Below are 57,671 nucleotides of genomic sequence, written 5' to 3' on the forward strand. Positions count from 1 at the left end.
CCGCAGGCCGGGCTGACGCTCAAGCCCATCAGCACGCTGGCACCGACACTGAACGCCGCCCGGCTGACCGAGCTGGCGAATAGCCAAGGCCTGCAGCAGGTGGAACTGGATGGTCAGGACATGCTGTTATCGATACAGCATATTCCGGGCAGTGACTGGTTGATTGGCCTCGCCACGCACCGGGCTGACATTCTGGCACCGCTCAATACCCTGCTGTTGACCGTTGCCGGTTTGAGTGCGCTGATATTCGTGCTGTTGATTCCCTTGGCCGGCGTGTTGCTGGGACGCATGCTGGGCGGGCTGGTGGCATTGCAACAGGCCATGCAGGATATTGCCCACGGCGAAGGCGACCTGACCTTGCGGCTGAAGATAAGCGGTCAGGATGAAATTGCCGCCACCGCCACCGCTTTCAACCAGTTTGTCGAGCAACTGGGCAGGCTGTTCCGCGGGCTGCGCGATGATGCCGGCGGGGTAGTGGTCGGTGTCAGCCAGGTATCCGGACAAGTGGGCGAGGTGGCCGAGCGGGCGCGGGGCATTTCCGATATGTCCTCCAGCAGTGCGGCCACGCTGGAGCAGATTACAGTCAGCATCGCCCAGATTGCCGACCACGCGCGTGAGGCCGCAGTGCTGGCAACGCGTACCGGCCAGGGCCTGGATGCCGGAGCCAACGGCATGCAGCAGCTGGCCAGCGGCATGGAAAGCACCGGCCAGTCGGTGTGTGCGCTGGAAGGCATGCTGGCCGCGCTGGAGCAGCGTTCGCAGCAGATTTCCGGCATTACCGAGGTGATTCGCGATATTGCCGATCAAACCAATCTGCTGGCGCTGAATGCCGCCATCGAGGCCGCCCGTGCCGGTGAACAAGGCCGTGGCTTTGCCGTGGTGGCCGACGAAGTGCGCAAACTGGCAGAGCGCACGGCCCAGGCCACGGTGGAAATTGCCGGCATGGTCAGTGCCATCCGCACCGAAACCGGCAAGGCGGTGGACGACGTCCAGCGCACGGTGCATGTGGTGAACGACGGCGTGCAACTGACGCGTGATGCGGTGGCCAATATCCAGTCTATCCGCCATTCCATGCAGGATGTGGTGAGCAAGATGTCGGAGATCTCCCATTCCACCCAGGAGCAGCACAATGCCAGTACGTTGATTGCGCAAAGCTCGGAGCAGATCAACAGCCGGGTGCTGGAGAACGATGACATGCTGCAACAAGCCAGCCAGACCTTGCAGGGCCTGGCAGACAAAGCCGGGCAAATGAATGGCCAGTTTGCCAAATTCCACTTGTAGGCTTCTACAATGGCGGGGCTGCTGATGTGGTGGGTGCATGGCAGCATCGACCAGGAGCGCTGCCATGAACTTGTCCCCGCTGGCCTTGCGGGCCGCCATCTTGCTGGCGGAACACAATCTGTCCGCTGCCTTGCAGGCGGCTCAGGCTTGCTTGCAGGCCGAGCCGGACAATGCACCGGTGTGGAACCTGCTGGGCGTCTGCGCGGCCCGGCTGGGGCAGGGCAATCTGGCCGAGCAATGCTGGCAACAGGCTTTGCAGCTGGATGCCTCTGTGGCCGACGCCCATTACAACCTGGGCTGCCTGTACGCGGAAAGCGGTCAGCCGGAACGGGCCGAACAGCACTATCGGGCCGAGTTGCAACGTCAGCCCGACCACCCGGCCAGTCTGGGTAATCTGGCCTGTCTGCTGGCCGATGGCGGCAGGCCGGACGCAGCGCAAGCTTGCTGGGAAGCATTGCTGCGCGTGCAGCCACAGGATGTCGACAGCCTGGCCGGGCTGGCGCAGTGTCATCAGCAGCTGGGCAAGCCTGCCGCTGCCGAGGTTTGCTGGGAAGCATTGCTGCAGCAAGACCCGCACCACCTGGTTGCCCTGAATAATCTGGCACTGTTGTATCAGCAACAAGGCGGCTGGCAGGCTGCTGCCGACTTGCTGCAACGCGCACTGCAACACAGCAAGCCACCCGCAGAAATCTGGCTTAATCAGGCCAATGGCCTGCTGCAGCAGGGCAAGGCCGAGGCTGCGCATGCGCTGCTACAGCAGGGTATTGCACACCATCCGGCAGCGGCGGTCTTGCACGACGCGCTGGGTATGGCCTGCAGTGAACTAGGTCAGGCGGACGCCGCAGAGCAAGCCTTGCGCATGGCAGTGCAACTGGCCCCGCAGCAGCCGCGCTTCCGGCAAAACCTGGGCTATCTGCTGCTGTCGCAACAGCGCTGGGACGAAGGCTGGCCGCTGCTGGAAGCCCGCTTGCAGCGTGCGCCGGGTGCAAGCGGTTTGCCGCAGATCGGGACCCCGTGCTGGCAGGGCGAGGCACTGGCAGGGCGACACCTGCTGGTGTGGTTCGAGCAAGGGCTGGGTGATGCGCTGCAATTCTGTCGCTATCTGCCCTTGTTGCAGCCCGCCCGGCTGACCGTGGTATGCCGTCCCGAACTATTACGCCTGCTGCAAAGCCTGCCACTAGACTATCCGGTGCACTGGCTAGCCATGCAGCGGCTGGACATGGACTTGCCTGCGCATGATTGCCATGTGTTTGCCATGAGCCTGCCACGCTGGCTGGTGGCCGACCCGGCGGCTGTGGCTCCTGCCTGTTTTGTCATGCCGCCCACGGCTCAGGCCGTGCCGGGTACACGGTTACGCAAGCTGGGCCTGGTATGGCGTGGCAATGCCCTGCACCCGTTCGACCATCACCGCTCGCTGCCGGATGTCCGCTTGTTGCAGCCTTTGCTGGCCTTGCCCGGAATTGAATGGACCAGCTTGCAATTGCCAGTGCAGGCGGAGGAACAGCAATGGCTGGCCGGATTTGCCAACTGGCAGGCAGGGGAGAACGGGTTGGATGATCTGGCTGACGCGGCGGCGGTACTGGGTGGTCTGGATGGCCTGGTGACGGTGGATACCGCCCTGGCGCATCTGGCTGGCAGTCTGGGCTTGCCGACCTGGCTGCTATTGTCTGGGAGCCACACCGATTGGCGCTGGGGCTGGCAGGGCGAAACCAGTGTCTGGTATCCCGCCATGCGCCTGCGCCGTCAGCAGGCTGCGGGGGATTGGGCAGGGCTGATCCACCGGCTGGCCGGTGAACTGGCCCGGTACTCAGCCTGAAGTGTCTGAGCGGGCGGGGGAGAGCCACTTGCCCGGGTTCATCAGCCCCTGCGGGTCCAGCAGTTGTTTGACCCCTTGCATCAGTTGCAAGGCCACCGGGTCCTGATAGCGTTGCAGCCAGTGGCCCTTGAGCTGGCCTATGCCGTGCTCAGCCGCCAGCGTGCCCTGATGCTGGTAGACCAGGTCGTAGACAATGGCATTGACACGCTCTTCGTCGGCGAACAGTTCTGCGTTATCAGGTCTGGTGTAGCTGATGTTGTAGTGCAGGTTGCCATCGCCGGCATGGCCAAAGGCGATGATGCGCACGCTGGGAAAGGCGGCGCGCAGCGCGGCTTCGCAGTCGGCCAGGAAGGCCGGAATGGCCGAACTGGGAACGCCGATATCGTGCTTGATGCTGGCACCATCACGCTTTTGGGTCTCCGACATGGCTTCGCGCAGCTGCCACAGTTGCTGGCGCTCGGCTTCGCTGTGCGCCAGTACGCCATCGGCCAGTTGTTGCGTACTCAGCCAATCCACCAGCTGCTGTTGCAGTCGATGACTGTCGCCACTGTCGGACAGCTCGATCAACACCGCCCAGGGCTGGATGAAGGGCAACTGGCCCGGATGGTATTTCTCCAGCAGCTGCTGGCAGGGCTGCGACATGATTTCAAAAGTGGTCAGCCGGTCGCCAAAGGCCTGGCGCAAGGCGGACAGCAGGTCGATGGCAGCCTGGCTGCTGTCCACACCCAGCCAGGCGGTGGCATGGGCAGTGGGGAGTGGGAACAGCTTGAGCGTGGCGGCGGTAATCAGCCCCAGCTGCCCTTCCGCGCCGATGAACAACTGCTTCACGTCCAGTCCGCTGGTGTCCTTGCGCAGGCCGGACAACTGGTGCAGCACGCGGCCATCGGGCAGTACCACTTCCAGCCCCAGCGTCAATTCACGCATGGTGCCGTAGCGCAGCACCGCCAGCCCGCCGGCATTGGTGGACAGGTTACCGCCGATCTGGCAACTGCCCTCGCTGGCCAGCGACAGCGGGAACAGCCGGTCGGCCTCGGCCGCCCGTTGTTGCAGCGTGGCCAGCGTCATGCCGGCTTCCACTGTGATGCTGTTGTTGGCGGTGTCGATGGCACGCAGGCGGTTGAGGCGCTGCATGGCCACCACCAGTTGCCGTCCCGAGCCATCCGGCGTAGCCGCACCGCAAGTCGAGGTATTGCCACCTTGCGGCACCACGGCCACCTGCTGGCGCTGGCACAGTTGCAACAGGGCCGCCACTTCGGCGGTAGTGCCCGGCAGCACCACGGCCAGTGGCTGGCCTTGATAACGACGGCGGTAGTCCAGCGTGAAGGGCGCGGTATCTTCCGGCAGGGTCAGCACATGGGTCGCACCGACAATGGCCGCAACGGCGTCAAGGAAGTGGGACATCTCAGTCATGCTCCTGTTGCGCGCGCAAGGCATCCGGCAGTCCGTCGTGCTCGCCGCGTAACTGGCCTGGGTTGTCATGCCAATGGCGTGGGCCAAGCGCAAGATTGCGCGCGGAGTGCAAAGGATAGTGCAGCTGGTTGTCGTTGCGGTCGCGGTCGCCTACACACAACAGCCGCACATCGTGCGCGGTGTTGTTGAGGAAACTGTGGGCCATGCCGCTGCCAGCGGGAAAGCCCACCGTGTCGCCGGGCTGCAGGCGGTACAGTACGCCATCAAGCCAGACATCCGGCTCGCCTTCCAGCACGTAGACGAATTCGTCTTCGGTTTTTTCCGCATGGGGCCAGGAAGTGCGGCGGCCCGGCGGCAGCAATTCGTGATGAATGCCGATGCGTTGTAGACCAAAAAACTTTCCCAGTGGCGAACCAATGGACAGCAATTCGCTGCTATCCGGGTAGCTGGCATTGTCCGGTTCTTGCAGTTCGCTCCAGTGTTTGATGCAGGATGGCCGTTCCATCATCTGGCTCCTTACCGCTTTCAGTCCGGAATTTCCGCAGCCATCAGCTCGTCCGGATGCTGCCAGCCCGGCAGCTGGCTGATGCGTTCCAGCCAGCCCGCCACGTGCGGCCAGGCTGTGATATCCAGTCCGGCATCGCCCAGCCACCACAGATAGGCGCTAGCCGACAGGTCGGCAATTGTCAGCGTGCTGCCAATCAGGTAAGCATGCTGGCTCAGCGTGCTTTCCAGCTCGTTCAGGTCGGCCTTCACCCTTTGTTCCAGCCAGGTGCTGACTTCGGCCGGTTGCGGGAAGAATTTGCGCGCCAGTCGCAGGTTGGGCAGGGAAAAACCAATACGATTGCTTTCCCAGCACAGCCATTCACGCACCAGCTGGCGCTCGCCCGGCGCGCCGTCCAGCCGACCATAGCTATCGGCCAGCCATTGCAGGATGGCATTGGACTGACACATCGGCGTGCCATCGGCCACCAGTACCGGTACTTCGCCAAAGCGGCTGGCAGCGCGGAAGTCTTCCGGTCGCTCGCTACGTGGCAAGGCCAGATCCACATGTACGTAATCATGGGAAACATCGGCCAGCATCAGCGCCAGGCGTACTTTATAGCTGTGTCCGGAAAAACAGTTGCCGTACAGGGTAAGAGTGGTCATGTCGTAAGGTCTTGTTGTGATGTTGATGATGCTTGTTCAGTTGCCGTGGCCAGTGGCAGTGTCTGCGTCTGCCGCATTGGCGTCAACAGGCTTGACCTGCCGCCAGCCTCTCGATGCCAGCCAGGCGGCAGCAAAGGCGAGGGGGACGCAAAACAAGGCCGGGTTGGCATAAGGAAACAGCGGGCGTGCATGGCCCAGCATGCCCACCCATACCGCCGGCCCGGTCAGGATGCAAAGCAGGGCGGCCAGCATGCCGCCGTAGCCACCAGCCAGCACGCCAGCCACTTGCAGCCTTGGCCAGTACAGGCTCAGTAGCAGTACCGGGAAATTGCTGGAAGCGGCAATGGCAAAGGCCAGTCCTACCAGAAAGGCAATGTTCAGGTTCTGGAACAGGGTGGACAGTAGTACCGCTACCAGGCCCAGCAACAGGGTGGATAGACGTGACAGCTGCCATTCTTTCTTGGGATCGGCCTGTCCACGGCATAGCCAGAGCGCGTACAGGTCGTGGCTGATGGTACTGGCACCGCTAAGGGCGAGGCCTGCCACCACGGCCAGAATGGTGGCAAAGGCCACCCCGGCAATCAGGGCCTGCAGCCGGCTGCCACCGAGCAGGCTGGCCAGATGCAGCGCTGCCATATTGCCCCCACCCAACAGTTTGCCTGCCGCGTCGTGAAAGCGGCTTTCTGGCGCCAGTAGAACCAGAGCACCATAGCCAATGATGATGTTGAGGCAGAAGAACAGGCCGATCAGGCAGGTAGCCCAGCCCGCAGAACGTCGTGCCGCCGCGCTGTCGGCCACGGTAAAAAAGCGCATCAGCACATGCGGCAGGCCTAGCAGACCAAGGCTGAGCCCCAGCCCCAGCGATAAGGCCTCCACCGGGTTGGCTAGTGATTTGCCCGGCAGCAACAACTGACCGTGTTCGATTTGCGCGACGCGGGCAAACAAGGCGGGCGCGCTGAAGCCGAAGCGGGACAACACGCCCCCTGCCAGCACCAGCGCGCACAGCAGCATCAGCACGGCCTTGACCATCTGAATCCAGCTGGTGGCCAGCATGCCGCCCAGGGCCACCTGTATCACCATCAGCATGATCACCAGCCCCACGGCAAACAGATAGGGCAGGCCAAACAGCAATTGCAGCAGCTTGCCCGCACCAACCAGTTGAACGATCAGGTAGCACACGGTGACGGTCAGCGAGCTGACGATGCCCAGCAGACGGACGCGCGGGTCGTCAAAGCGGCTGTTGAGGACATCTGCCACACTGTAGCGGCCCAGTGCGCGTAGCTTGTCAGCCAGCAACAGCATCAGGAGGGGCCAGCCGGCCAGCGTACCCACGGCATACACCAGCGAGTCATAACCTTGACCCACATACATGCCGATGGAGCCAAGAAAGGCCGCCGCCGACAGGTAGTCGCCTGCCAGTGCCAAACCGTTTTGCCAGGCAGGTAACTGCCCGCCCGCAGTGTAAAAATCACCGGAAGAATGCGTACGTTTGGTTGCAAACACGGTCAACAGCAGGCTTGCGGCGACAAACAGCAGGAAAAACACACTGGCGGCCGTCATGTTGGCTGCTTTCTATCCTTGATCCAGGCTTGCCACAAGGTAATGGCCAGAAACAGTGCAAACAGCAGCAGGGCCAGAAAGATGCTGCGCGGCCAGCCTGCGATGCTGCCCACTAATAACCCTGGGGCACAGGCAATGAGCAGGAAGTAGCCCAGGCAGCACAGCAGTATCAGTACGGCCAGGCTGCCGGGGGAGTGAATGCAAGACTTCATCATAAAGGTATCGCACAGGCAGAAAGCGGCGGCCCGCCAGCAGGCTGTGGCTGGGCGAAATTATTTCTGCCAATAGGTTTTTACATTGACGAATTCGTACAGGCCGAATTCGGACAATTCCCGGCCATAGCCAGAAGCCTTTACACCACCAAATGGCAAGCGCAAATCAGAGCTGGTATGGCGGTTGATGAACACACTGCCCACTTCCAGCTGCCGCGCCAGCTCCCAGCCGTGGGCGGTATCGGCGGTGTAGATGGAGGCTCCCAGGCCAAACGGCGTGTCATTGGCCAGCCGGATGGCATCGGCCTCATCGTGTGCACGGAGGATGCTGGCTACCGGGCCGAATACTTCTTCGTGATAGACACGACAGCCGGCATGGACGTGATCCAGCACGGTGGCGGGATAGAAAAAGCCGGGTGCAGGGGGAAGTTGGCCGCCCAGCAGCAGATTGGCTCCCTGATGACAGGCATCCATTACCTGTGCATGCAGGGCTTCGCGCAAGTCAGCCCGGGTCAGCGGGGACAGTGTGGTGGCGGGGTGGCGCGGGTCGCCAGGGCGCAGTGCGCTGGCAGCGGCGACAAAGGCGGTCACAAATTGCTCCGCGATTTCCGGCACCACAATCATGCGTTTGGCGGCATTGCAACTTTGCCCGGCATCGCGAAAGCGCGAGTTGACGGCATCTTGCGCCGCGGCCTCGACATCGGCATCGGCCAGCACAATGAAGGGATTGCTGCCGCCCAGTTCCAGCACCGTTTTTTTCAGATGCTTGCCGGCCAGACTGGCAATGATGCGCCCGGTATGGGTGGAACCGGTAAAGGCCACGGCATCGCTGCGCCGGATAGCCTCTTCAACCAGTTCGTGATCTATCCAGGCAATATCCAGACAATCCAGCCCGGCGGCGTGTACCAGTTCCAGCAATAACTGTGTGCATTGCGGAACCGAGGGAGCCGGTTTGACCAGACAGGTGTTACCTGCCATCAAGGCGGGGACAGCAAAGCGCAGTAACTGCCAGATCGGATAATTCCACGGCATCACGGCCAGCACACAGCCCAAGGGCTCAAATGCCACGCCGCTCTGGCTGGCTTGGGTCGGAATGGTTTGTGGTGCCAGCAAGCCAGGTGCCAGCTCTGCGTAATAGCGAATCAACTGGGCCGATTTGTCGATTTCCGCCAGACACTCTGCCGTGCGCTTGCCCACCTCCAGCGTAACCAGCCCAGCCAGTTGTTCGCGGTGTGCTTCCAGCTGGGTGGCCAGGTGCAATAGCTGTTCGGCACGTTGCGCCACCGGGAGCGAGGCCCAGCGTGATTGGGCAGCTTTCAGGCGATCCAGGGTATGGTCGAGTTGGTCCCGGCTCCAGCCCGGACGGGTAAACACCACTTCTGCAGTGGCAGGGTTACAGCTGGTAAAGGCATTCATGGCCGGCAGGCAAAGGAATCAGCAAGAGCAGGGACTGTAACAAATCGTCCTGGCTTGTGACAGGGTTTTGTCATGTTGCCGTGTTGCTTGTCGGGCAGCGCAAGCAGGTAGGGGGATGGTCGAGGCAGCATGCTCCCTGACAAAAAAAGGCCCCGTGGTGACGGGGCCGAATCTTTCAGGTGAGTGCATGGGTCAATCAAAAGAGACTTGCAGATTGAAACACCTCTTGCAATCGCGCAGCTTGTACAAGCACATGACTGCAATTGGTCTGGCGATTCTAACCAGCTGCTGGTGCAATGTTTACTGGCTTTTAGGCGGTATCTGCCATCTTGCCTGATGCTCATGTCACACCAGCAACCGAGGTCAGTCCAAGCTGCAAGCCAATCACGATGGCGTGAGTCCGGTTGTTGGCGTTGAGCTTGCGGATGATATTGGCAACATGGAATTTCACCGTACGCTCGCTGATGCCCAGAATGGTGGCAATTTCCCAGTTGGTCTTGCCATGGCTCATCCAGTGGAAAATGTCGAACTCGCGCTGGGACAGTGGCATGGTGGCAGGTGCTGCCGGGGCCAGATTGGCAACCCGGCCTGCGGCCTGCCGCAAATGTAGCAGCAGGGCATTCAGCATTTCCGTCAGTTGGCTGTCCTTGCCGATTTCACTGCCAGAAACCGACAGCACGCACACCAGGTTCTGGCGCTCGGACAGTGCACTGAAGCTGACGCCATTACCCATGCCAATGGAGCTCAGTTCCTGAATGAACTGTTTTTCCTGTTGTCCCTTGGCGCGAGAAAACTTGTCCGCCCAGTGGATGGGCCCCTGGCCCATGACCGAGCGCAAGATGGGGTCGCAACTGATGTAGTTTTGATCCATGTAATGCGATACCCAGTCTTCCGGAAAGCTGACGTTGACTACCTTTTCCACCCGCTGCAGCTGCTGGTGCTGGTTGATGCGGCCCAGGGTGATCACCATGTGCTTGGTGGGCAGTTGTGTCTGCAAATGGTCCAGATAGAGTTTGAATTCGCTCTCGGTTTCTATCTGTCCTGCATCGTGTATCCATTCCAGCAGGGTTTTCTGGCTGGATGGGGTCAGGTTGGCCGGTAGTGGCTGCGTGAACGGAAGCTTGCTATGCATGATGACGTGACCTTCATTTTCGGGTGGTCAGGACGGTGGTCCGCTTGTAACGTTCCAGCGTTAATCATCAAGAGGTGGCTCCGTGAGACCGTGCCTGGCTCCATTGTGATGGTTGCTGGTTGATCTGGAGTGTATTAAGCACTTGGCAAGTGAAACCAGTAGGCAGGATGCCAAGTAGAGCGATCGGCATGCTGAATAAGTAATTTCTCTGTACTTACTGGGATTTGGCAGAAATTTCTGGCTGTTTTGAACGGATTTTCTGGCAATTCAAACGATTCCTGCATGGATTGCAGCGTCTCTTTCCTTGCTGCTCGTGCTCGAGATGTGGATGCAACTCGCTGTGCTCTTGATCAAAAGCATGGCGAGTGAATGGCTGAGGGGTGCAAGATGCCACAACGAGTCATGTACATGAACTCGGCCAGCACAGCGCGTCGATGGACGCACTGTTTGTAAAGTCTTGATCACAAGATTGTTGCCAAGCCTGTTTTCCCTGCTATCACTTGATGGATACGCTTGGAAATTTGACCAGAAATAATGTGTTTATTTTTGAAAGTGAAGGTCGATTCTGCTGTGCCTGGACGGGCAGACAGAAGCTGTATGTGAAATTTGAAACAAAATACTGGCATTTCAGCGCGTAAAGGAAACTCAAACTTCATTATTCACTGGAACTGGTGTACGCTTTTTAAAGAAGAACTACTTAATAATGAAGCTGGCAAATCATGTGGCTGGGGCGGGGATGATCTTCATCAAAGCAGCCATGTGGGTTCAATGCCGCTCAGGGAACGTTTCTGCTATGGATACTTTAAAAGCTTTGATGGTCTTCATGACCACCGCCGAGAACGGCAGTTTCTCGGATGCTGCAAGAAAACTCGGAGTATCGCCGGCGGCTATCAGTCAAAGCATTGCCCGACTGGAGCAGGAGCTGGAGGTGCGTCTGTTTAACCGGACCACCAGGCAGTTGACACTGACCGAGGATGGGCGTCGTTTTTACGCCCAGTGCCGCGGGCCTGTGAACAATCTGGATTCGGCCATCAACCAGCTCAAAGCCAGTCGTGACGAGCCGGCCGGCCATCTGCGCGTGAGCATGCCCAACTCTTTTGGACGTCGTTTCATTCTCCCCATCATGGGCGAATTTTGCGAACGCTATCCCAAGGTCAGGGTGTTTTTTGGCCTGGACGACCACTTCAGCGATTTGATCGAAGATGGTTATGATGTCGGCGTGCGGATCGGCATGATGCCGGACAGTCGCATGGTGGCGCGCAACCTGGCGCAGATTCCGCAGTATGTGGTGGCTTCGCCTGAGTACTGGGACAAGCATGGTCGCCCGGAAACCACGGAAGAATTGAGCAATCACGATTGCATCAACTTCCAGTTTCCAACCTCCGGCCGTCTGTACAAGTGGGAATTCGACCGTCGCGGCGAACGCATTCCGCTGGAAGTGACGGGTACGTATACCCTGAACGAGATGGAAGCCGTGTGCGAGCTGGCCCGTCTGGGCATGGGTGTGGCACAGCTGCCGGGGCACGAGGTGGTGCACCTGATCCGCAGTGGTGAGCTGGAGCCGGTGCTGACCGATGTGGTGTCGCTGGAACGTTCCATTTACATCTGCTTCCCGCATCGCGACCACATTGCGCCGCGTACCCGTGTGTTTGTCGATTTCGTGGTGGAAAAACTGGCGGATCACCCGGATATCATGGCCGATCTGCCGGGGCTGGATTTGTCCGCCAAGCGCAAGGCAGCGGCGCAGCTCATGGGCTGATGCCCCGAGTCTGTTTGCTAATAAACAAAGCCCGGCCTGTGCCGGGCTTTCTGCTTGTTGACAAACCTTCTCTCGCTTTCTGCAAAGAAAGCGGGGCTCCCTTGCAGGGCAAGGGCGGGGGAAAAGGGGAATAGATGGGAAGGCTGTGGATGCAAGCAGTAAGTCGGGAGACCCGGCTTTGCCGGGGCCAGTACAAGAGCACCAAATAACTTTGTCAGCAGCCTGAAGGCCCGGCCTGTGCCGGGCTTTTTGCTGTTTGTCTGTCAGGCCCGTCTACACGGCCATGAAGCGTTGCAGCGGTGTGGCGCTCCAGTCCACGCTGTCCAGCAGATTCTTCACGATCAGCCCCAGCTCGGTATCACCTTCAATCACCAGTTTGCGATTGAAGAACAGGGTGTCCGGGTCTTCTTCGCGCAGCATCATGCGGGCAAAGTCGGCCAGGTTGGCGGCCAGGTGCAGGTCGGGCACCGTCGTGTTGTTACCCACGCTGAAGTGATCATCGTCTGCAACAAAGTGCAGCCGCATGTCGGCATCCAGAATGTGGACTTCAAAGCTGTGTCCCGATAACAAGCTCATGTCTACCTGCAGAATCTCACGCTTCTTCAGTTGATTCAGGGTAGTGACCAGTGCCCAGCAGGGCGGCGTGCTGGGCAGCTTGCCCAAGATATTGGCCAGCGTTGTCGGCAGGGTCAGGTCAGGAATGTGCATGGCGGGGTTCTCCTATGGCGCTAATGCCGGCACTACCGCGCCAGTAACCGTCAACCAGCAGGCTGTCGGAATACGGGCTGAGGTCTACATGGTTTGCATTGCGTGATGCGATGGCGTCAACAGCCTGCTGGTAGCCCTGTACCACCTGGGCGGTATGTTGCCATTGCGGGCTGATGCGCAGGGCAGTGATGCCCATGGCGCTGATGTCGGCCAGGTGGGGTAGCAGGGATTGGCAGCCATCCGACATGGTCTGGATGCCGTTGATGGTGAGGAAGGCTTGCTGCTCGCGTGTGTTCAGGCGCAGGCCGTCCGGGTGCTCCATGCAGCGGAACTGGCAGTCGTCCTTCGACAGGTTGTAATGCCGGGCGGTAAAGCAGCGGGCGGACAGTGCCAATGGCAGCTTGCCCCAGGCAAACAGCTCGGTTTCGATTTGCACGCCATTGAAGGCGGCTTGGCCCAGTACGGCAGACAGGGTGTCGCGGTCCATTTCCACCGGTGGAATCCAGCGCCGCGCCCCCAGTGAGCGGATCAAGGCCAGGGTGTCGGCGTTGTAGATGTTGAGGTGATGGCCGGCAACGAAGGGCCTGCCTTGTTGCTGTGCCAGCCGGGCTGCGCCCAGATCATTGGCTTCCAGCTGCAGTTCGTCGTTTTCCACCAGTTTGCGCAGGCGGCGCAAGTCGGATTCGCTTTCGATCAGCGCCTGGCTGGACAGCACCACCTGGTGGCCATTCTGGGCCAGTTCCTGCCCCAGGCTGATCCAGTCCTGGCCGCGCAATTGCTGGCGGCGCGAACAGACGGCCTCACCCAGATAGATGGTTTCCAGCGGCCAGTCAGCCGCTTCGCTATAAAAGCGCAGGATATCGTCGCGGGACCAGTAAAACAGCACCGGGCCCAGTGTCAGTTGCAATTTTTTCATATCAGGCCTGCTTGTGAGGCCGGCATGGCAGCGTGCCTGCCGACGCACGGTATGTCATTTCCAGGGCCGGTTGTAGGCACCCAGTGTCTGCTGCTGGCCTTCCGCCAGCTTGGACAGGGCCTGGGTCCAGGCCGGTTTGACGGCAAAGCGCTGCTTGTCGCGACCGGCGGCATCCAGTGCTTCGCGCAGGGTGCGGGTGACCTGGGCCACGTAAGCCGGGCTGCGCTGGCGGCCTTCCACCTTGATGGCGGCCACACCGATGTCGATGATCTGCGGCAGCATGCTCATCACGTTCAGGCTGGTGGGTTCTTCCAGTGCGTAGTAGGTGTCGCCTTCCACTTCAAAGCGCCCTTTGCACAAGGTGGGGTAGCCCGCCGCTTCGCCCTGCTGGTATTCGTCAATCAGAATGCCGTTGAGCCTTGCCCCCAGTGCTTGCTGGCCATGTTCCCAGCGAACGAATTTGGCCGGGGAACACACGCCATGACTGTTGGGCGATTCACCGGTGGCATAACTGGACAGCAGGCAGCGGCCTTCCACCATCACGCACAGGCTGCCAAAACCGAATACCTCGATTTCCACATTGGTGTGGTCGATCACCTGCTTGACCTGGTCCAGCGTCAGCACGCGCGGCAGCACGGCGCGGCGGATGTCGAACATGTCCTGCGCCAGGTTGATGGCTTCGTAATTGGTGGCCGAGCTTTGCACCGACATGTGCAGGCGCAGGTCCGGGTAGCGGTCGCGTGCGTATTTCATCAGGCCGATGTCAGCCAGGATGATGGCGTCCACGCCCAGTGCCGCACCTTCGTCGATGGCGCGGTGCCAGCGGCTGATATCGCCGCCCTGGGCATAGGTGTTGATGGCCAGCAGCACCTTGCGGCCATGCTGGTGTGCGTAGTGGATGCCGTCGCGGGCGGTGCGGTCGTCAAAATTCAGCCCGGCAAAGTTACGGGCGTTGGTGTCGTTTTTCAGGCCGAGGTAGACGGTGTCGGCACCGTTATCCACGGCTGCCTTGAGGGCAGGCAGGCTGCCCGCCGGACAAACCAGCTCCGGCAGGGGGCGTGTGGCAGGCATGATGGCAAAATGTCGGCAATTGAAACCGCCAGACATTAGCAGAGCGTTGCAGCGCGGGACTTGTTCTGGGTCAAGCGGCTGGATAGGGAGTGGGGGCGGTGCTGGCCGCCCCTTAGCCGGGTAGCCGGGTCAGAACGGCAGCACCAGCTTGGTCTTGGCCACCAGCACGATATACGCCACCACCAGCAGCGCACAGAGCAGGGCAATACTGCGAATCTGCTTGCTGCGTCCGCGCTTCAGGGCGATGGTGCCCAGCGCTACATAAGCCAGCAGACCGGCTATCTTGGCCAGCAGCCATGGCGTTTGCAGCAGCGGCCAGCCACCCAGCACCACCAGCGTGATGCCCAGCGCGAGCAGCGCGGTATCAATCACGTGCGGCAGAATGCGCAGCAGCTTGCTGGCCAGGATGTGCTGTTTGTCGGCCAGCATCAGCCCGCCACGCAGAGCGAACAGGGTGATGGTGAGATAGGCCATGCCCATGTGGGCGTGTTTGAGAATCTGGTAAGTGTTCATGCCTGCGTCTGCCATTTATGCCTTATGCATCGGGTGATGAGAGCCAAAGGCTGATGGTACACTGAAGCCTTCGTTTCATCTGCGTTCCTGACCATGCTTTTTCTTTATCAGTCCAATCGTCTGGAGCAATTGGGCCAGCTTTATGCCGCCATGTTGCAGGCACAGCCGCTGAGCGACCCGTTTGCCGCCGAAACGGTGATCGTGCAAAGCCGGGGCATGGGACGCTGGATGACGCTGGACTTGGCGCAGCAATGCGGCATTGCCGCCAATACCGACTTTGTCTTGCCCGCTGCCTTTGCCTGGCGGCTGATGCAAAAAGCCATCCCCGGCTTGCCGCGCAAGTCATCGTTCAGCCCGGAAGTACTGAGCTGGCGCCTGATGGCGCTGCTGCCCACCCTGCACGGCGAGGTGTTCGCCCCCTTGCAGCGCTATGCCGCCGGTGGCGAGGCCGCCGCCTTCGAGCTGGCCGGCAAGGTGGCCGATATTTTTGACCAGTATCTGGTGTTCCGACCGGACTGGATCCGTGCCTGGGAAGCAGGGGAACGGCTGGATCTGGGCGATGACGAAGCCTGGCAGGCTGCGCTGTGGCAGCAACTGGCCGCGCAGGACCCTGGCCGTCACCGTGTACGCATGCTGGACGAGTTCTTTGCTGCCTTGCGGCCGGAGCACCTGCCAGAGCGCATCACCCTGTTCGGCATTGCCAGCCTGGCGCCGATGTATCTGGCGCTGATCAAGCGGCTGTCCGAGTTGACCGATGTCTGCCTGTTCACCCTCAACCCCTGCGAAGCCTACTGGGGCGATATTGTCGATAACCGGCGCAAGCTCAAGCTGCGGGAGAAAGGCGATCTGTTCGCCACCGAAGGCCACCCGCTGCTGGCTTCGCTGGGCAAGCAGGGCCGTGACTTTTTCGAGCTGATTGCCGCTGATGCCGAGCTGGACGCCCGGCCCTTGTTTGCCCAGCCAATCGGTGACAGCCTGCTGGCCCGCTTGCAGCGCGACATCCTGCAATTGCAGATGCCGGGCGAGGATGGCCAATGGCTGGCGGCGGATGACGGCTCGGTGGAACTGCATGCCACCCACGGCCCCATGCGCGAACTGGAAGTGCTGAAAGACCGCCTGCTGGCCATGCTGGCGGAAGACCCCTCGCTTAGCAGCGCCGACATTGCCGTGCTGACGCCGGATATCAACAGCTATGCACCGTATATCGACGCGGTGTTTGGCAAGCGCGACGACGCCCCCAGCCTGCCCTATGCCATTGCCGACCGGCAGGTGGAGCGGGAAGAGCCCTTGCTGGCCGCCATTGGCACACTGTTGCAATTGCTGGATTCGCGCTTTACCGCCGACCAGGTGCTGGCCTTGCTGGACAGCCCGGCCTTGCTGCAACGCTTCGGCCTGCAGGCCGAAGACCTGCCTTTCATTCAGGACTGGGTAAGGCAAAGCGGCATCCGCTGGGGACGGGATGCCGCGCACAAGGCGGCGCTGGGCCTGCCGGCCGACCCGCTGTTTACCTGGCGCTGGGGGCTGGACCGCCTGCTGCTGGGTAGCATCCTGCCACCGGCCATGGCCGGGGATGACAGCGGCCTGTTTGCCGACTTGCTGCCGCAGGGCGGCGCGGGTGGACAGCTGGCCGAGGTGCTGGCCCGCTTTGCCAATTGCTATGCCGTGCTGGATGAATTGGCTGGCAGCTGGGCCACACCGGCCAATGCCGCCGACTGGGCGGTGCGTTTGCTGGAAGGCATAGACCGGCTGTTTGCCGTGGATGACGAAGGCGAAGCCGCGCTGGGCGTGGTGCGCGATGCCCTGCAGGAACTGGTGGACGACGCTGCCATGGCTGGTTTCACCCAGGCCTTCAGCCTGCCGGTATTGCGCGACTGGCTGCAACGCAAGCTCACCATGGCCTCGCCGCTGGGCTTCCTGTCCGGCGGCGTCACCTTCTGCGCCATGGTGCCGATGCGTTCCATCCCCTTCAAGGTGCTGTGCCTGATCGGCATGAATGACGGCGCTTATCCGCGTGACGAGCGCCCGGTCAGCTTCGACCTGGTGGCGCGCCATCCGCGCCGTGGCGACCGTTCGCGCCGTTTTGACGACCGCTACCTGTTTCTGGAAGCCATCCTTTCAGCCCGTCAGCGGCTGTATCTGTCTTATGTCGGCCTGTCTGCCCGCAATAACGAGCCACTACCGCCCTCGGCGCTGATTGCCGAACTGCTGGACTGCTTCAAGGCCATGTGTGGCGAGACGGCTGCCGCAAAACTGCTGGTGCGTCATCCCTTGCAGCCGTTTTCGCCGCGTTGCTACGACGGCCAGGCTGTGCAGCTGGCCAGCTTCGACCCCAGCTACGCAGCCGCGCTGGCGGCACCGCCCGCCCAGCCGCAGCCCTTTGCCTGCGTGCTGCCCCCCTTGCAGTCCGCTGCGGTGGTTCACGTCAATGACTTCATCCGCTTCTGGAAGAACCCGCCACGCGCCTGGCTGGCCGAGCGCTTGTCCATCCGCTTGCAAGGTCAGGAAGAAGAACTGCCGGTGCGTGAACCCTTCAGTGTGGACCGCGATGCCAGCCGCACCATGCGCACGCAATTGGTCCAGCGCATGCTGGCAGGCAAAGCGGTGGCACCGGTCCGCCAGCGGCTGGTGGGCGCAGGCTTGTTGCCACCGGCTCAACTGGGCCAGGCCTGGCTGAACAGCGAAACCGCCAGCGCGGCGCGGCTGGCGCATCGCCTGCCTGCGGTGTTGACCGAAGCCACATTGCCGCCGCTTCCAATCAGCCTCACCCTGCATGGCACCACGCTGGCAGGCGAACTGGGCGGGCTGCGCCCGGAAGGGCAAATCAGGCTGGTGATTGGCAAGATGAATGCCGCTGAGCGGCTGGAATGGTGGCTGACTCACCTGCTGCTGTGCGCCACCCGTCCGGCAGGGATTGCCTGCCAGTCCGTGCTGTACGACGACACCGGTCATTATCGGCTGGACGACGAGCCGGACGCCGCCACGTTGCTGGAAGCCTGGGTGGTGCGCTGGCAGCAAGGCCAGCAGCAGCCTTTGCCGTTTTTTGGCCGCACCAGCTGGGCCTATGCCGAGCAGTTGTTCAAGCAGGACGACGCTCCGCAGCTGGCGCTGGACAAGGCACTGGACAAGTGGGACCCCAGCTTTGTCGGGGACTTTGCCGCTCCGCAATGTGAAGAACCGGTCAACCGGCTGGTGTTTCGTCATCAGGACCCATTGGCCGATCCGCTGTTTGCCCAACTGGCAGAAACCTTATTGTGCCCACTGGTGGCCAAGCTGGAGGGTCAGGCATGAGTCTGCAAGTACTGGATGCCTTCAACTGCCCGCTGGCAGGCGTCAACCTGATTGAAGCCTCGGCGGGCACGGGCAAGACCTGGACCATCGCCGCGCTTTACCTGCGCTTGCTGCTGGAAGACGTGGACGGTGAAGCGCCGCCGGGCATCGACAGCCTGCTGGTGGTGACCTATACCAAGGCCGCCACGGCTGAGTTGCGCGAACGTCTGCGTCAGCAGCTGCGCGATTTTCTGGACGTGCTGCAGGGCGAGCCGACGGACAACCCCTTCTTGCAGGCACTGGCGGGCCGTTTTGTGCCGGGTAGCGCGCGGGAGCTGGCGGTGCAGCGCTTGCAGGCGGCCATCAGCGGCTTTGATGCCGCTGCCATCTACACCATTCACGGTTTCTGCCAGCGGGTACTGACTGACGCCGCTTTTGAAAGCGGACAAACCTTTGCTGCGGAACTGGTCAGCGATGACGACCGCCTGCTGGTGGAAGTGGTGGACGACTTCTGGCGCCAGCGGGTGGTGACCAGTCCCTTGCTGTCGCAGGTGCTGGCTGAGGCAGGGGAAACGCCCGATGGCTGGCTGGCGGAAATCCGCCCCTGGCTGGCCAAGCCCTATTTGCAGCTGGTACGGCCTGCGGCAGAGGGCTTGCAGCAGGCTTTGCAGCAGGTGGAACAATACTGGCATACGCTGGCCGCCGACCCGGCCACCATCCAGTCCGGGTTTGATCTCTTGCTGGCAACGGCAGGTTTCAAGGCCACCAGCCACAGCCCGGCCCAGCTGGAACGCAGCATGGACGAGCTGCAACAGTGGCTGGCCGAACCGGACAGCCTGCCCATTATCGGCAAGGACGCGCTCAAACAGCTCACCCGGCTGACCCCGGCCGCGCTGGCCAAGGGCATGAAGAAAGGCTTTGTCGCACCGGAACATGCATTGTTCCAGCGCATTGGCGACTGGCTGGAGGCCTGGGACGGCTATCTCGCTCAGCTGCAATTGTCGCTGGCCGGCCTCAAGCTGGCGCTGATTGACTGGGTCAACCAGGAGCTGGCGCGCCGTCGCAGTCAGCAGCGGGTACGCAGCTTTGACGACTTGCTCACCGAGCTGGGCGACGCGTTGACCGACCCGGTGGGCGGTGCGCAACTAGCCGCAGCGGTGGCCCGTAGCTTCCGCGTGGCGCTGATTGATGAATTCCAGGACACCGACCCCATCCAGTACGACATCTTCCATCGCTGTTTCGCCGTGCAGCAGCGGCCGCTGTTTCTGGTGGGCGACCCCAAGCAGGCCATTTACAGCTTCCGTGGGGCGGACATCTTTGCCTATCTGGATGCACGAGAGGATGCTCCTGCCACCCAGCAATACTCGCTGGATACCAACCGCCGTTCCGACGAGCCGCTGGTGCACACCGTCAACCAGTTGTTCAGCCGCACGCGGCCGTTTTTGCTGGATGAAATTGCCTACCAGCCGGTACATGCTGCGCCCAGTTCCGGTGCGGTACTGGAAGTGGACGATGACGACGCCGCATTTACCGTGCTGTGGCAGGCGCCGGAAACCGACAAGCCGCTGAACAAGGACAGTGCCGCCCGCGCCAGCGCGCAGGGCTGCGCCCATGAAATTGCCCGCCTGTTGACCCTGGCCGGGCAAGACCGTGCCGCCATCATCAAGAACGCGCAGCGCCGTTCGCTGCGTGGCGGCGATATTGCCGTGCTGGTGTCCACCCACCGGCAGGGCGACCAGATGCGTCAGGCATTGGCCGAACGTGGCGTGCCCAGCGTGGCACTCACTCAGGAAAGTGTATTTGCCAGCCGGGAAGCCGGTGAGATGCTGGCCCTGCTGCGCGCCTGGGCCGAACCGGCCAGCGAAAGCCGCTTGCGTGCAGCACTGGTCACCGAGCTGTACGGGCTGAATGCCAGCCAGTTGTTGGCCGATGTGGAAGACGAAGCCCGTTGGGAAGCGAGGCTACTGGCCAATGCGGCAGATCATCAGCGCTGGCTGGAGCATGGCTTCATGCGCGCCTGGCGGCAGTTCATGGCGCGCGAGCAGCTGGCCCTGCGCCTGCTGCCCTTGCCCGATGGCGAGCGACGGCTGACTAATTTGTCCCATCTGGCCGAGCTGCTGCAAAGCGAAACCGACCGCCGTCATGGCATGGCCCCCTTGCTGGCCTGGCTGGAGGGCAGGGTAGCCAGCCCGCCAGGTGGCGAAGAAGCCATGCTGCGGCTGGAAAGTGATGCCGCACTGGTGAAAATTGTCACCATCCATACATCAAAGGGCCTGCAATACCCGGTGGTGTTCTGCCCTTATCTGTGGGATGGCGCGCTGGAGCGGCGCAATACCAGCTTCTGGCGCTACCGTGCCGATGAACGCGCCATGCTGGCACCGGATGTACTGGCCGATGCCGCCGTGCGCCAGCAAGCCGCCAGTGAAATGTTGGCCGAAAAACTGCGCCTGCTGTACGTGGCGCTGACCCGTGCCCAGCATAGGCAATACATAGCCTGGGGCTGGGTGAAAGACATGCACACTGCTGCGCTGTCCTGGCTGCTGCATGCCCAGGAATGCCCTGATTTGCCTGCGTTACGCGATGTGGAATTCAGCGCCGGACAGCTCGCCAGCCAACTGGTGCAATGGCAGCAAGCCTTGCCACAGGCCATGACACTGCGTGGGCTGGAGCAGGGGCTCAACCCCTTGCCTCTGGCGCAAGACAGCCGGCAGGACTATAGTGCGCGCCTGTTCGAGCGGACGGTTTACAGCCCGTGGCGCGTTGCCAGCTTTACCTCGCTCACCCATGGAAAGGCCAGCAAGGCTACCGAGCGGCCTGACCACGACAGCAGCCCGCAGCAGCTTGTGCCGCTGCAAGAGGATGGCTTGCCGCCGGACAGCCCGTTTGCTTTTCCACGCGGCGCACGCGCCGGTACCTGCCTGCATGCCATGTTTGAAAACATCGACTTCGGCATGACGGATGACCAATTGCAGGTCCCGGTGGCCGAGCAGTTACGCCGCCATGGTTTTGCCGAAGCATGGCAGCCAGCTGCCATGCAGTTGCTGCGCCAGACGCTGGATGCCGAACTCGACCCCGGTGTGTGCTTGGCGCAGGTGCCTGCCGGACAAAAGCTGGTGGAAATGGAATTCACCCTGCCGGTGCGGCAACTGGATGTAGCCGCCTTGCGTACAGTACTGGCTGACCCTGCGCATGGACTGGCCCAGCCGCTACGCCAAGCGGCGCTTACGCTGGATTTCCACAGCGTACGTGGTTATCTCAAGGGTTTCATCGACCTGGTGTTTGCCGTGGATGGCCGCTTTTATCTGGTGGATTACAAGTCCAACCACCTTGGTAATCAGCCGGACAACTATGCTCCGGCGCAACTGGTGCAGTCGGTAGCTCAGGAACATTACTATTTGCAGTACCTGATTTACTGTGTGGCGCTGCGCCGCTATTTCAGTGCCCGCCAGCTGGATTTTGCCCACTGCTTTGCCGGTGTGCGTTATCTCTATTTGCGCGGTCTTGGGCAGCCTGGCATGGGGGTGTGGCGCGACCAGCCCTCCGCCAGCCTGCTGGCCACGCTGGATGACTTGCTACGTTGACGGGAATGGGCATTGCCTTGCCATTGGCATGGAGTAGACTGCTAAACATCAGCCCGGCCGCACAAGGCGGGCAAGCACAAAGGCTGCAAGGCGGCCCGGGAGACAGGAATGTTTGAATCGGCAGAAATCGGCCATGCCATCGACAAGGACAGTTATCGTCAACAGGTTCCGGTACTGCGCGAAGCGCTGCTGGATGTGCAGTACGACCTGAAGGAAAAAGCGGATTTTCCGGTGTTGATCCTGATTCACGGCTTTGACGGCGCAGGCCGTGGCGAAACCATGAACCTGATCAACGAATGGCTGGACCCACGGCTGATCGACACCGTGGCCTTCTCCACCGCCAACGACGAAGAGCGCGCCCGCCCGTGGATGTGGCGCTACTGGCAAAAGCTGCCGGCCAAGGGGCGTATCGGCATGTTTTTTGGCTCGTATTATTCCGATGCCCTGTTCGACCGGGTGTACGAGCAGATCGACCACGACGCCTTCGACCGCGAAATTTTCGACATCATGCGGCTGGAACGCATGATCAGCCAGGATGGCGCGCTGATCCTGAAATTCTGGTTCCATCTGACCAAGGACAAGCAGCGCAAGCGCCTGAAAGAACTGGAAAAGGACCCGGCCACCCGCTGGCGGGTGACAGCGGATGACAAGGCCAATATGGAGCGCTACGACACCATACGCAAATATGGTGAGCACATGATCCGCCTGACCAATACCGCCTACGCGCCGTGGATTGTGGTGGATGGCGAAGACGCCAATTTCCGCAGCCTGACCGTGGGGCAGACCATTCTCAAGGCCATCCGCAACCGCATGAGCCAGAATGGTCATGTGGTGGACGCCTCCGAAGCACCGCCCTTGCTGGCCCCGATTGACGACAAGGTGATTCTGGATACGCTCAAGCTGGACCAGGACATGGACAAGGCCACCTACAAGAAGCGGCTGGCCGAACTGCAAGGCAGGCTTAACAGCCTCACCCGTGACGAACGCTTTCGCAATCATTCGCTGGTACTGGCCTTTGAAGGTAATGATGCCGCCGGCAAGGGCGGCACCATCCGTCGCATTACCCAGGCGCTGGATGCCCGCAGCTACCGGGTGATTCCGGTGGCAGCCCCCACCGAGGAAGAGCGGGTCAAACCCTGGTTGTGGCGCTTCTGGCGCCGGGTGCCGGGCAAGGGTGGCATCACCATCTTCGACCGTACCTGGTATGGCCGCGTGCTGGTGGAACGGGTGGAAGGCTTTGCCCGCGAGCCGGACTGGATGCGTGCCTATTACGAAATAAACGACTTCGAGCACCAGCTGTGCGAAAACGGAGCCATCGTGCTCAAGTTCTGGCTGGCCATCAGCAATGAAGAACAGATGGCCCGCTTCAAGCTGCGCGAAGAAACCGGCTTCAAGCGTTTCAAGATTACCGAGGAAGACTGGCGCAACCGTGAAAAATGGGATGCCTACAAACTGGCAGTCAGCGATATGGTGGACCGCACCAGCACCAGCAAGGTGCCGTGGACGCTGGTGGAAGCCAACAACAAATACTACGCCCGCATCAAGGTGCTCAGCACCATTTGCAATGCGCTGGAGGCCAGGCTGGGTGCGTAGTGTCCTGTTGCTGCTGTGTTGCCTGCTGTTGATGCCGGTGCAGGCGGCCGAAGTCAATTTACGGGCCGGGGTGGCGGTGGATAATGCCGGCCCTTACAACTTCACGCCGGACAGTCCGATGGCCGGGGTGTACCGTGAGGCGCTGGAGCACATCGGCAAGCTCAGCGGTGTGCGTTTTGACATCGAATACTATCCGGCCCTGCGCATCGAGCAGTTATTCGAGGTTGGCAGGCTGGACGTTGAGGTCGGGGTCAATCCCGCCTGGCGCAGCATGTCGCCGGTGGGCGGCTTTTATACCCAGCCCATTGGCAGCCTGGAATTCCTGCTATGCAGCCGCGCGGGCAGTAACCGGGTGCGCAATCTGGAAGAACTGCGTGGCCAGCGTATCGGCCTGTTACAAGGGCAGCCACTGGTCAGCTTCGCTCCCGATCTGCAGCGCTATGGCATACGCTATGAAATGTCCCAGGGCGAGAACGAGGCACTGAGCAAGCTGCGCCTGGGGCGCTTGCAGGCGCTGGTACTGGAAAAACGCCAGATCGAGCGCATGAACATGATTCCCGAAGAACTGCGTTGCGAGCCGGGTGGTGTGATCGTTGTGCAGCCGGTGATGCTGCGCATTCACCCGCAATACCGTCAGTGGCTGCCAGCCCTTAATCGCGCTATCGCCCAACTGCAGGCCAGTGGCAGGCTCAAGGCCATTTTCCAGAAACCACGCGGATGAGCACTGTTCTCGATATGCCCCCCGAGTCGCAACTGGCGACGCAATTACGCCAGTTGTTCCTGCGGCTGGACCCGGCACTGGATGACAGCGTACTGGCCCTGCTGGGCGAGCTGGCTGCCGCCAACCAGAGCGGGCACGTTTGCCTGCCCATTGGTCACCGCCCGGAGCGACACCGCCTGCATAAGTCGCCGCTGCTGGGCGAGCCGGGCAGTTATGCGCCCTTGATTCTGGATGCCGCCTGCCGCTTGTACTTTGCCCATCACTGGTTTGACGAACAGTGCCTGGCCCGGCAGCTGGCCCGCCTGGCCGCTACGCCGCTGCCACAGGATGCCGGTGTTGTCGGTCAGGTACTGGACCAGCTGTTTCCTGCCAGCCAGAACGCAGGCCCGGACCGGCAAAAGCAGGCGGCGGCACTGGCGGCACGCCAGCGTCTGCTGGTGGTGTCTGGCGGCCCCGGCACTGGAAAAACCACCACCGTGGTGCGTTTGCTGGCGATGCTGGCCATGCTGGCGGAACGCCCGTTGGTGATGGCCATGGCCGCCCCAACCGGCAAGGCAGCCGCCCGCATGAGCGAGTCGGTGCGTAACGCCCGTGACACGCTGCCGGTGGACGATGCCATTCGTCAGCAACTGCCGCTACAGGCAGAAACCCTGCATCGTCTGCTGGGTTTGCGGCCAGGCAGCGCCCAAGCGCGTTTTCATGCCGCCCAGCCCTTGCCGCTGGATGTGCTGGTGGTGGATGAAGCCTCGATGATCGACCTGGGCATGATGGCGCGCCTGCTGGATGCGCTGCCGTCACAGGCCAGGCTGATATTGCTGGGAGACCGCGACCAACTTGCCTCGGTGGACGCCGGTGCCGTATTGGGCGACCTGTGCACGCAGGTGGCCTACCGGCCTGCTACGCGTGACTGGTTGCAACAAGCCGGAGCCGGGGCGCTGCCCCCGGACGAAGGGGCGAGTGGCCTGCTAGCAGACAGCGTGGTACTGCTCACCCATAGCCACCGCTTCCGTGCCGACTCGGGTATCGGCACGCTGGCTGCGCTGGTCAACCAGGGCGATGCCCAGGCGGCCTGGACCTTGCTGCAAGCCGGGCAGTACCCTGACATTGCCGCGCTATCCCAGCTGGACGATGCTGCGCTATGGCAGCAACGCCAACCGTATCTGGATGCCATTGCGACAGGTCAGCCACTGGCGCAGGTACAGGCCGCGTTTTCACAGTTCATGCTGCTGGCCGCCCAGCGCAATCAGGTCGCACTGGTTAACCAGCGCATGGAACACTTGCTGGAGCAGCAAGGCCGCAAACAGGCCGGGCGTGACTGGTATGCCGGTCGGCCGGTGATGATTACCGCCAATGACTACGGTATCGGTCTGTTCAATGGCGATATCGGCTTTGCGGTGGAGCGCGCCCAGGGCCTGCGCGTGGCGTTTCCGGCGGCAGATGGCAGCTGGCGCGAATTTGCGCCAGGGCGCTTGCCGCAGCACGAAACGGTATTTGCCATGACTGTCCACAAAAGCCAGGGTTCGGAATTTGACACGGTCTGGCTGCAATTACCTGTCAGCCCGGGGCCCTTGCTCAACCGCGCCCTGGTGTACACCGCCATTACCCGTGCCCGGCACCGGTTTGCAGTCAGCGGCGACGCAGAAACCTGGTTGCAAGGGGTGAGGTTGGCACCGGTACGGCATTCCGGCCTCGCGGATCTGTTACTTAACGAATGACGATGATTTTCTGCAACACTTCCAAATGGAATATTCAGTTTTCGCCTACAACATGCTGAAAAAGTTGGGCAAATCCGGTTTTGCATCCTATGATGGCGCCTTCCCGCAATAGGCAGTCTGTTCGGAGTCATCATGCAAGTGGATGGAGTCCTGGGGTATCTGGCCAAGATTACCCGTTTCGATCGCAGTGCATTCACCCCGCTGTTTATCGCAGGCCAGCACATGGGCTGTGTCAACCAAGTCTGGCTGGCGCGACTGCTGGAAAGCGAAGCGGCGTTGTTCCGCCAGCAAGCAGATGGTTTGCACTGCACGGTAGAGGGCGATTACGCCGCCATCAGCCATCAGCTGGACCAAGCCGCCCGGCGCTGGCAAGCTGCGGGCTGGCTCAATGGCTGGCGCAATGAAAACTTCACCGCCTTCCTGCCCGATGCCACCGCCTTGTTCGAACTGGAACGTGCCGCCTTCCGCCCGCTGGGCCTCACCAGCCGCGCCGTACACCTGAATGGCCTGACCCGGCTGCCTGATGGCGAAGTACGCATGTGGCTGGGCCGTCGCAGTCCGGACAAGGCAGTAGACCCCAACCGCATGGACAATATGATGGGTGGCGGTATTGCTGCCGGAGAGTCCATCGAACTGGCGCTGGAACGTGAAGGCTGGGAAGAGGCCGGCATCCCGGCAGACAAGCTGGAACTGTTGCCGCAAACCGGTGTGATGCTGGCAGAACGCCCGGTGCAGCGTGGTTTGCATCGCGAGTGGCTGCATGTTTACGACCTTTGGCTGTCCGGCAAGGAAGAGCCTTGCAATCAGGATGGCGAAGTGGCCGAGCATGTCTGTGTATCGCTGGTCGAGGTAGAGGATTTGCTGGTAGCCGAGCGTTTCATGATTGATGCCGCCCTGGTCGCCATCGACTGTCTGCTACGCTTGCAATATTGGGGTCCGCATAATCAGCAGGTGGCAGATGCCATGGCCGACCTGCGCTTCCAGCCTGGCTTCGCCGAACACGCTGCGCGTTGACAGCGGGCATTGCCAGTGCATGTCATAGCCGGCCGTTAGGCCGGCTTTTTCTTGCCCGCTTCACGATAAGCGGACCGTTCTGGCATCATGTCGTGATAATCGCAATAATTCCATTGCTAACCGCATAAACTGGAGTACATGATGTACCGATTGCGCCTGATTTCGCGTGAATTCGGCGTGGATGACACCGGGCCGTGGCATTCTACGCACGAGCAGGCACGCAAGGCTGCCAAGCTGATGTATCTCTTGTACAAGGGCAAGATTAGGGTGGAAATCCACCGGGTAGTGGACCTGCGAACCCGCAAAATGGAAAAAGTGGAAGATCTGCAATGATCCGGCTGGCAAAAATGCTGGCCAACTCCGTGCTCCTCAGACCTTGCATCGGCTAATACATATCGACTGGCATGGAAAGCCAATTTCTTGTCTTTACTGTGTTTTCAGTCTTTCTTTAAATCGCTTTGCCTCCTCTCGTCTACGTCTACTAGTCCTAAGTATTACTTAGTATTTTTGAGAAAATTCCCCAATACTGTTCAGAAGTAGTTTGCTAGAAAAAGACAAGCGCCAACGTACCCTCTGGCTGGGTGGTATTGGCTCATGCATTCGATGGTGTCTGCCACACCCTGCCTGGCTTGCCATGCTTCTGGAAGAGTGACCGGAGGCCGGCACATCGAATACTGAACAGTGGGAATGCCATGCACTTCTTGTTTCGCTGCTTCGTCATTTGCTGTTGTTTACAGTCCATACCCGGTATGGCGGCAACGTCGCTTGCTGCACCGTCTACTGCACCGCAGCCACTCACTTTGCTGGCTCAGCCGCTTAATGTACCGGGACGGCTGCAGCTGACGCCGGAGGAAAGCAAGTGGTTGCATGACAAACAAGAGCTGCGCCTTGGTGTTGCCCGTGATTTGCCGCCGTTTGATATCAGCAATATGAGCGGCACCTTTCAGGGGGTGAGTGCCGACGTGCTTGGCTACCTGGGCCAGGCGCTGAAAGTAAAGCCTGTTGTTGTGGGCTATGCCAGCCGCCAACTGGCGATGGAGGCAGTGGCACGTGGTGAAATTGATTTGCTCAGTGCGGTCACGCCATTCGAGTTGCAACTGAACAAGTTACAGCTGAGCAAACCCTATCTGCGCGACATGCCGGTGCTGGTGGGTTTTGAAGAGCCCAATCCGCACAAGGTGCGCATTGGCATGCGCCATCTCTACCATTCCCCTGCGCTGGCCAGGGAGGTCTACCCTGAGGCGGACATCAGTTATTACGACTCGGTAGCCAAAGGCTTGGCCGCCTTGCAAGCCCACCAGATTGACCTGTTCATGGGCGATGCCACCGCCATCAATTACGAAGCCAATCAGAATCTGGTGGATGACCTGCGCATCATTCGCCGTGCGCGCTGGGACAGTAACTGGTCCTTTGCCATGGCTGGTGGCAGCGGTCCCTTGCAAACGGCGGTCAACAAGGCACTTGGACAATTGGGCCAGGCCCAGCAATTGCAATTGATGCAGCGCTGGAGTGGTGGTGCCATGTTCTTGCAGCCCTATGCCTTCCCCATCAACTTCACACCGGCGGAACGGGAATGGCTCAAACAGCATCCGGTGCTGCGGATAGCGGCCAGCCATACCCTGGCACCGATTTCCTTTTTTGATGATCAGGGCGAATGGCGCGGAGCGACTGCCGAGTTAATGGAGCTGATTGCGCCGCGTATCGGGGTGCGACTGGAAGTCAGGAAGTCGCACTCGCTGGAAAACACCATGGAAATGATGCGCTACAAGCAGGTTGACCTGGCGGTCACACCGGTGCGCATCGGATTGGAAAGCAAGCCGGGCCTGCTGTTATCCGACCCCGTTACCTACCTTTCCTATAATCTGGTCATTCGCAACAATGCCGATGCGCCGCGCAGTGTGGACGACCTGCACAACAAGGTGATTGCGGTCAATCGTGGCCTGGTGGAAGCCATGGGCTGGGGCAAGGTACTGCCAGGTGCCATTTTCAAAGAGGTGAACAACCCGGTATCGGCATTCGACTTGGTGGAAAACGGCAAGGCCGACATGGCGCTGGTGGCCACCATGAACAGCCGTTACTACCTGCCCTTGCTGTTCAACGGCAAGCTGCGCGAAGTCAACATCACCGGTCTGCCCACCAATGCGCTGTCCTTGGCCGTGCAGGCAGACGAGCCGATGTTGCGCGACATCATCAACAAGGCCCTGTTCAGCATCGGGCCGGAAAGCCTGGACAATCTGTTCAATGAACGCTGGCGTACCAATGTCGGGGCCAGTAATCAAAGCTGGTATGACTACAGCCTGGGGTTGATCTATCTGGTGATTGGCGTGGCCAGCATCCTGTTGCTGGTGTCGCTGGCCTGGAACAGCCGCCTGCGCAAGCAGATCGTCAAACGGCAAACTGCGGAGAAGGCTCTCAACGATCAGCTCAACTTCATGACCACGCTGATTGATGTCACGCCTTATCCGGTTTATGTGCTGGACAGGAAGGGCTTGCTCATCAGCTGTAACGAGCATTATCTGCAGGCACTGGCCCTGACACGTGAAGAGGCGATGAGTCACCGCGACAATATTGGCGGCCTAATCGACATCGACGACAAAACCCGCACCACACTGGCCCAGGATTACCAGCTGGCCATCGAATACGGTGTTCCCATCCAGCGCGACCGGGAGGTCATGCTGAACAAGCAGCATGTTTCGGCCTTCCACTGGATTCAGCCATTCCGCGATACCGAAGGGGTCATCCGTGGCGTCATCTGCGGCTGGATTGACATCAGCGAACGGCGCCGGCTGATTGAAGAACTGCAAGCCGCCAAGGACCAGGCCGACAAGGCCAGTCAGGCCAAGACCACCTTCCTGGCCACCATGAGCCATGAAATCCGCACGCCGATGAGTGCTGTCATCGGCATGCTGGAGCTGGCCTTGCGCCAGGCAGAACACGGCATGGTGGACCGACCGTCCTTGCAAGTGGCGTATGACTCGGCGCAGGGCCTGCTGGGGCTGATTGGCGACATCCTGGATATCGTGCGGATCGAATCCGGTCATCTGAGCCTGAACCCGGAACCTTGCAATCTGATGGAGTTATCCCAATCGGTGGTGCGTGTTTTTGACGGTCTGGCACGGCAAAAACAGCTGGGGCTGTTTCTGGATGTGGAACCGTCAGACGCGGCACGGTGGCAAGTCATGCTCGACCCGCTGCGCTTCAAACAAATCCTGTCCAATTTGCTCAGCAATGCCATCAAGTTCACCACCCAGGGCAGTGTCAATGTCAGGATTAACCAAAGCCTGCTGCCTGATCAGCAACTGCTGGTACACATCCGCGTCACCGATACCGGCATTGGCATTTCCGAAGAAGACCAGCAGCGGCTGTTCATGCCGTTTGGACAGGCACGTGGCACCGCACGCAATGTACACAGCGGCACAGGCCTCGGGCTGGTCATCAGCCGCACCCTGTGCGAAATGATGCAAGGTTCACTCAATCTCAGCAGCCGCTTGTACGACGGCACCAAGCTGGATATCGAACTCAGGTTGCCGCTGTCGGAGCAGGCCTATGTGCCACCGGCACCAACCAGTCAGGTGCCGGGCAGCAACGGGCTGGCGGATGAACTGGCCTTGCGCATTCTGGTGGTGGATGACAATGCGGCAAACCGCCTGTTGCTGGCCCAGCAACTGCACTATCTTGGCCACCAGACCAGCACGGCCACCCACGGCCGAGAGGGCCTGATGCTGTGGCAGCAGGGGCAGTTCCACGTGGTGTTTACCGACTGCAATATGCCGGAAATGAATGGCTATCAGCTGGCACATGCAATCCGGCAGCAAGAGGAACAGGAACAACGCCCACCTGTACTGCTGCTGGGGTTCACCGCCAATGCCCTGCCAGACGAAAAAGCACGTTGCCTGGCTGCCGGCATGGACGACTGCCTGTTCAAGCCGGTCAGCCTTTCCGGCCTGCGCGCCTGCCTGCAACATCACATGAAAGACCGGCTGGAGCTGGAAGAAAGTATCCCTGCCGTCAGTTACAGCCTGAACGAGCTGGAGTTCATGGATGACGAGCAGCTCCATCAATTGCTCTCGCATCTGCAACAAGGCTTGCAGGATGATACCGAGGCCCTCAAATCGCTGGTGCTGCTGGGGAATAGCCCTGGGGTGGCGCGGCAGGCGCATCAGATCAAGGGTGCCGCCCGCATCATCAGCGCCAACCAGGTGATCACCAGCTGTCAGGCACTTGAAGCCTATTGCCACGCAAACGAAGACATCAGCGAAGCCCTGCCACAGGTACAGGCCTTGTATGCCGCGGTGGATGACTTGCAGACGGTACTGGACAAGCAACTGCACACGCTCCGAACTGCACGGGCAAATCAGGGGACCTCATCCTGAGCAGGCAACACAATTGCTCACCTGCCGTGCATTGACCGCGACATGGTACTAGACTGATTACTTCAGGAACTTGCACTGACACCATCCTGCAAGCGGATATACCCGTTACAATCCGTGATGTTCACGTGCTTAAGGCTAGGTATGGCCAAGCCTGCCTGTCTTGCCAGCGGCAAGTATCAGGCCTGCACCAGGGCACAGGTGTATATCACAGACGGAAGGAATTTCCTTATGCAAGGCAAACAAGCCATTATTGATTTGCTCAACAGCCTGCTGGCTGGTGAGCTCACCGCGGTCGACCAGTATTTGCTGCATGGTGAAATGTATGCCGACATGGGCCTGCAGAAATTGGCCGAAAAGGCGCTGCATGAATCAGCCCACGAACGCGAACATGCGCAGGCCATCATTCAGCGCATTTTGTTTCTGGAAGGCAAACCCGACCTGAGCAAACGCGAAGCACTGCACATCGGCAAGACTGTTCCCGACATGCTCAAGGCAGACCTCGCGTTGGAGTACAAGGTTACTGCTGCCTTGAAACAAGGCATTGCCCAGTGCGAACAGGCAGAAGACTTTGTCAGCCGCGAGATGCTGGTGTTGCAACTGGATGACACCGAAATGGACCATGCCTATTTCCTGGAAAAGCAGCTGCGTCTGATTGACCTGACCGGCTTGCCCAACTACCTGCAAAGCCAGATGGCATAAGGACACTCCATGAAAGCCGACAAATCTGTCATCAAGCTGCTCAACCACGTATTGCGCAACGAACTGACCGCCATCAACCAGTACTTCCTGCACGCCCGCATGTTTCGAAACTGGGGCCTGGAACGCCTGAACGACTACCAGTACAAGCAATCCATCCGCGTGATGAAAGAAGCGGATGAACTGATTGAGCGCATCCTGTTTCTGGAAGGCCTGCCCAATCTGCAAGACCTGGGCAAATTGCACATCGGCGAAAACGTGGAAGAATGCCTGCGCAGCGACTTGCGCTATGAACTCGAAGTACAGCGCCCCTTGCTGGTAGAGGGCATTGCCCATTGCGAGCAGAAGCAGGACTACGTCAGCCGCGAACTGCTGCAAGAGCTGCTGGAGCATTGCGAAGAAACCATCGACTGGCTGGAAACCCAGCTCAGCCTGATTCAGGACGTCAGCCTGGCTAACTACCTGCAAAGCCAGATAGGCAGCTAGCCCCCTGGCGACGGGCAAAAGCCCGCCGCGCAAGCCCAGGCACCCGGCAATACGCGGGTGCTTTTCTTTTGGTGATTAGTTCTGCTGGTCGGTGAGCTTGTCTCAAGGCTTTGGGCATGAATCCCGCAATCAATGAGGTAAACCTTGGGCGATCATGCACACCTTCCAGGCAAGAGCGATTTAAACGAGTCCGCCCACCCCTTTGAATTTCTCCACAAAGGCGGCAATTTTCTGGAAAACGCTCTGTTTTTTGCTCAGATACTGCGGGTTGAGCGGGCTCATCTTGGGTAGCACAGCGTTTAGCTCGGTGCCGTTTTCACTGGCAAATTCGTGTTTGAGGGATGTGCTGATATAGCGCTTGGCTTCCTCGGCGTTCAGGTTTTCATCGTGAATCAATGCCTCGGCCTCGCGCTTCTGCTCCGCTTGGGCAAAGGTAAAGAAGGCGTCGATGACGCTGGCCTTGTCGCCAATCTGGTCCAGATCGGTCTGATTGATGAAGTCCACCAATAGGCTTTCCTTGGCCCGGTTGCCCAGGCTGGCGCGAATCACCCGCCGCACTTCCTCCACCAACGCCGCCTTGCTCTTGATCTTCTTGTTGTGCTCGAAAATCAGTTCCAGGATGTAGTCCAGGTTGATTTCCTGCGACTTCAATAGGTCCACCTCAAAGACCACGTCATCCCAGTCTATGGTGGACTTTTCTTTTTCTGCCCCGGCCTTTTCACGGCGCAGCCAGTCGCGCACATCGTTGTAGGTGGAGCGGTAGTCTTGAACTTTCCGTTCTGGTGGGAGCGTAATGGCTTGCAGCGCACTCAAGTCTTCATCGCTCAGATAGTGGTTAGCCTTGAAGGCTTCTACCGCCGCTGGGTCGTTCATGTCGACGCTTTGCAAGGCTTTCAGGCTGGCGAATTCATCATAGTTTTGCAGCACATTCTCCAGCCGCAAATATTCACCAAACAGCTTGGCAAAGGCTTTTTTGTCTGACTCTTTTTCAATGGCTGCCGGGTCGGGGAAGCGTGCTTCCAGCTCCTGCACCACCTCGATAAAACCGCGCCGCGCCTCACCGGTGGCGATGTCGGTAAAGCCTTCCATGTACTCCTGATAGCTTTTTTCCAGCACCACGTTCTTGGTGTTTTTATCGCCAAACAGGGTGATGGCATCAATAGTGGCCTGTTCCAGATCACGGAAGGTCACGATATTGCCGAAGGTCTTGGTGGCGTCAAAAATGCGGTTGGTGCGTGAGTAAGCCTGCATCAGGCCGTGAAAGCGCAGGTTCTTGTCGACAAACAAGGTGTTGAGCGTCGGGGCATCAAAGCCGGTCAGGAACATGCCCACCACAATCAGCAGGTCGATTTCCTTGGCTTTTACCTGCTTGGCCAGGTCGCGGTAGTAGTTCTGAAAACCATTGCTGTCCACGCTGAAATTGGTCTTGAACAGCGTGTTGTAGTCGGCGATGGCCGCACTCAGAAATTCTTTGGCACTGCTGTTCATGGCCGAGACATCAAAGCCCTCGTCTTGAATCTCGCCAACCGCGTCCTGCTCCTCGTTGGCGGCAAACGAGAAAATGGTGGCCACCTTCAAGGGCTTGGCGCTGTCTTTTTGCAGTGCCTGGAAACTCTCGTAATACAACTTGGCCGCGTCCACGCTGCTGACAGCAAACATGGCGTTAAAGCCCTTGTTGCCAGCATGCAGGCGGTGGGTTTTCTGGCGGAAGTTGTTCAGGATGTACTGGGTGATTTCGCTGATGCGCTCCGGGTGCAGCAGGGCTTGTTTGTTCTCTGCTGCGCTTAGCTTCTGGACATCCTGCTCGGATTCGATCGCTTTGAACTTTGGGCGCACATCGTTGTAATCCACCTTGAACTTCAGCACCTTCTCGTCGCGGATGGCATCGGTAATTACATAGGAATGCAGCTCGCGGCCAAACACGCTGGCGGTGGTTTCTGCACCCAGTGCGTTTTCCGGGAAGATGGGCGTGCCGGTAAAACCAAACTGGCAGAACTTCTTGAACTTCTTCTTCAGGTTCCTCTGGGCCTCGCCAAACTGGCTGCGGTGGCACTCATCGAAGATGAACACCACCTGCTTGCCGTAGATGGGCAAGTCGGCCTCGCTCTTCATCAGGTTGTTGAGCTTCTGGATGGTAGTGACGACGATCTTGTTGTCGTCCTTTTCCAGATTGCGCTTCAGCCCTGCGGTGCTGTCCGAGCCATTCACGCTGTCCGGCGAAAAGCGTTGGTATTCCTTCATGGTCTGGTAGTCCAGATCCTTGCGGTCCACCACGAAGAACACCTTGTCGATGAAGTCCAGCTCGGTAGCGAGCCGCGCTGCTTTGAAGCTGGTCAGCGTCTTGCCGCTGCCGGTGGTGTGCCAGATAAAGCCGCCGCTTTCGGTCTTGCTCCAGTTTTTGGCCTGATGGCTGCTGTTGATTTTCCACAGAATGCGTTCGGTAGCGGCAATCTGGTAGGGGCGCATCACCAGCAGCGTGTTGCTGACATCAAACACCGAATAATGCAGCAGCACATTCAGTAGCGTGTGCTTCTGGAAGAAGGTGGCGGTGAAGTCCTTCAGATCCTTGATCAGGCTGTTGTCCGCCTGCGCCCAGTTCATGGTGAAGTCGAAGCTGTTCTTGTTGCGCTGCGTGGTGTTGGCGAAGTAGCGGCTGTCGGTGCCGTTGGAGATCACAAACAGCTGCAAATACTTGAACAAGGAATGCGTGCTGTTAAAGCTTTCCTTGCTGTAGCGATGCACCTGGTTGAAGGCCTCGCGGATGGCCACCCCGCGTTTTTTCAGCTCCACCTGCACCAGCGGCAGGCCATTCACCAGAATGGTTACGTCATAGCGGTTGGCGTGGCTGCCGGTTTGCTCAAACTGCTTGATCACCTGCACCTTGTTGCGGGCGATGTTCTTCTTGTCGAACAAATAGATGTTCTGGATGCGGCCATCGTCAAATACAAAGTCGTGAATATAATCGTCGTGAATCTTGCGGGTTTTCTCGATCATGCCGTCACTGGGTTTGTCCAGCCAGCTTTCCACAAAGCGCAGCCACTCGCCGTCAGCAAACACGACTTTATTCAGTTCTTGCAGCTGCTCACGCACATTGGCCAGCAGGGCAGCAGGGCCATTCAGGCCGGGCAGGTATGCATAACCCTGGTTTTGCAAATCCTGCACCAGCTCGCGTTCCAGATCATTTTCGCTCTGGTAGCTTTCGGCGGCTTTCCATTCCCGGTTATAGCGGTCCAGGACAATAAATTTTTTTGATTCAGCAATCGTCTTGTATTCATGCATTATTCAGTGCCCTTGGTTTTCAATATTTTCTTTACCGCACGATCAAAATCCGACTCAATACGCTGCTGCTTGTTAAACTTGTCATACTCAGCATGGGCTTTCTGTTCTGCTTGCAAGCGAGAAACTGTTCCATGCCCTTCCAAAATTTGATACTCATTAAAATTCAAAAACTTGTCCACGCTTTCCGCAAAGCTGGCCATGGTAAAGCTGTTGCGCCGCTCGATAATGCCTTCGATATAATCAAAAAACGCGGACACCGCCCGTTCCAGCTGCTTGATTTCGTTTTCACTCAGATAGTTTTTGGCAACCGTACTATCCGACTTCAGCACCCGCCCAGTCGGGGCGTTTTTATAGGTGCTCATGCCCATCAGCGCTTGGCTGGCATCGGCCTTCAAGGCAATGATTTCGGCTGCGGTATGGCCGGTAATGGCAAAATGGAATTTGTCCTGCACATGGGCGTAAAACAGGCGCGTGGTTTCCGACTTCGGGTCGTAATCAATACTGCATTCGGCAAAAATATCGGTAATTTGCTGATAAATGCGCCGCTCGCTGGCGCGGATGGAGCGTACCCGCTCCAGCAGTTCGCGGAAGTAGTCCTTGCCAAAATAGCGGCCATTTTTCAGCCGCTCATCATCCATGGCAAAGCCCTTGATGATGTATTCCTTGATCAGTTGGGTGGCCCAGATGCGGAACTGGGTGGCCTGCGCCGAATTCACCCGGTAGCCCACGGAAATGATGGCATCGAGGTTGTAGTACTTCACCCGCTGGGTCTGGGTGCGGCCTGCCACCGCACCGTGCTCGGTGGTATGTTCCAAAATGGAACATACCAGTTGCTCATCCAACTCCTGGCTGCCAAAGATGTTTTTCAGATGCTTGGTGATGGCCGGACGCTGCACACCAAAGAGCTCTGCCATGCGCTCCTGCGTCAGCCAGATGGTTTCATTGCCCAGCAGCACTTCCACCTTGATCGCCCCGTTAGGGGCGGTGTACAGCAGAAACTCCGAACTTTGATCACGCAGGCTGAGCGAGGGCTGAGACATGGCGGCACTCCTTATAGCTGAGGTTTGGCGTGGGGGAAGCTGAACAACAGGTCGCGGTAATACGCGTACTGTTGCTGGCGCAAGGCAATCTCACGTGGTAAGCCTTCGCTGATGGAGTTGGTCAGCGCGTCGAACTTGTCGAGGATGGCGACGATTCGCTCCTTTTCTCCTAACGACGGACTAGGAATTAGAATGCTCTCAAGATTTTTCTTGTTCAGCTTCGGTTGTGCGGCACCCGAAATATACGGCGTCAAGTCAATGCTGTTCAGATAATACTCAACATATCTACGTTCAGCATATGTTTCGAATTTCAATACGTGTGCATGATTGTTCACCCAACTCCTTCCCCTAACACTAAAGGCGATTGGGGTGCTCCGCGCTAGCAAATTCGCACCATCTTCAGAAACAAGTAAAATATCACAATCAAATATATAGTCTTTGACGTAATCCACAATTCCCGATGCGCCATAGTATGGAATATTACCTGGCTCTCTCAGTCCACTCGTGATTGGCTTTCGCATCGAATCGAGATTCTCGGCGAGTTCTCCAAGAGTCTTCCACTCCACATCCTCAAAACTCAACAACTTATCTCGATAGTAGGCGTATTGCTTCTTGCGGGTGTTAAGCTCGGCTGTCAGCTCGGCTGTCAGCTCGGCTGCAAGGGAGGTGAATGCGTCCAGAATGCGGACGATTTCAGCCTGGATTGCCAGTGATTTTTCTGAGTTGTCCGGGCAGGGGATGGGGATTTTGATTTTTGCAAGGCTGTCGCCGGATATTCGGCGCACCTTAGTCCCTGTAATGTATGGCTTCTTCTGAGACTGGAAAATCTCTGTTTGAAAAAAGTACGACATGTACTTTGGATTAATCGTGTGCCGATAGATATAGGCGTCCGTGCTCACCGCCACATCTTCATTACCAAGCCACGCAACAGCTTTAGCTACGGCTTCGTCATCTTCGCTGGTGGTAGCAATTACTAGATCGCCAGCATGTGCTTTTCTAAGTCGCGCAGAAAACTCGCGATCAATGAATGACTTTGTTTCTGTTGCCCACGTGCCATAGTGCGTATGAATCTGGCCGTAGTGAATACAGCCAGCGCCCGACTCAGTGAAATCCGATTTCTGAATGCCTGAGCCACGAATGAAGGTGCCGAGACCATCCAATGCCTTCCATTGGAACTCACTACCATCCAGCAGTTTGTCCAAAAAATTCACGCCGCTCATGCCTGCTTCCCGCCTTCAATCTCGGCCACGATGGCATCAATCTCGCTGCGCAGCTGGTCGATCCGGGCCACGGTGGTTTTCAGTTCGGCATTGAGCTGGGAAATATTCACCACCTCACGGGTGTCTGCGGCTTCCACATAGCTGCTGACCGACAGGTTGTAGTCGTTGGCGGCGATTTTTTCTTGGGACAGGGTTTGGGCAAAGTGATCAATGCTTGTCTTGCTATCGAACACTGCCATGACCTGTTTGATGTGATCGTCAGTCAGGGTGTTGGTATTGGTTTCTTTCTTGAACAGGCCGCTGGCGTCGATAAACTGGATGTCGGTATTCAGCTTGCGCTTGGACAGCACCAGGATATTTACTGCAATGGTGGTGCCGTAAAACAGGTTGGGTGCCAGCGCAATCACCGTTTCCACATAGTTGTTGTCCACCAGGTATTGGCGGATTTTCTGCTCGGCCCCGCCACGGTAGAAAATGCCGGGGAAGCAGACAATGGCGGCGCGGCCCTTGGGCGACAGGTAGCTGAGTGCGTGCAGTACAAAGGCAAAGTCGGCCTTGGATTTGGGGGCCAGTACGCCAGCCGGGGCAAAGCGTTCGTCGTTGATCAGCGTGGGGTCGTCGCTGCCGATCCACTTCACTGAATAGGGCGGGTTGGAGACGATGGCGTCAAACGGCTTGTCGTCGCCAAAGTGCGGGGCCAGCAGGGTGTCGCCCAGCTGGATGTTGAATTTGGCGTAGTTGACGTTGTGCAGGAACATATTCATCCGCGCCAGGTTGTAGGTGGTGTGGTTGATTTCTTGGCCGAAAAAGCCTTCTTCAATAATGTGGGCGTCAAAATGCTTTTTGGCTTGCAGCAGCAGCGAGCCAGAGCCGCAGGCCGGGTCGTAGATCTTGTTGACGCGGGCCTGGTTGTGCATGGCCAGCTGGGCAATCAGCCTGGATACATGCTGCGGCGTGAAAAACTCGCCGCCGGATTTACCGGCATTGGCGGCGTAGTTGGAGATGAGGAATTCGTAAGCATCGCCAAACAGGTCGATGTGGCTGGCGTCGAAATCGCCAAAGTCCAGCTCGGCCACACCCTTCAGTACGGCGGCCAGGCGGCTGTTCTTGTCTTTTACCGTGTTGCCCAGCCGGTTGCTGGTGGTGTCAAAGTCGGCAAACAGGCCTTTGATGTCCTGTTCCGAGGGGTAGCCGCTGGCGGAGGCTTCTATCTCCGCAAAAATCTTGGCCAGCTCGGTGTTCAGGCTTTCGTTGGTGTTGGCCGTTTTTACGACATTGATGAACAGCTGACTGGGGTAGATGAAGTAGCCCTTGGTCTTGACGGCGTCGTCTATAAATGTCGGAGGGATGTTGTTATCGTCAAATGTTGCATAGTCGATGCTGTCATCGTCAGCGTTAACATAATCGGCAAAGTTCTCGCTAATAAAACGATAGAACAGCGCGCCGAGTACGTATTGCTTGAAGTCCCAGCCATCGACTGCGCCGCGTACATCGTTGGCAATTTTCCAGATCTGGCTTTGCAGGGCGGCGCGTTGTTGGATGCTTGTCATGCTGTTGTTTTTGCTTTCATTCAGTTTGCCCGCTTGCTTTCAAGAAGATTAGGCAGGCTGTGAATAGATTTTGATATTGGGAGATGTCTTTGCGGCCTGCATCTGGGCCGAGGCATTGAAAACTGGATGAAAATCTTAACAGTTCAGCCATGAGCCTGATAGGCATTGGGTATGGGAAAGTCTGTACCTTGCCGGCCATGTGACTTGGCAAGCCAATCGTCCTCCCTGCTGTAAGGCAACGCAGCGTGTGACTGGATATGGAATGCAGGTAAACGTCCGATTGGTATCGCGGTGGGTTGTGATCGCCACCACACATTCCGTGAAAGAAAATTTGAAGAATTTGGCCGTGCCTACATCAAAGATAGAGCAGGGGCACTGTGAGGAAACAGACGGCGGACTTGCACATAGGGAAGTGCCAAACGTCCACCAGCACGTCCCAAGACGTTATTTGAGTGTTGCCGTTAGGCGCGGTATTGCGGTAACTATTTGATATGATTGGCGCACCCGAGTGGGATCGAACCACTGACCTTCAGCTTCGGAAACTGACACTCTATCCAACTGAGCTACGGGTGCGCTGTGATGTTGCTGTAAAGCAGGGCGGATCATAGCGCAAAGGGCATGCCCGAGTCCAGTGTATGGTTTTTGCCTTGCTTCGCGGCTTACCGTATAATCCCACTCCATCTTAATTGTCATTTTTTTCAGGCGAGGCTCGAATGAGTAATGAGAACGGAATGGCTCCCGGTCAGGTTATCAAGGTCCTGGTTGGCGTCGTTGTTGGTCTGGTAGTGGCAATCTGGTTGCTGGCCAAGCTGGCGACCGGTGGTTACAACGTTGATGCCGAGGTCATGACCAAGGAGGCTATTGCCGCTCGTCTGAAACCGGTAGGCGAGGCCAAGGTCAGCGATGCACCTCCGGGCATGCGTACCGGCGAGCAAGTCTTCAAGGCCATTTGTATTTCCTGTCACGGCCAGGGCCTGGCCGGTTCGCCCAAGTTTGGTGACGCAGGTGCCTGGGGCCCGCGTATTGCCAAGGGTTGGGATGTGCTGACCCAGCATGCGTTGCAAGGCTTCAACGCCATGCCGGCCAAGGGTGGTGCGGCTGATCTGACCGATGATGAAGTAAAACGTGCTGTTGCCTACATGGGTAACGCAGGTGGTGCCAAGTTCACCGAGCCGCCGGTTGGTGGCGCTGCTGCAGGTGCTCCGGCTGACCCGGCAGTTGTCGGCAAGAAAATCTACGAAAGCGTCTGCGTGGCCTGCCATGGCAGTGGTGCTGCCGGTGCGCCGAAGTTTGGCGACAAGGCTGCCTGGGCTGAGCGTACCAAGGTTGGTCTGGACGAGGTGGTGAAAATTGCTACCAAGGGCCTGAATGCCATGCCGCCCAAGGGTGGTTTCGGTGGTAGCGATACGGAGTTCCGTGCTGCTGTCGAATACATGGTTAACAGCTCCAAGTAATGTGAAGCTGTTCCAGTAAAAAACGCGCTGCTTGCAGCGCGTTTTTTTATGTCTTGTTGCCTGGGCGATTCAGTTGTCGGACGGTTTGGTTTTTTCCGCCAGCATGGCCGAAAGGCTGGCCAGGCGAGACTTACCCTCGCTCTTGCTGACAATGGGTTCGGCACCGGGGCGGCCAAAATGGCGCAGGTCGCTGCCGTCGATTTCGGCAATAAAGCGTGATGGCTCGACAAACTGCCATTCGCCGGCGCGGCGGCGTTTCACGCAGTAGGAGAGGGTGAGCATGCGCTGGGCACGGGTGATGCCCACATACATCAGCCGTCGTTCCTCTTCCACCATGCCGTTATCCACCGATTCGCTGTGCGGCAGAATGCCTTCCTCGGTGCCCACCAGGAAGACATAGGGATATTCCAGCCCCTTGGAGGCGTGCAGGGTGGACATTTTCACTGCATCCACTTCGCCTTCGTCGCGGCCTTCCAGCATGGTGATCAGTGCAATGGTCTGTGACAGCTCGATCAGGTTCTTGCCATCGGCCTCGCCCTTTTTGGCCAGCCAGGCCACCAGTTCCAGTACGTTTTTCCATTTGGTTTCGGCAATGCGCGGGCTGTCCTCGCTGTCATACAGCCAGGCTTCATAGCCGATGGCCTTGACCAGCTCCATCGCCAGTTCGCCTGCCGGTTCCCGGATAACGCGGTATTGCAGTCGGTTGATGAATTCGCAGAAATGGCTGAGTGGTTCCAGCTGGGCGCTTTGCACCTGCACTCGGAAGCCAGGTTCGAAGGCACTGGCAAACAGGCTTTTGCCGCACTGTCCGGCCCAGCCTCCCAGTTTTTCCAGCGTCCCGGCCCCTACGCCGCGCTTGGGCGTGGTGACGGCGCGGATGAAGGCCGGGTCGTCATCCGGGTTGGTCAGTAGCCGCAAATAGGCCAGCACGTCCTTGATTTCTGGTTTGTCGAAGAAGCTTTGTCCGCCGGCCATCTGGTAGGGAATGCGCTGGTTGCGCAGTGCCTGTTCGAAAATGCGCGCCTGATAGTTGCCCCGGTACAGGATGGCGTAGTCCTTGAACTCGGTACGGTATTCAAATTTGTGCGCCAGCAAGCGTTGCACCACCAGTTCGGCCTCGTGTTCTTCGTCCTTGCATTGCACCACGTGGATGGGCTCGCCCAGGCCCAGTTCGCTCCATAACTGTTTCTCGAACAGCTTGGGGTTATTGGAAATGACCGAGTTGGCCGCGCGCAGGATGCGTGCGGTAGAGCGGTAGTTCTGCTCCAGCTTGATGATGCGCAGCTGTGGGTAGTCCTGTTGCAGCAAACGCAGGTTTTCCATATTGGCACCGCGCCAGGCGTAGATGGACTGGTCGTCGTCACCCACTGCAGTGAACTGGCCGCGTACCCCGGCCAGCAGCTTCACCATCTGGTACTGGCAGGTGTTGGTGTCCTGATATTCGTCGATCAGCAGGTAATGTAGCTTGCCTTGCCATTTGAGCAGCACGTCCGGGTGGGTCTTGAACAGCTGTACCGGCAGGCGGATCAGATCATCAAAATCCACCGCCTGATATGCCGTCAGCGTGTCCTGATAAGCCAGATACGTCCGCGCGCAAATGCTTTCCCATTCGCCTTGCGCCTCCACCAGCATCTGGTCCGGGCCTTTCAGGTCGTTTTTCCATAGCGAAATCTGGCTTTGCACCTTGCGCACTTCGTCCTTGTGGGTGCTTTTCAGGATGTCGGCAATGATTTTGCCGGCATCGAAAGCATCCAGAATGGAAAACTGTGGCTTGTAGCCCAGGTGGGTGGCTTCCTGGCGCAGTATCTGCATGCCCAGCGAGTGGAAGGTGGATACGGTAATGCCGCGTATTTCCTGCGCGGTGAGCAGCTTGCCCACCCGTTCCAGCATTTCGCGCGCGGCCTTGTTGGTAAAGGTGATGGCGGCGATATGTCGTGCCGGGATATTGCCGTGGCGAATCAGGTGGGTGATCTTGTAGGTAATCACCCGCGTTTTTCCCGAGCCCGCACCGGCCAGTACCAGCAAGGGACCGTCGAGGTGATGGATTGCTTCGCGCTGTGGCGGATTAAGCTGTGGTGCGGCCATGGGTGGAATTCCGGCAATGAAGGCAGACGCTGGCAGAAACACGCAGCAGCGTTGCATGGTGGTAACCAAGGTGCTGCATTGTAGCATGCGGTATCATGTGGCTCCCGGCGGCTGGCCCCGGCTTGGCCTGTCGCACTGTCCGAGGTGAAGATGGCAACATACGCAATTGGCGACATTCAGGGCTGTTTCGGCCCATTTCAGCAACTGCTGCGGCAGATCGAGTTCAATCCCGGCAAGGACACATTGTGGTTGACCGGCGACCTGGTCAATCGTGGGCCCGAATCCTTGCAGGTGTTGCGCTGGGTATTCCAGCAGCAGGACCGGGTGCAGATTGTATTGGGCAACCACGACCTGCACCTGCTGGCGGTGTCGGAAGGCTTTGGCAAGTTGCATCGCAGCGACACGGTGGACGATATTCTCAATGCGGCCGATGGCAAGGTATTGCTGGACTGGCTGCGTTGCCAGCCCTTGATGATTGCCGAGCAGGGCTATGCCATGGTGCATGCCGGGCTGTTGCCGGAGTGGAGTATCGACCGGGCGCTGCGTCTGGCCGAAGAGGTGGAGGATGGCCTGTCCGGCCCCTACTACCGCGAATTCCTGTCACGCCTGTATGGCAACAAACCGGTCAGATGGTCGGATGAACTGAAGGGGGCCGAGCGCCTGCGTGTCATCGTCAATGCCATGACCCGCATGCGCTTCATCACCCGTGATGGTGAAATCGACCTGGCCTACAAGGGCGAGCGAGATGGCGCACCGGCCAACCTGATTCCCTGGTTCGAAGCCAAGGGGCGGCGCAGCAGCCATACCCCCATCATCTGTGGTCACTGGTCGGCGCTGGGCTTGCACCTGACCGAGGACATCCTCGCCATCGACAGCGGTTGCCTGTGGGGCGGCAGCCTCACTGCACTTCGGCTGGAGGACAGGCAGACGTTTTCGCTGCCGTGCCCGGCGTATCGGGAAGTGACAGTCTGAGCCCCAGGCACACCTCCCGGAAAGCCCGTTCCGACAGGGCGAAGCGCGTGGTCAACTCGCCTTCGCCCGCCTTCATTGGTTGACCGTAGGTAAGGGCAACCTCCATGGCCGGTTGCGCCAGAATCAGCTTGATGCTTTGCCAGAACGTGGTGTCGCCCGCATAGGCCGGGGCCGTGGTCAGGCTGCCATCCGGCAATTGATAACGCATGGACACCGGCTGCACGGTGCTGCGCGAGGGCAGGGCGGCTTCAAACAGCGATGCTTTGAAGGGCAGGATGGCACGGCCGTCCGAGGTGGTGGCCTCCGGAAACACTGCCATGCAGCTGCCTTTGCCCAGTGCATCGGCCAATAGCTGATTCACCCGGCTGGCATCGCGGCGGTTGCTGCGGTCGATGAACAGCGTGCCACCAGCATTCACCACCCAGCCGATCAACGGCCAGGAGCGGATTTCTCGCTTGGCGACAAAGCGCGAAACAGTGCAGCTGCTGAGCACGAAAATATCCAGCCAGGACACATGATTGGCCACCAGCAGGGTGTTGGGCGGATAAAAGCCGGGGTTCACCCCTTCCACCTTGACTGTGATGCCGAGAATCTTCAGCAAATGGCCAGACCAGCGCCGGGTCACAACGGCACGCTCGGCCTGTGCCAGACGCGGATAGCGGGTGGCAACAATGAAAATGCCCAGCGCAATGTGGCAAACCAGGCGCAGCAAACGGCTGGCGCGGGTGAAATAAGACGTGGAGGCAGTTGACTTCAAGATACGCGGCGCTTCATGTGCGGGTTTGGATGATCTGCCACTCTAGCATGGCTGACACAGTGGGCAATAGTAGGAACTCCGTTGGCCTTGCCGTATCTGACGTATCGGACTGCCACAAGCGCGACACGATTCTTCCTGTCGGTCGTAGACGTAATAATCCTGCTGGAAGTAACCGGACTTGCCTTCGGTATTCACAAAGTCGCGCAGCGTGCTGCCACCTGCCTCAATAGCCAGGGCCAGTACCCGTTTGATTTGTGTTGCCAGGCGCTGGCAGTCTGCCAGGCTCAGCGCGCTGGCTTGGCGGGCCGGGTTGATGCCGGAGTGGAACAAGGATTCATTGGCGTAGATATTGCCCACACCCACCACCACGTGGTTGTCCATGATGGCGAGCTTGATGGCGCTATTACGCTTGCTGATGGCGGCATGCAGTGCCGCACCGTCGAAAGCATCGGACAAGGGCTCCGGGCCCAGCTTTTGTAGCAGAGGATGATGTTCCAGCGGCCCGACATGCCACAGCATGGCGCCAAAGCGACGTGGGTCGCGGTAGCGCAGCACGTGGCTGCCCAGCTTCAGGTCGATATGATCATGTTTTTGCGGCGGCGTATCGGCTGGTACGTAACGCAAGCTGCCGGACATGCCAAGGTGGATCAGCAAGGTGCCGCTGTCGAAATGTATGAGCAGGTACTTGGCACGACGCGTGACTGCGCGTACTGTCAAACCGGCAAGGAGACTATCCAGCTGTGGTGGCACCGGCCAGCGCAAGCGGGCCTCGCGCACAATGGCACCGTGCAGTGTGGCGCCATCCAGATACGGCGCGACGCCGCGGCGGGTGGTTTCGACTTCCGGCAGTTCGGGCATGCTGCTTTCGCTTTCAGGACAAGATTGACTAGATCAAATAACCGAGCGTGCTATTCTACGCGCTCAACCGGCACAGACTCCATGCGAATGAAACCGCTGAATCGACCCCTTTCCCTGCTGCTGGTGCTGCTGCTGTCAGCGTGCACCAGCCTGAAGACTCCAACCCAGGTCAAAACGGCTGCAACTGCTGCCGAACAAAGCGCGGATGAAGACAACGCCGCAGTGGCCGAGGACAATCCCAATTTGCCGCGGGTAGAGTTGACCCCGCAAATCGTCTACGGTGTGCTGGCCAGTGAAATTGCTGCCCAGCGTGGCGCTGCGTCGTCGTCAGCTGTGACCTATCTCGATCTGGCCAAGCAAACGCGCGACCCGCGTCTGGCGCAGCGCGCAGCAGAGTTCGCCCTGTTTACCGGCCAGCTGAAAGAAGCGGCCAATGCGCTGGAACTGTGGATGACGCTGGACCCGGCATCCCAGATTCCGCGCGAGCAGCTGTTCATCACCATGCTGCGTGCAGGCAAGCTGGCCGAAAGCCAGCCGCTGGTGGAGGACCTGCTCAAGCGGGAACCCCAACGCGCGCGCGATGTATTTGTTCAGCTGGCCAGACTCACCGCCCGGCAGGACGACAAACAGGCAGCTTATGCGCTGGTGAAGCGTCTGGCCAGCCAGTATCCCGATTTGCCCGAGGCACGTTTTGCCGTGATTGCCGTCGCTGCCGAAGTGAATGATGACGCCACCATTCAGCAGGAGTTCGACCGGCTGGCGAAAATCGCTCCCAAGTGGGACTTGCCGGTTGCCTGGCAAACCGACCGCCTGCGCCGCATCCGGCTGGGACAGGCCATCGACTTCTTGCAGCAGGAACTGGCACGACGCCCGGATGCCGGGCTGGAGTTACGCATGGCCTACCCGCGCTTGCTGGTGGGGGCCAAGCGCTTCCCCGAAGCCCGCGTTGCTTTCGAAGCCTTGCTCAAGCAAAACCCGGACAATCCGGACTTGCTCTATGCCACCGGTTTGCTGGCTTATCAGCTGCGCGACCTGGACATTGCCAATCAACGCCTGAGCGCCGCCCTGCAGCAAAAGCATCCGGAAACCGATTTCATCCGCTTCAGCCTGGGACAGATTGCTGAAGAGCGACAGGACAAGGCCGCAGCGCGACAGTGGTATGAATCTGTCGCCGGCGGCCAGCAATACCTGCCGGCCCAGGCGCGGCTGGCCGCACTGGATGCCGAGGCCGGCAAGCTGGATCAGGCCCTGCAAAGGCTGGCACCGCTAGGGCAGGGCGAGCAGGAGAAAGTGCAAGTAGCCATGCAGCAGGCCGATCTGGCACGCCATGCCAAGCGCTATGACCTGTCCTATCGCATCCTCAGCCAGGCGCTGGAAAGCTGGCCGCGCTCCCCGGAGTTGCTGTATGACCGTGCCTTGGTATCCGACCAGCTGGGTAATCTGGGCGATGCCGAGCGCGACCTGAAAGCCTTGCTCAAGGAAAAGCCGGACGACACCCAGGCACTCAATGCCCTGGGTTATACCCTGACCAATCGCAGCAACCGTCATCAGGAAGCATTGGGCTATATCGAAAAGGCTCTAAAGGCCGATCCGGATAATCCGATGATCCAGGACAGCATGGGCTGGGTGCTATACAAGCTGGGTCGCACCGAAGCCGCGCTCAAGTATCTGGAACGCTCCTACGCTGCGCTGCCGGATAGCGAAGTGGCTGCGCATCTGGGTGAAGTCATGTGGAAACTGGGCCGCAAGCAGGAAGCTGTCAGCCTGTGGCAGCAAGCGCTGGGCAAAGATCCGGGTAATGAAGCCCTGCAAGATGCGCTCAAGCGCTTTCATCAGCCATGAGGCAGCGCCTTGCCCTGGCGTGGCTGGCTGGCAGTTTGCTGCTGACCGGTTGCGCCACTGAAACCGTTTTCCGGCCCAGTGCGAGCGCAAGCAGTGCGCCCCGCGACCAGGCCTTCAATGTCAGTGGCCGTATTTCGGTCAATATGGATGGCAAGGGTTCGGTCGGCCAGTTTGACTGGGCGCACCAGCCGGATACCGACCAACTGTCCGTCAACAGCCCGCTGGGTACCACCGTGGCACGGTTGCAACGCGACCCGGCTGGCGTCAGCCTGCAGGCCGATGGCAAAACCTGGCAGGCGACGGATGTAGAGTCGCTGACCCAGGATGTGCTGGGCTGGACGCTGCCGCTAGGCAACCTGGTGTGGTGGATACGCGGCTTGCCGGCACCCGATACCCCGTACCAGTTTGCTGCGGATGGCAGCCTGGTGCAGCAGGGCTGGACCATCCGCTTTGTTAGCGATGCCGACCTACCCTCCCTTTACCCCAAACGGGTGGACATGCAGCGCGACCGGCTCACCGTTCGCCTGTTGCCGCAAAACTGGCATTGAAGCCACGCCCCTATTTCACGTATTGACCTAATCCGCTTGCGTATGAACCAAACATTCCATTCCTATCCGGCTCCGGCCAAACTCAACCTGCTGCTGCATATCGTCGGCAAGCGCGCTGACGGTTATCACCTGCTGGAGACGGTATTCCGCTTCATCGACTTCAGCGATACGGTGGAACTGTCCGTGCGTGACGACGGCCAGATCGTACTGCTCAACCCGATTGAAGGCGTTGCGCCGGAGCAGGACCTCACCGTGCGTGCGGCCCGTTTGTTGCAACAGCGCAGTGCGTGCACGCTGGGTGCCAGTATCCGTCTGACCAAACGTATCCCGATGGGCGGCGGATTGGGGGGCGGAAGTTCGGATGCAGCCACTGTTTTACTGGCACTGAATCATTTGTGGCAGACAAATTATTCGCGTGAACAATTGATGGAACTGGGTTTGCAGCTGGGAGCAGACGTTCCGGTGTTTATTTTCGGCAAGAACGCGCTGGCCACCGGAATCGGTGAAAAACTCAATGAAATCAATTTGAAACCGGCGTGGTATGTTGTAATTCATCCTGGGGTACATGTACCAACTGCAGAAATATTTAAGAAATTTGCAGGAAGGGTGTTGACAGAGGAAGGCACCATCAGCATAATGCGAATCCTCGAAACAACGCAGCAACGACGAAACGAGCTGCAGCAAGTTGTTTCAGGGTTGTACCCGGCGGTGAATGAAGTACTGAGCGAGTTGAAAAAATATGGTTCGCCGCTGATGACTGGTTCCGGAGCATGTGTGTTCCTTGAGTGCCAGTCAAAGGAAGAAGCCGATAAAGTTTATCAGGCAATGTCCAAAAAATATAAGGGATTTGTTGCGGAAGGGCTGAATAGCCACCCCTTGTTGGACATTGTTTAAAAGTTTATTGGGGAGTCGCCAAGTGGTAAGGCACCGGATTTTGATTCCGGCATTCGTAGGTTCGATCCCTACCTCCCCAGCCAAGACTTTCTCTCAATAAGAGAGAGCATGAAAAAAGCGTGTAAGAATCCCTTACACGCTTTTTCTTTATCCTGCTAAGGCAAATGGAATCATGGCGTCATACGACAGTTTGATGGTATTTACCGGGACCGCTAACCCGGAACTCGCTCAAAACGTAGTCAAGCATCTGGATATCTCCCTGGGCCGTGCCGATGTCGGCAAGTTCAGCGATGGCGAAGTTGCTGTCGAACTGCTGGAGAATGTCCGCGGACGCGACGTGTTCATCCTGCAGTCCACCTGTGCTCCCACCAATGACAACCTGATGGAAATCCTGACCATGGCCGATGCGCTCAAGCGTGCATCCGCAGGCCGGATTACCGCAGCCATTCCGTATTTTGGCTACGCCCGTCAGGACCGTCGTCCGCGTTCTGCCCGTGTACCGATTTCCGCCAAACTGGTCGCCAATATGCTGACCAGCGCTGGTATCGACCGTGTACTGACCGTCGACCTGCACGCTGACCAGATTCAGGGTTTCTTTGATATCCCGGTGGATAACGTTTACGCCACCCCGGTATTGCTCAAGGACATCCGTTCCCAGCGCATCGACGACCTGATCGTGGTCAGCCCGGACGTGGGCGGTGTGGTACGTGCCCGCGCCATGGCCAAGGCACTGAACACTGACCTGGCCATCATCGACAAGCGTCGTCCCAAGGCCAATGTGGCCGAAGTGATGAACATCATCGGTGATGTATCCGGCCGTACCTGTCTGATCGTGGATGACATGATCGACACCGCCAACACCCTGTGCAAGGCCGCTTCCGCTCTGAAAGAGCGCGGTGCCCAGCGCGTGCTGGCCTACGCCACCCATGCGATTTTCTCCGGCCAGGCCGTGGATCGCATCAAGAATTCCGACATCGACATGGTCGTTGTCACCGACACCATTCCGTTGACTGCACAGGCCCTGGCCTGCCCGAACATCCGGGTTGCCAGCATCGCCGGCCTGCTGGCCGAGACGCTGCGCCGCATCAATAACGAAGAATCGGTGTCCTACCTCTTCAATGAGGAACTGGTTTCGTCGGGCGCTTGCCTGCCGTAACATCAGGCCCGCTGGTCGCGGCGGGGCTGGTGCCTTTAACTTGAAATACTGGAGTATTACATGTCTTACGAACTGATCGCCGCCAAGCGCGAAGAGATGGGTACTGGTGCGAGCCGCCGCCTGCGTCACGCTGGCAAACTGCCGGCCGTGGTATACGGCAATGGCGCTGCTGAGTCCATCGTTCTGGACCACAACACCATTTTTTACGCACTGAAGGAAGAAGCTTTCCACTCTGCGATCCTGGATCTGGTTATCGACGGCCAGAAGCAAGCAGTTATCCTGCGTGACTTCCAGAACCACCCGTACAAGCAACAAGTCCTGCACATCGACTTCCAGCGCGTTGACCTGAACCAGAAAGTACACGTAAAGATTCAACTGCACTTCGTAAATGCAGATGTTTCCGAAGCCGTTAAGCTGCAAGGTGCCAAGATCAGCCACATCATCAATGAAGTGGAAGTTCGTGCACTGCCGGGCGACCTGCCGAAGTTCATCGAAGTTGACCTGTCCTCCATCAAGGCTGGCGAAGCTGTACACCTGTCCGACCTGAAACTGCCGGCCGGCGTTGAAATCGCTGCCCTGGTTCGTGGCGAAGACGCAGCCATTGCTCTGGCCAACGCCTAAGCATTAGTGCTTGTTTGACAAGGGCTCGTTGTCAGGCTTTGGCCTGCAGCGAGCCTTTTTACTGGAAAATCCGATCATGTCTTCCATTCGCATGATTGTCGGTCTGGGCAACCCCGGGCCGGAATATGAAAAAACCCGTCATAACGCCGGTTTCTGGCTGCTTGACGAGCTGTGCTGGAAATACAAGGGCAACTGGCGGACCGAAGGCAAGTTTCACGGTGATATTGCCCGTGTTGCGATAGAAGGTCAGGATATCTGGCTGCTCAAGCCGATGACCTTCATGAACCTGTCCGGTCAGGCGGTGTTGGCGCTGGCCCACTTTTACAAGATTCTGCCGGATGAAATCCTGGTGGTGCATGATGAACTGGACCTGCCGCCCGGCACTGCACGCCTGAAGCAAGGTGGTGGTCATGGTGGTCATAACGGCCTGAAAGACATCGCGGCCCGTTTGGGTTCACCGGCCTTCTGGCGCTTGCGTCTGGGCATTGGCCATCCGGGTGACCGTAATGAAGTGGCCAATTTCGTGCTGAAAAAGCCGCGTGCCGAAGAACAAAGCGCCATCGACGACGCCGTGCTCAAGGCACAAACCTATCTGCCGCTGGCCATTGCCGGCAACATGGCGATGGCCATGAAAGAGCTGCATACTGCAGCCAAGTGATTTCACGGGCCGGACATCCCGGCCTGCAAGATTGAAAAACTTATCAAGGAATGCTGACATGAGTCTGAAGTGCGGTATTGTTGGCCTGCCCAATGTTGGCAAGTCCACCCTGTTCAATGCGCTGACCAAGGCCGGTATCGAAGCCGCCAACTATCCCTTCTGCACCATCGAGCCCAATGTCGGCATCGTGGAAGTGCCGGACCCGCGCCTGGCCGAGCTGGCCAAAATCATCAATCCGCAAAAAATCCAGCCGGCCATTGTTGAGTTTGTCGACATTGCCGGTCTGGTGGCAGGTGCTTCCAAGGGCGAAGGCCTGGGCAACCAGTTTCTGGCCAACATCCGCGAAACCGATGCCATCGTCAACGTGGTGCGCTGCTTTGACGACGACAACATCGTGCACGTGGCTGGCAAGGTAGACCCGATTGCCGACATCGAAACCATTGGCACCGAACTGGCGCTGGCCGACCTTTCCTCGGTCGAAAAAGCCATGCAGCGTGAAGGCAAGAAAGCCAAGTCCGGTGACAAGGACGCCCGCGCACTGATCGCCGTACTGGAAAAGCTGGTGCCGCATCTGGACCAGGGCCAGCCGGTACGCTCGCTGGATCTGTCCGACGAAGAAAAGGCCATCCTCAAGCCGCTGTGCCTGCTCACTATCAAGCCGGCCATGTATGTGGCCAACGTGTCGGAAGACGGCTTCAGCAACAACCCCTACCTGGACAAGTTGCAAGCGCTGGGTGAGCGCGAAGGCGCGCCGGTGGTGGCCCTGTGTGCGGCTATCGAAAGCGAAATCGCCGACCTGGATGATGCTGACAAGGCTGAATTCCTGGCCGAAATGGGCCTGGAAGAACCGGGTCTGGACCGTCTGATCCGTGCCGGTTACAAGCTGCTGGGCCTGCAAACCTACTTCACCGCCGGTGTGAAGGAAGTACGCGCCTGGACCATCCATGTAGGCGACACCGCACCGCAGGCTGCCGGTGTGATCCACACCGACTTCGAACGCGGCTTCATCCGCGCCCAGACCATTGCCTACAACGACTTCATCACCCTGGGCGGCGAAGCCAAGGCCAAGGAAGCAGGCAAGATGCGTTCCGAAGGCAAGGAGTACGTAGTGCAGGATGGCGACGTGATGAACTTCCTGTTCAACGTCTGATCAGCCTTACCCGTTGCTCGATGAAAAACGCCCCCGGATGCCAAGTCCGGGGGCGTTTTGCTTGGCAGGCGACTAATGGCCGCGATTGGCGCAGCGGATGATGGCAAGGTCGCCGTGCTGGCGCAGGCAGTAGCGCAGGTCTACCTGGGGGCCGGGCAGGCGCATGTGGCCTTGGCCTGCTTTGGCTTCCGGGAGCGATGCCGGTGCCGCCGTGACAGCAGGGGCGGCGACAGGGGCCGGTGCTGTTCTGGCTGGAGGCATGCTGGCAGCCGGGTTTGTTGCCTTGCTGGCCGGTGCGGCTTCTGCACTGGCTGGCGCAACGGCGGTGGGCGCGGGGGCTGTGTCCGGTGCGGCCGCGCTTGGGGCTGGCTGGCTGTTCATGCCTGCCATGAGGCTTGGCAGGTTCAATGACTGGCCATTGGCTTTTACTCCGTTGCGATCAATCTGCAGGCTGCTGCTGATGACCTTGCCATCGTTCTTGATCAGGCCCTGGGTTTGCCATTGTGCCAGCATCATCTCGGCTTGCGCCTTGGCCTGGCTGGAAGGGGCCAGCGCGTCAAGCAAGCTGCGTTCGACTGCCAGGCTGGCTTTCAGTGTGCTGCGCTGTTTGGCCTGTGCCGCGAGCCAGGTGGGGGTGATGTCGGCAGCTGTGACGCCGCTGCCATCAAAGCCGATGGAGAAACTGCCCTGGATAGTGCCCTTGGGCATGTGCAGCGACAGGCGTTGCAGATTGAAGGAAGGCGATTGTGCCAGGAAGGCACCCATATGCTTGTAGACCAGCGCCATGGATGCCTGCTGGATGGCGGCCGGATTATTGCGCAGGTCGGCACGGTTGGTCAGTGCCATGGTGTCGGCTTGCCAGGCAAGCAAGGCCTGCTTGTTGATGTTGGTGTAGCTGAAGTCGAGGTCGAGATTGTCCTGCTCTTGTACTGGCAGGCCGGGAGGAGACAGTTTCAGGCTGTCCAGATGCGTCTGGTAGCTGACGTCAACATTGCCACCCTTGTCATCCAGTTTGATTGTCATGTGGCTTGGGCCCACCTGGGCCAGCGGCGTGCTGCCTGCCAGCACGGTGGCTTCGCCCATCTGTTGCTGAAGTTGTGAGGCCCAGGGGGTATCGGCCGTATTGAAAGTACTCAGTTTGCCGTTGAGCTTGAGATCCTTCAGGCGCACTGCCAGGCCGTTGCTACCGCTGCTGACGGCCTGAAAGCTGAAGGTGGGCAGTGCGATGTCGTAGCTGACCGGCTCGCCCTCTTTGGTGTGAGCTTTGCCTTCGATGCTGAAGGTGAAAGTACCGGCCGCAGTGTTGACGATGACGTCATGACCGGCAAGATGGCTGTCATTGCTGCCATCGGTCTTGCGTATGCTTTCCACGGTCAGCGGCAGGGGAAGGCCTGGTTTGCCCTGTTCATCCAGTGGTGTGAAGCTGATGTTGGTACGGGACCAGCGCATGAAGGGTAGCGGCAGCTGGTTGATCTTGTAGTCCAGCTGCATCACCTGTACCTGGCCACCGATGGGCAGCTTCAATTGCACCTTGGCGGTGGAGGTGAACCAGCCACGGTCGAACTGCTGCAGGCTGAGCATGGAGCCACCCGCCTTGTTGCTCATCGCGGCAAAGTCACTGCGCATTTTTTCCTCATAGCGCATGCCGACTATGCCGGGTGCAATCGCACACCATCCCGCGACCGCCAGGCCCAGTAGCGCAGCGCTGATCTTGATTGTCTTCATGAGCTCTCCCTGTGGCGTTCGATGACATACGCTTATCGCTGACATGTCCGCCAGACTAGCAGGGGAAGGAGGGTTATACCAGCCCGGCTTGATGTTGCCCGCAGATGATGGCAGGGGATAATCCGGGTGTTCTTACCTGGGCATTCCGGGCAAAATGGAGCGCCTGTTGCCGTACTCTTCCCAGCCCGATCCATTGGAGCCGTTCATGTTTCATTTTTCGCAGCCTTTACCGCTGCCTTTGCTGGCACTCATTGCCGCAGCCGGCCTGTATGCCGGCATCCAGAATGCACTGGCCGGAGGCGGCTCCTTCATTACCTTTCCCGCCTTGCTGCTGGCCGGGCTCAACCCGCTGGCTGCCAATATGAGCAGCACCATTGCGCTGTTTCCCAGCCAGATCACCTCGGCGCTGGCCGGGCGCAAGCTGGTGGGCGGGGTGGGGCCGGTGCCGTTTCGTCATTTGTTTGTGGTCAGCCTGATTGGCGGGGTGCTGGGGGCCTTGCTGTTGCTCTCCACCCCGGTCAGCATCTTTACCCGGCTGGTGCCGTGGCTGGTGTTGTTTGCCACCAGTGTATTTGCCTGGGGCAGCTTCCGCCGCAAACCGGTGGTGGATCCGGATGCACCGCCGCGTCATTTGCCTACCCCGCTGTTGCTGCTGATTCAGGGCGCGATAGCCGTGTATGGCGGTTATTTTGGTGGCGGTATCGGCTTTCTGATGCTGGCGGCGCTCACCATTGCTGGTCAGCAGGTGCGTATGGCCACCGCCACCAAGAACGCACTGGCCATGACCATGAATGCATCGGCCGTGGCCATTTTTGCCTTGTCGCCGCAAATCAACTGGGCAGCGGTGCTGGCCTTGGGTGCCGGTGGCATTGCCGGTGGCGTGGTGGGTGGCTGGTTGATGCACCGCCTGCCGGAACGTCAGCTACGCGCCTTTGTGGTGGTGGTGGGAACCGCACTGACAATATGGCTGTTTATCCGCTGAGGCTGGAGTATGCTGGCGCCTTGCCACGTGCTGCACGCCCCGTGCGTATCACGCGTTGTATTCTCCTGCGGGAGAATAGGTGTTTTCAAAATAACGATGGATGATCTGCAATGAAAAAAATCCTGTTTGCGTCCCTGTTTGTTGCCTTTGCCGGCCATGCTCTTGCCGCTGATCTGCTGGATACCGTCAAGCAACGCGGTACGCTGAAAATTGCCGTGGAAGGTACTTACCCGCCCTTCACCTTCAAGGATGCCCAGCAGAACCTGACCGGTTTTGATGTGGAAGTGGCTACCGAAGTGGCCAAGCGCCTGAAAGTGAAACCGGAATTCACCACCGGTGAATGGAGCGGTCTGCTGGCTGGCCTGCAGGCGGGCAAGTTTGACGTGGTGGTGAACCAGGTGGGCATTACTGACAAGCGCAAGGAAACCTTCGACTTCTCCCAGCCTTACACCTTCTCCAGTGCCCAATTGATTGTGCGCAAGAACGAGACGCGCGTGTTCAAGTCGCTGGACGACCTGAAGGGCAAGAAAGTGGGCGTGGGCCAGGGCAGCAATTATGCCGACATGGTCAAGGCAGTGAGCGGTATCGAGGTCAAGGTATACCCGTCGGCACCGGAGAACCTGCAAGATTTGGCTTCCGGCCGGATTGACGCAGCGCTGAACGACAGCCTGTTGATTCCGTTTGCCATCAAGCAAGCCAAGCTGCCCTTGAAGGCTGGTCATCCGGTAGGTGATGTCACCACCATGGGTATTCCATTTGCCAAGAACAACCCCAAGTTCAAGCAGGCGGTGGACAAGGCGCTCAATGACATGAAGGCCGATGGCAGCTTCAAGAAGATTTCGGTGAAGTGGTTCGGTATCGATGTGTCCAAGGCACCGACTGCCGCCAAGTAAGCGGCTGCGGCCTGTCGTGGCCATCGTGTTTTCCCTTCAGTGCCATTAGAATGTGCTGATTGCTGCGCCCCTGCCGGTCAGGGGCGCAGGTGTTTCTGAATGGGGATAAAAACATGGAGTGGGCAGATCTGATTACGGCGGCCCTGCCGGTGATGCTGAAAGGGGCGCTGTATACGCTGATGTTTGCCGTGGTGGCCATGGTACTGGGCTTGCTGCTGGGCTTTGTGGTGGCTTTGCTGCGGGTGGGCAAGGTGCCGGTGTTGTCGCAGCTGGTGGCTTTTTACGTCAGCGCCATGCGCGGCACGCCCCTGTTGGTGCAGATTTTTGTCATCTATTACGGCTTGCCTGGTATTGGCATCGAACTGGATCCGGTCCCGGCCGGTATTATCGCCCTGACGCTGAATGTGGCGGCTTATCTGTCGGAAAGCCTGCGTGGCGGCATTGCCGGGGTGGAGCGCGGCCAGTGGGACGCCGGGCTGTCGCTGGGTTTCAGCTGGTGGCAAACCATGCGCTATATCGTGGCACCGCAGGCTTTGCGCCTGTCCGTACCCAGCCTGTCCAATTCGCTGATCAGCCTGATCAAGGATACTTCGCTGGTATCGGTCATTACCGTCACCGAGCTGATGCTGGCCACCAAGGAAGTGATTGCCCAGACCTTCCAGCCGCTGCCTTTGTACCTGGGCGCTGCGGCACTGTACTGGGTGATGAGTGCCAGCTTCGAGCGCCTGCAAAAGCGGGTGGAGCGCAAGCTGGATATGGCGCACCAGCGCTGAATCCCCTGCTGGCCAACAAAAATCCCCGCTCATCGGCGGGGATTTTCATGAACAGCCCGCGACTCAGGCGTGGCGGTACATGCTTTCTATCAATGCCTGACAGCGCTGGCTGATTACCTTGCGCCTCAGCTTCAGCGTGGGAGCCAGTTCGCCGGCGTCCACACACCAGGGCTTGTCCAGCAGGGCAAATTTCTTGATGTGCTCCCAACTGCCAAAGTGGCGGTTGAAGCGCTTGATCTCGCGTTCTATCAGCTCCACGATGCGCGGGTGCAAGCGCATTTCACTATGGCAGGTATAGGTGATGCCTTGTTCCTGGCACCATTCCTGCAGCTTTTCATACAGCGGCACAATCAGCGCAGCGGCAAATTTCTGCCCGTCTCCCACCACCATGATCTGGTCGATATAGGCCGATTCCTTCAGCTTGTTTTCCAGCAACTGCGGTGCGATGTACTTGCCATTGCTGGTCTTGAACATTTCCTTCTTGCGGTCGGTAATGCGCAAATAGCCCTGTTCCAGCACACCGATGTCCCCGGTATGCAGCCAGCCCTGTCGCAGGGTTTCGGCGGAAAGCTCAGGTTCGCGGTAATAGCCCACCATCACATTGGGGCCACGCACCAGGATTTCGCCATCCTCGGCCAGTTTCAGCTCCACTCCCTGCAGGGCAATGCCAACGCTGCCAATGCGTACCTTGTCTGGCGAGAAGGGGTTGGCCGTAATCACCGGCGCGGCTTCCGTCATGCCGTAGCCCTCGGCCACGGCAATGCCGCTGGCCCACAGCAAGCGGGCCAGACGCGGTTGCAAGGCAGCAGAGCCCACATTCACCCA

Annotated in this window: 45 protein-coding genes and 2 tRNA genes (2 of these 47 cut by a window edge); 26 read left to right on the forward strand and 21 right to left on the reverse strand. The window is 59.0% G+C overall.

The window, feature by feature from the left end; all coding sequences use genetic code 11:
* Together HWX34_RS09760 and HWX34_RS09765 are read left to right on the forward strand one after the other, a co-directional pair.
* Nucleotides 1-1,281, forward strand: the 3' portion of a protein-coding gene (locus HWX34_RS09760) for a methyl-accepting chemotaxis protein (RefSeq protein ID WP_178972068.1). Its footprint begins 594 nt before the window's first position; the window shows 1,281 of its 1,875 coding nt (coding positions 595-1,875); its start codon lies beyond the left edge, outside the window; the stop codon is at nucleotides 1,279-1,281.
* A gap of 64 nt (nucleotides 1,282-1,345) precedes the next feature.
* The gene (locus HWX34_RS09765) at nucleotides 1,346-3,097 is read left to right on the forward strand and encodes a tetratricopeptide repeat protein (protein ID WP_178972069.1); all 1,752 of its coding nucleotides are present in this window, start codon (nucleotides 1,346-1,348) and stop codon (nucleotides 3,095-3,097) included.
* On the opposite strand, the gene HWX34_RS09770 is transcribed toward HWX34_RS09765, so the two are convergent.
* From HWX34_RS09770 to HWX34_RS09800, 7 genes are all read right to left on the reverse strand, one after another.
* Nucleotides 3,089-4,498, reverse strand: a complete 1,410-nt coding sequence (locus HWX34_RS09770) for an FAD-binding oxidoreductase (protein WP_178972070.1) — start codon at nucleotides 4,496-4,498, stop codon at nucleotides 3,089-3,091. The genes HWX34_RS09765 and HWX34_RS09770 overlap by 9 nt on opposite strands.
* Nucleotide 4,499: 1 nt before the next feature.
* Nucleotides 4,500-5,015: a cupin domain-containing protein gene (locus HWX34_RS09775; protein WP_255496660.1), complete on the reverse strand. Its 516-nt coding sequence runs from the start codon at nucleotides 5,013-5,015 to the stop codon at nucleotides 4,500-4,502.
* 17 nt (nucleotides 5,016-5,032) lie between these two features.
* Complete coding sequence (locus tag HWX34_RS09780) at nucleotides 5,033-5,656, reverse strand: glutathione S-transferase family protein (protein WP_178972071.1); 624 nt, start codon at nucleotides 5,654-5,656, stop codon at nucleotides 5,033-5,035.
* A 36-nt stretch (nucleotides 5,657-5,692) separates the two neighbouring features.
* A complete protein-coding gene (locus tag HWX34_RS09785; RefSeq protein ID WP_178972072.1) occupies nucleotides 5,693-7,216 on the reverse strand; it encodes a cation/acetate symporter ActP in 1,524 nt (507 codons plus the stop codon).
* The gene (locus HWX34_RS09790; RefSeq protein ID WP_178972073.1) at nucleotides 7,213-7,431 is read right to left on the reverse strand and encodes a hypothetical protein; all 219 of its coding nucleotides are present in this window, start codon (nucleotides 7,429-7,431) and stop codon (nucleotides 7,213-7,215) included. The genes HWX34_RS09785 and HWX34_RS09790 overlap by 4 nt, the downstream gene beginning before the upstream one ends.
* A 57-nt stretch (nucleotides 7,432-7,488) precedes the next feature.
* Nucleotides 7,489-8,844 (reverse strand): NAD-dependent succinate-semialdehyde dehydrogenase, encoded by a 1,356-nt coding sequence (locus HWX34_RS09795; RefSeq protein WP_178972074.1) that lies wholly within the window; start codon nucleotides 8,842-8,844, stop codon nucleotides 7,489-7,491.
* A 340-nt stretch (nucleotides 8,845-9,184) separates the two neighbouring features.
* Nucleotides 9,185-9,976: a LuxR family transcriptional regulator gene (locus HWX34_RS09800; protein ID WP_178972075.1), complete on the reverse strand. Its 792-nt coding sequence runs from the start codon at nucleotides 9,974-9,976 to the stop codon at nucleotides 9,185-9,187.
* Between the two features lie 793 nt (nucleotides 9,977-10,769).
* On the opposite strand from HWX34_RS09800, the gene HWX34_RS09805 reads away from it, so the two are divergent.
* The gene (locus HWX34_RS09805; protein WP_178972076.1) at nucleotides 10,770-11,735 is read left to right on the forward strand and encodes a LysR family transcriptional regulator; all 966 of its coding nucleotides are present in this window, start codon (nucleotides 10,770-10,772) and stop codon (nucleotides 11,733-11,735) included.
* 273 nt (nucleotides 11,736-12,008) lie between these two features.
* On the opposite strand, the gene HWX34_RS09810 is transcribed toward HWX34_RS09805, so the two are convergent.
* The 4 genes from HWX34_RS09810 to HWX34_RS09825 form a co-directional block, all read right to left on the reverse strand.
* Nucleotides 12,009-12,443 (reverse strand): SCP2 domain-containing protein, encoded by a 435-nt coding sequence (locus HWX34_RS09810; RefSeq protein ID WP_178972077.1) that lies wholly within the window; start codon nucleotides 12,441-12,443, stop codon nucleotides 12,009-12,011.
* Nucleotides 12,430-13,359: a U32 family peptidase gene (locus HWX34_RS09815; protein WP_178972078.1), complete on the reverse strand. Its 930-nt coding sequence runs from the start codon at nucleotides 13,357-13,359 to the stop codon at nucleotides 12,430-12,432. Before HWX34_RS09815 ends, HWX34_RS09810 begins: the two co-directional genes overlap by 14 nt.
* A 54-nt stretch (nucleotides 13,360-13,413) precedes the next feature.
* Complete coding sequence (locus tag HWX34_RS09820) at nucleotides 13,414-14,430, reverse strand: peptidase U32 family protein (protein WP_178972079.1); 1,017 nt, start codon at nucleotides 14,428-14,430, stop codon at nucleotides 13,414-13,416.
* A 129-nt stretch (nucleotides 14,431-14,559) separates the two neighbouring features.
* Nucleotides 14,560-14,943, reverse strand: coding sequence for a SirB2 family protein (locus HWX34_RS09825; RefSeq protein ID WP_178972080.1), 384 nt, complete (start codon nucleotides 14,941-14,943; stop codon nucleotides 14,560-14,562).
* Nucleotides 14,944-15,036: 93 nt separating this feature from the next.
* Between HWX34_RS09825 and recC the strand changes: the two genes are divergently transcribed.
* The 10 genes from recC to bfr (HWX34_RS09875) all read left to right on the forward strand — a co-directional run bounded on the left by recC (nucleotide 15,037) and on the right by bfr (HWX34_RS09875) (nucleotide 32,389).
* Complete coding sequence (gene recC / locus HWX34_RS09830) at nucleotides 15,037-18,231, forward strand: exodeoxyribonuclease V subunit gamma (RefSeq protein ID WP_178972081.1); 3,195 nt, start codon at nucleotides 15,037-15,039, stop codon at nucleotides 18,229-18,231.
* Nucleotides 18,228-21,791: an exodeoxyribonuclease V subunit beta gene (gene recB, locus HWX34_RS09835; protein WP_178972082.1), complete on the forward strand. Its 3,564-nt coding sequence runs from the start codon at nucleotides 18,228-18,230 to the stop codon at nucleotides 21,789-21,791. Before recC ends, recB begins: the two co-directional genes overlap by 4 nt.
* 108 nt (nucleotides 21,792-21,899) lie before the next feature.
* Nucleotides 21,900-23,384, forward strand: a complete 1,485-nt coding sequence (pap, locus tag HWX34_RS09840; RefSeq protein WP_178972083.1) for a polyphosphate:AMP phosphotransferase — start codon at nucleotides 21,900-21,902, stop codon at nucleotides 23,382-23,384.
* Nucleotides 23,356-24,105: an ABC transporter substrate-binding protein gene (locus HWX34_RS09845; RefSeq protein ID WP_178972084.1), complete on the forward strand. Its 750-nt coding sequence runs from the start codon at nucleotides 23,356-23,358 to the stop codon at nucleotides 24,103-24,105. The genes pap and HWX34_RS09845 overlap by 29 nt, the downstream gene beginning before the upstream one ends.
* The gene (gene recD / locus HWX34_RS09850; RefSeq protein ID WP_178972085.1) at nucleotides 24,102-25,820 is read left to right on the forward strand and encodes an exodeoxyribonuclease V subunit alpha; all 1,719 of its coding nucleotides are present in this window, start codon (nucleotides 24,102-24,104) and stop codon (nucleotides 25,818-25,820) included. Before HWX34_RS09845 ends, recD begins: the two co-directional genes overlap by 4 nt.
* A gap of 132 nt (nucleotides 25,821-25,952) precedes the next feature.
* Complete coding sequence (locus tag HWX34_RS09855; protein WP_178972086.1) at nucleotides 25,953-26,834, forward strand: DUF4743 domain-containing protein; 882 nt, start codon at nucleotides 25,953-25,955, stop codon at nucleotides 26,832-26,834.
* Nucleotides 26,835-26,972: 138 nt separating this feature from the next.
* On the forward strand, nucleotides 26,973-27,167 hold the full coding sequence (locus HWX34_RS09860) for a hypothetical protein (RefSeq protein ID WP_062788859.1): 195 nt from the start codon (nucleotides 26,973-26,975) through the stop codon (nucleotides 27,165-27,167).
* 530 nt (nucleotides 27,168-27,697) lie between these two features.
* Nucleotides 27,698-31,207, forward strand: a complete 3,510-nt coding sequence (locus HWX34_RS09865; protein WP_178972087.1) for a transporter substrate-binding domain-containing protein — start codon at nucleotides 27,698-27,700, stop codon at nucleotides 31,205-31,207.
* Nucleotides 31,208-31,435: 228 nt separating this feature from the next.
* Nucleotides 31,436-31,906 (forward strand): bacterioferritin, encoded by a 471-nt coding sequence (bfr, locus tag HWX34_RS09870; protein ID WP_178972088.1) that lies wholly within the window; start codon nucleotides 31,436-31,438, stop codon nucleotides 31,904-31,906.
* 9 nt (nucleotides 31,907-31,915) lie between these two features.
* On the forward strand, nucleotides 31,916-32,389 hold the full coding sequence (gene bfr / locus HWX34_RS09875) for a bacterioferritin (RefSeq protein ID WP_178972089.1): 474 nt from the start codon (nucleotides 31,916-31,918) through the stop codon (nucleotides 32,387-32,389).
* A 180-nt stretch (nucleotides 32,390-32,569) separates the two neighbouring features.
* Here the strand turns inward: bfr (HWX34_RS09875) and HWX34_RS09880 are convergent, their stop codons facing one another.
* The 5 genes from HWX34_RS09880 to HWX34_RS09900 all read right to left on the reverse strand — a co-directional run bounded on the left by HWX34_RS09880 (nucleotide 32,570) and on the right by HWX34_RS09900 (nucleotide 40,051).
* Nucleotides 32,570-35,668 (reverse strand): type I restriction endonuclease subunit R, encoded by a 3,099-nt coding sequence (locus HWX34_RS09880; protein WP_178972090.1) that lies wholly within the window; start codon nucleotides 35,666-35,668, stop codon nucleotides 32,570-32,572.
* Entirely contained in the window at nucleotides 35,668-36,708 is a 1,041-nt protein-coding gene (locus tag HWX34_RS09885) for a virulence RhuM family protein (RefSeq protein ID WP_178972091.1), read from the reverse strand. The genes HWX34_RS09880 and HWX34_RS09885 overlap by 1 nt, the downstream gene beginning before the upstream one ends.
* 11 nt (nucleotides 36,709-36,719) lie before the next feature.
* Nucleotides 36,720-37,928: a restriction endonuclease subunit S gene (locus HWX34_RS09890; RefSeq protein ID WP_178972092.1), complete on the reverse strand. Its 1,209-nt coding sequence runs from the start codon at nucleotides 37,926-37,928 to the stop codon at nucleotides 36,720-36,722.
* Entirely contained in the window at nucleotides 37,925-39,478 is a 1,554-nt protein-coding gene (locus HWX34_RS09895; RefSeq protein WP_178972093.1) for a type I restriction-modification system subunit M, read from the reverse strand. Before HWX34_RS09895 ends, HWX34_RS09890 begins: the two co-directional genes overlap by 4 nt.
* A gap of 496 nt (nucleotides 39,479-39,974) precedes the next feature.
* Nucleotides 39,975-40,051: transfer RNA gene (locus tag HWX34_RS09900), tRNA-Arg, on the reverse strand.
* Nucleotides 40,052-40,191: 140 nt separating this feature from the next.
* On the opposite strand from HWX34_RS09900, the gene HWX34_RS09905 reads away from it, so the two are divergent.
* The gene (locus HWX34_RS09905) at nucleotides 40,192-40,932 is read left to right on the forward strand and encodes a cytochrome c5 family protein (protein WP_178972094.1); all 741 of its coding nucleotides are present in this window, start codon (nucleotides 40,192-40,194) and stop codon (nucleotides 40,930-40,932) included.
* Between the two features lie 69 nt (nucleotides 40,933-41,001).
* On the opposite strand, the gene HWX34_RS09910 is transcribed toward HWX34_RS09905, so the two are convergent.
* Nucleotides 41,002-43,017: a UvrD-helicase domain-containing protein gene (locus HWX34_RS09910; RefSeq protein WP_178972250.1), complete on the reverse strand. Its 2,016-nt coding sequence runs from the start codon at nucleotides 43,015-43,017 to the stop codon at nucleotides 41,002-41,004.
* A 150-nt stretch (nucleotides 43,018-43,167) separates the two neighbouring features.
* On the opposite strand from HWX34_RS09910, the gene HWX34_RS09915 reads away from it, so the two are divergent.
* Nucleotides 43,168-43,989: a symmetrical bis(5'-nucleosyl)-tetraphosphatase gene (locus tag HWX34_RS09915; protein WP_178972095.1), complete on the forward strand. Its 822-nt coding sequence runs from the start codon at nucleotides 43,168-43,170 to the stop codon at nucleotides 43,987-43,989.
* Here HWX34_RS09915 and HWX34_RS09920 read toward each other — a convergent pair.
* Nucleotides 43,916-44,746: a 1-acyl-sn-glycerol-3-phosphate acyltransferase gene (locus tag HWX34_RS09920; RefSeq protein WP_178972096.1), complete on the reverse strand. Its 831-nt coding sequence runs from the start codon at nucleotides 44,744-44,746 to the stop codon at nucleotides 43,916-43,918. The two genes, HWX34_RS09915 and HWX34_RS09920, sit on opposite strands and share 74 nt — an antisense overlap.
* A gap of 42 nt (nucleotides 44,747-44,788) precedes the next feature.
* Complete coding sequence (gene mutM / locus HWX34_RS09925) at nucleotides 44,789-45,604, reverse strand: bifunctional DNA-formamidopyrimidine glycosylase/DNA-(apurinic or apyrimidinic site) lyase (protein WP_178972097.1); 816 nt, start codon at nucleotides 45,602-45,604, stop codon at nucleotides 44,789-44,791.
* A gap of 87 nt (nucleotides 45,605-45,691) precedes the next feature.
* On the opposite strand from mutM, the gene HWX34_RS09930 reads away from it, so the two are divergent.
* From HWX34_RS09930 to ychF, 8 genes are all read left to right on the forward strand, one after another.
* Nucleotides 45,692-47,446, forward strand: a complete 1,755-nt coding sequence (locus HWX34_RS09930; protein WP_255496663.1) for a lipopolysaccharide assembly protein LapB — start codon at nucleotides 45,692-45,694, stop codon at nucleotides 47,444-47,446.
* Nucleotides 47,443-47,994: a lipoprotein insertase outer membrane protein LolB gene (gene lolB / locus HWX34_RS09935; RefSeq protein WP_178972099.1), complete on the forward strand. Its 552-nt coding sequence runs from the start codon at nucleotides 47,443-47,445 to the stop codon at nucleotides 47,992-47,994. Before HWX34_RS09930 ends, lolB begins: the two co-directional genes overlap by 4 nt.
* A 42-nt stretch (nucleotides 47,995-48,036) precedes the next feature.
* Nucleotides 48,037-48,888: a 4-(cytidine 5'-diphospho)-2-C-methyl-D-erythritol kinase gene (gene ispE / locus HWX34_RS09940; protein ID WP_178972100.1), complete on the forward strand. Its 852-nt coding sequence runs from the start codon at nucleotides 48,037-48,039 to the stop codon at nucleotides 48,886-48,888.
* A gap of 8 nt (nucleotides 48,889-48,896) precedes the next feature.
* Nucleotides 48,897-48,971: transfer RNA gene (locus tag HWX34_RS09945), tRNA-Gln, on the forward strand.
* Nucleotides 48,972-49,060: 89 nt separating this feature from the next.
* Nucleotides 49,061-50,044 (forward strand): ribose-phosphate pyrophosphokinase, encoded by a 984-nt coding sequence (locus HWX34_RS09950; RefSeq protein ID WP_045846690.1) that lies wholly within the window; start codon nucleotides 49,061-49,063, stop codon nucleotides 50,042-50,044.
* Between the two features lie 60 nt (nucleotides 50,045-50,104).
* Nucleotides 50,105-50,665 carry a 50S ribosomal protein L25/general stress protein Ctc gene (locus tag HWX34_RS09955; protein ID WP_178972101.1) on the forward strand — a complete coding sequence of 187 codons (561 nt, stop codon included), beginning with the start codon at nucleotides 50,105-50,107 and terminating at the stop codon, nucleotides 50,663-50,665.
* A gap of 73 nt (nucleotides 50,666-50,738) precedes the next feature.
* Entirely contained in the window at nucleotides 50,739-51,323 is a 585-nt protein-coding gene (gene pth, locus HWX34_RS09960; RefSeq protein WP_370459719.1) for an aminoacyl-tRNA hydrolase, read from the forward strand.
* A gap of 58 nt (nucleotides 51,324-51,381) precedes the next feature.
* Nucleotides 51,382-52,473, forward strand: a complete 1,092-nt coding sequence (gene ychF / locus HWX34_RS09965; protein WP_062788843.1) for a redox-regulated ATPase YchF — start codon at nucleotides 51,382-51,384, stop codon at nucleotides 52,471-52,473.
* Between the two features lie 72 nt (nucleotides 52,474-52,545).
* Here ychF and HWX34_RS09970 read toward each other — a convergent pair whose 3' ends face one another.
* Complete coding sequence (locus HWX34_RS09970; RefSeq protein WP_178972103.1) at nucleotides 52,546-54,198, reverse strand: DUF945 family protein; 1,653 nt, start codon at nucleotides 54,196-54,198, stop codon at nucleotides 52,546-52,548.
* A gap of 205 nt (nucleotides 54,199-54,403) precedes the next feature.
* On the opposite strand from HWX34_RS09970, the gene HWX34_RS09975 reads away from it, so the two are divergent.
* From HWX34_RS09975 to HWX34_RS09985, 3 genes are all read left to right on the forward strand, one after another.
* On the forward strand, nucleotides 54,404-55,180 hold the full coding sequence (locus tag HWX34_RS09975; RefSeq protein ID WP_045846685.1) for a sulfite exporter TauE/SafE family protein: 777 nt from the start codon (nucleotides 54,404-54,406) through the stop codon (nucleotides 55,178-55,180).
* Between the two features lie 110 nt (nucleotides 55,181-55,290).
* On the forward strand, nucleotides 55,291-56,073 hold the full coding sequence (locus tag HWX34_RS09980; RefSeq protein WP_178972104.1) for a transporter substrate-binding domain-containing protein: 783 nt from the start codon (nucleotides 55,291-55,293) through the stop codon (nucleotides 56,071-56,073).
* A 113-nt stretch (nucleotides 56,074-56,186) separates the two neighbouring features.
* Entirely contained in the window at nucleotides 56,187-56,846 is a 660-nt protein-coding gene (locus HWX34_RS09985) for an amino acid ABC transporter permease (RefSeq protein WP_178972105.1), read from the forward strand.
* A 63-nt stretch (nucleotides 56,847-56,909) separates the two neighbouring features.
* Here HWX34_RS09985 and HWX34_RS09990 read toward each other — a convergent pair whose 3' ends face one another.
* On the reverse strand, nucleotides 56,910-57,671 hold the 3' portion of the coding sequence (locus HWX34_RS09990) for a long-chain fatty acid--CoA ligase (protein WP_370459717.1). Its footprint extends 894 nt past the window's final position; 762 of the gene's 1,656 nt are visible here — the last part of the coding sequence; its start codon lies beyond the right edge, outside the window; its stop codon occupies nucleotides 56,910-56,912.

This window comes from Aquitalea sp. LB_tupeE, assembly GCF_013391415.1.
In the GTDB taxonomy this organism is placed as follows: domain Bacteria; phylum Pseudomonadota; class Gammaproteobacteria; order Burkholderiales; family Chromobacteriaceae; genus Aquitalea.

Coding starts and splice junctions, on each gene's coding strand:
- HWX34_RS09765 (WP_178972069.1), top strand. CDS start 1,346: ATGAACTTGTCCCCGCTGGCCTTGCGGGCCGCCATCTTGCTGGCGGAA.
- HWX34_RS09770 (WP_178972070.1), bottom strand. CDS start 4,498: ATGTCCCACTTCCTTGACGCCGTTGCGGCCATTGTCGGTGCGACCCAT.
- HWX34_RS09775 (WP_255496660.1), bottom strand. CDS start 5,015: ATGATGGAACGGCCATCCTGCATCAAACACTGGAGCGAACTGCAAGAA.
- HWX34_RS09780 (WP_178972071.1), bottom strand. CDS start 5,656: ATGACCACTCTTACCCTGTACGGCAACTGTTTTTCCGGACACAGCTAT.
- HWX34_RS09785 (WP_178972072.1), bottom strand. CDS start 7,216: ATGACGGCCGCCAGTGTGTTTTTCCTGCTGTTTGTCGCCGCAAGCCTG.
- HWX34_RS09790 (WP_178972073.1), bottom strand. CDS start 7,431: ATGATGAAGTCTTGCATTCACTCCCCCGGCAGCCTGGCCGTACTGATA.
- HWX34_RS09795 (WP_178972074.1), bottom strand. CDS start 8,844: ATGAATGCCTTTACCAGCTGTAACCCTGCCACTGCAGAAGTGGTGTTT.
- HWX34_RS09800 (WP_178972075.1), bottom strand. CDS start 9,976: ATGCATAGCAAGCTTCCGTTCACGCAGCCACTACCGGCCAACCTGACC.
- HWX34_RS09805 (WP_178972076.1), top strand. CDS start 10,770: ATGGATACTTTAAAAGCTTTGATGGTCTTCATGACCACCGCCGAGAAC.
- HWX34_RS09810 (WP_178972077.1), bottom strand. CDS start 12,443: ATGCACATTCCTGACCTGACCCTGCCGACAACGCTGGCCAATATCTTG.
- HWX34_RS09815 (WP_178972078.1), bottom strand. CDS start 13,359: ATGAAAAAATTGCAACTGACACTGGGCCCGGTGCTGTTTTACTGGTCC.
- HWX34_RS09820 (WP_178972079.1), bottom strand. CDS start 14,430: ATGCCTGCCACACGCCCCCTGCCGGAGCTGGTTTGTCCGGCGGGCAGC.
- HWX34_RS09825 (WP_178972080.1), bottom strand. CDS start 14,943: ATGAACACTTACCAGATTCTCAAACACGCCCACATGGGCATGGCCTAT.
- recC (WP_178972081.1), top strand. CDS start 15,037: ATGCTTTTTCTTTATCAGTCCAATCGTCTGGAGCAATTGGGCCAGCTT.
- recB (WP_178972082.1), top strand. CDS start 18,228: ATGAGTCTGCAAGTACTGGATGCCTTCAACTGCCCGCTGGCAGGCGTC.
- pap (WP_178972083.1), top strand. CDS start 21,900: ATGTTTGAATCGGCAGAAATCGGCCATGCCATCGACAAGGACAGTTAT.
- HWX34_RS09845 (WP_178972084.1), top strand. CDS start 23,356: ATGCGCTGGAGGCCAGGCTGGGTGCGTAGTGTCCTGTTGCTGCTGTGT.
- recD (WP_178972085.1), top strand. CDS start 24,102: ATGAGCACTGTTCTCGATATGCCCCCCGAGTCGCAACTGGCGACGCAA.
- HWX34_RS09855 (WP_178972086.1), top strand. CDS start 25,953: ATGCAAGTGGATGGAGTCCTGGGGTATCTGGCCAAGATTACCCGTTTC.
- HWX34_RS09860 (WP_062788859.1), top strand. CDS start 26,973: ATGATGTACCGATTGCGCCTGATTTCGCGTGAATTCGGCGTGGATGAC.
- bfr (WP_178972088.1), top strand. CDS start 31,436: ATGCAAGGCAAACAAGCCATTATTGATTTGCTCAACAGCCTGCTGGCT.
- bfr (WP_178972089.1), top strand. CDS start 31,916: ATGAAAGCCGACAAATCTGTCATCAAGCTGCTCAACCACGTATTGCGC.
- HWX34_RS09880 (WP_178972090.1), bottom strand. CDS start 35,668: ATGCATGAATACAAGACGATTGCTGAATCAAAAAAATTTATTGTCCTG.
- HWX34_RS09885 (WP_178972091.1), bottom strand. CDS start 36,708: ATGTCTCAGCCCTCGCTCAGCCTGCGTGATCAAAGTTCGGAGTTTCTG.
- HWX34_RS09890 (WP_178972092.1), bottom strand. CDS start 37,928: ATGAGCGGCGTGAATTTTTTGGACAAACTGCTGGATGGTAGTGAGTTC.
- HWX34_RS09895 (WP_178972093.1), bottom strand. CDS start 39,478: ATGACAAGCATCCAACAACGCGCCGCCCTGCAAAGCCAGATCTGGAAA.
- HWX34_RS09905 (WP_178972094.1), top strand. CDS start 40,192: ATGAGTAATGAGAACGGAATGGCTCCCGGTCAGGTTATCAAGGTCCTG.
- HWX34_RS09910 (WP_178972250.1), bottom strand. CDS start 43,017: ATGGCCGCACCACAGCTTAATCCGCCACAGCGCGAAGCAATCCATCAC.
- HWX34_RS09915 (WP_178972095.1), top strand. CDS start 43,168: ATGGCAACATACGCAATTGGCGACATTCAGGGCTGTTTCGGCCCATTT.
- mutM (WP_178972097.1), bottom strand. CDS start 45,604: ATGCCCGAACTGCCGGAAGTCGAAACCACCCGCCGCGGCGTCGCGCCG.
- HWX34_RS09930 (WP_255496663.1), top strand. CDS start 45,692: ATGAAACCGCTGAATCGACCCCTTTCCCTGCTGCTGGTGCTGCTGCTG.
- lolB (WP_178972099.1), top strand. CDS start 47,443: ATGAGGCAGCGCCTTGCCCTGGCGTGGCTGGCTGGCAGTTTGCTGCTG.
- ispE (WP_178972100.1), top strand. CDS start 48,037: ATGAACCAAACATTCCATTCCTATCCGGCTCCGGCCAAACTCAACCTG.
- HWX34_RS09950 (WP_045846690.1), top strand. CDS start 49,061: ATGGCGTCATACGACAGTTTGATGGTATTTACCGGGACCGCTAACCCG.
- HWX34_RS09955 (WP_178972101.1), top strand. CDS start 50,105: ATGTCTTACGAACTGATCGCCGCCAAGCGCGAAGAGATGGGTACTGGT.
- ychF (WP_062788843.1), top strand. CDS start 51,382: ATGAGTCTGAAGTGCGGTATTGTTGGCCTGCCCAATGTTGGCAAGTCC.
- HWX34_RS09970 (WP_178972103.1), bottom strand. CDS start 54,198: ATGAAGACAATCAAGATCAGCGCTGCGCTACTGGGCCTGGCGGTCGCG.
- HWX34_RS09975 (WP_045846685.1), top strand. CDS start 54,404: ATGTTTCATTTTTCGCAGCCTTTACCGCTGCCTTTGCTGGCACTCATT.
- HWX34_RS09980 (WP_178972104.1), top strand. CDS start 55,291: ATGAAAAAAATCCTGTTTGCGTCCCTGTTTGTTGCCTTTGCCGGCCAT.
- HWX34_RS09985 (WP_178972105.1), top strand. CDS start 56,187: ATGGAGTGGGCAGATCTGATTACGGCGGCCCTGCCGGTGATGCTGAAA.